Below are 56,741 nucleotides of genomic sequence, written 5' to 3'. Positions count from 1 at the left end.
GTGCGCACCCGGGTCGGTCAGGATGACCCCCACCGTGCGTGCCGTGATCAGCGCCCGCCTCGACCGTCTCACGCCGGAGGCCCGGAGGCTCGCGGAGGTGGCGGCGACGATCGGTCGCGAGTTCACGGTGCCCACGCTGGCCGCAGCGGCCGGCCGCAGCGAGGACGACCTGACCGACGATCTCGACGAGCTGTGGCGACGGCACATCGTCCGCGTCCGGGGCACCGCCTACGACTTCAGCCACGACCGGCTGCGCGACGTGACGCTGGACTCGATCAGCCCGGCACGCCGGCGCAAGCTGCACCGCTGGGTCGCCGAGGCCCTCGAGACGCAGCACGCGGCGGATCTCGGCCCGGTCGGCGCGCGCCTCGCGCTCCACTTCGTCGGCGCAGGTCTGGGATCCCGCGCCGTCGAGGCCTACGAACGCGCGGCCCGGCACGCCTACCGGGTTTTCGCCCTCGACTCCTGCATCGCGCTGCTCCGACGGGCGCTGCGGCTGCTGGACGACTCGCCGCGGAGTGCGGCCCGCGACGAGATCGAGCTGCGGCTGCTCACCGCGATGGGCGCACCGCTGGTCGCGCGGCTGGGGTACGGGGCGGCGGAGGTCCGGCCCTGCCACGAGCGCGCGCTCACGCTGCACCGCAGGCTGGGCCGCGGTCCCGATCCGTCGCTGCTGCGCGGCCTCGCACTCCACGCCATAGCCCGTTGCCGGTTCGACCGGGCCGAGGAGAACGGCCACGCACTGATCGCCGCGGGGCAGGTCGATCGCACCGCCCGCGTCGAGGGCGACTACGTCCTCGGCGTGACGCGTTTCTGGCGCGGTGAGTTCGCCGCGGCCGAGCGACACCTCGGCGAGGCGATCGCCCGGTACCGCCGCGAGGACGCCCCGGAGCACATTGCGCGTTACGCGCAGGATCCCCTGGCTGTGTGCCTGTCCCGGCTCGCGCTCACCCAGCTCTTCCGCGGCGACACGGCGCGGGCCGACCGGTCGATGCGGGACGCGCTGCGGGTGGCGGCCGAACTCGAGCACCCGATGACCACCGGCTACGTCCGTGCCTTCCAGGCGGTCCTGGCCGCCCTCGAGCCCCTCGGCCACGACCTCGGCGAGGCGGTGGCGGCCCTGGACGACGTGACCTCGACGATGCACATCGGCTACTTCGCCGTGGTCGCCGAGTTGTTGATCGGCTGGTCCGACCTCCTCGGCGGTGACCACCGCGGCCTCGCCACGATGCGCAGGGCCACCGACCGCATGCGCGGTGATCAGCCGCTGCACCTGACGTTCGGGCTCAGCCTGCTGGCCCGCGGCCACCACCGGTGCGCCGACCCGGCCACCGGCCGGGCGATCGTGGCGGAGGCACTCGCCCTGACCGGCGGCACCGGCCAGCGCTACCTGCTGGCCGAGCTCCTGCGCATCGACGCGGAACTGCTCGCGTCCTCCCACGAGCGGGGCGGTGCGGTCGACGTGGCCGAGCGAGCGGTCCGGACGGCGGTCGAGATGAAGTCGCCGTGGCTGCGCGACCGCGCGCTCGCGACGCTGTCGGCCCTAGGTGACGGCTGATCGGGAACGCTCCCGGAACGGCCATCCGGGACAGTCGCCTCCGCCACCAGCGAAGGAGGGGACATGACCACGATCGCCGAGCTGCGCGAGCAGGTACGCGGCCCCGTCGTCGAGCCGGGCGACGACGGCTACGACGAGCTCCGCGCGGTCCACAACGGCATGCACGACCGCCGGCCCGCACTCATCGTGCGGGCGTCCGCGGCCGCGGACGCCGTCGCCGCCGTGAACTACGCCCGCGAGGCCGGCGTCGACCTCGCGGTCCGCGGTGGCGGCCACAGCGGCCCCGGGTTCGGCACCTGCGACGGCGGGGTCGTCCTCGACCTGGGGCTGATCGACAACGTGTTCGTCGACCGGACCAGGAAGACCGCCCGGGTGGGCGGCGGCGCCACCTGGGGCGACTTCAACCACGCCACCCACGCCTACGGCCTCGCCACCACGGGCGGGATCATCTCGACCACGGGGGTCAGCGGCCTGACACTCGGCGGCGGCATCGGCTACCTCGCGCGCGGCTGCGGCCTGTCGTGCGACAACCTGGTCGGCGCGGAGGTCGTCACCGCCGACGGCCGCCTGCTCACCGCGAACGAGTACGAGAACGAGGACCTGTTCTGGGCGCTGCGCGGCGGCAGCGGGAACTTCGGGGTCGCCACCTCCCTCGAGTTCGCCCTGCACGACGTCGACACGATCTACGGCGGTCCCCTGTTCTACGAGGTGGCGGACGCGCCGGCGATCATGCGGGTGTACGACGAGTACATCCGGGAGGCTCCCGAGCAGCTCGGCGCGTTCTTCGGCTGGCAGATCGCCCCGCCGCTGCCGTTCATCCCGGAGGAGCGCCACGGGGACCTGTTCTGCGTCATGGTCACGTGTTGGAGCGGTCGACCGGAGCAGGGCGAGCAGGCGATCAAGCCGTTCCGCGACGTCGCCGAGGTCAAGGCCGAACTCGTCGGACCGATGCCGTATCCCGCGCTCAACTCGGCCTTCGACGGGCTGTTCCCGAAGGGCATCCGGCAGTACTGGAAGGCCAACTACGTTCAGGACCTGCCGGACGACGCCATCACCGCCCACGTCGAACAGGGCCGCGGCGTGCCGACCGTCTCCTCGACGATGCACCTCTACCCGCTCAACGGTGCGGTCTCCCGGGTCGGCCCGGAGGAGACGGCGTTCGGCCACCGCGACGCCCGGTACGCCATGGTCATCCTGGCGGCCTGGCCCGATCCCGCCGACGACGAGGTCAACAGCCGCTGGCCGCGCGAGTACTACGACGCGGTCCAGCCCTACTCGGGCACACAGGGTGGATACGTGAACTTCATGTCCGCCGACGATGCCGAGCGCGCGCCGGAGAATTACGGCAGCACCTACGACCGGTTGCGCGCGATCAAGGCCACGTACGACCCGGACAACCTGTTCCACCTCAACCAGAACATCGCTCCGGCGGGCTGACGCCCACTCGGGGCGGATGCCCGCTGTGCATTGATCGGCGAGGAGGTCATCATGAGTCCAGCGATGGACCGCGTATCCGTGAACGGCGCCGAACTGGAGGTGGCCGTCGAGGGCTCGGGCGAGACCATCGTGTTCATCCACGGGGGCGGCATGGCGGACTCCTTCCTGCCCGTGGCGCTCGACCCGGTCGTGCGCGGCCACTACCGCACCGTCCGGTACCGGCGGCGAGGGTACGGGGCGAGCAGTCCGGTGCAGGGCCCCGTGGCCGTCGCCGAGCACGCGAGTGACTGCCGAGCGTTGCTCGGTGAGCTGGGAGTGCAGCGGGCCCACGTGGTCGGACAGTCCTACGGCGGCGCGGTTGCGCTACAGCTCGCGGTCGATGCACCCGAGGTCGTGACGACGCTCGCGCTGTTCGAACCGGCCCTTCTGGCCGTCCCGAGCGGTCCGATCTTCTTCGAGCAGGTCGCGCCGGTCTTCCAGATGTACGAGCGCGGCGACCGCGTGGGGGCGGTCGACGCCTTCATGACCGCCGTGAGCGACTCGAGCTGGCGACGCAACGTCGAGCGCACCGTCCCGGGCGGCGTCGAACAGGCCGAGAAGGACGCGGCCACGCTGTTCGAGTCGGATCTGGCCTCGCTGGGGACGTGGGAGTTGACCGCCGAACAGACCGCGACCGTTCGACAACCGGTGCTGTACGTGATCGGGTCCCGGTCGCTGCCCGTGATCCGGGAGGGGCGGGACCTGCTGCGGTCGTGGCTCTTCCGCATGGAGGACGTCGTGCTGGACGGCGCCACCCATTTCCTGCAGATGGAACAGCCTTCTGCGGCGGCCGCAGCGCTCGCGGACTTCCTCAAGCGACACCCGACCAGGGCCTGACACGCCTGGTCGAAACGGACGAGCGGGCGAGGGGGCGGCGACCGGCGAGAACCGGCCGCCGCCCCCTGGCGTCTCCTATCCTGCCCGTGCGGCGAGGCTCTCGCCGGCGGTCACCATTTGCGCACTGATCCGCCGCTGCGCGGTGATCAGCTGGTCGACATAGCCACGTTGGGTCGCCAGCGCGGCCTCGGCCATGCGGAAGCCCTCGTCGACCACGGTCCGGGCCCCGGACGGCGGGCCGGCGTCGATGGTGCCCACGCTGCGAGCGGCCCCACCGAGCAGGGCGAGTGGGTTGAGCTGCAGGGTCAGCTCGAGCAGCGCATGCGCTGCCCGAGTGGCGGCGTCCTGGTTGTGACGCGCGGCCTCCTGCATCGCGGTCCCGGTCTGCACGGCCATCTCCCGCCAGCGCTCGCCGAGCTCGGCGGCGGTCCGGTCGACCGACGGGCCCGGCTCCGGTCCGGTCGGCCGCTCCTGCTGCGGGCCGCTCGCGCGGGCTTCCGAGGTCGTCGCGCTCTCCGCCTGTGGATCGGTGTGTGCGTTGGTGTTCCGCGGGTGAGACTGGGTCGAGGTCGGCATTCCTGATGTCCCTCCGAGTGATCGTTCCGAGCGGCTCGCTCAACTGGGGTTGACAGACAGGCGTCCGCGTCGGCACCGCTTCGCCGCACCTGTGGGTTGTGCCCGAACCCGGCTCGCTGTCGGGGCCGACGGTTGTCCGTGGGCCGTTCGAGCCGGATGCGACCGGATCGGTCCGAGGCCGACGCGAACCCGACGCTGGCCCGAAACGCGCTGCAGCGCAATCGCTCCCCGCGAAATTGCTCCACCGCGTCTCGGCCAGCGGGCCGGGCCGCCCACACTCTGAACCGCGGCCGCCACCCGAGCGAGGTCGAACGGCCATGTCTCCGCCCGCCCAGCCCAGTCGTCGGGCAGGGCGTCGCCGAGGCGGCGCAGCGGTACCCCCGATTCGGCAACGGCCCGGCGCGGCACCGAGAGCTCACCGGAACCGGGGGCGCAAGTCATGGGCGTGTCCAGCCGGGGATGACCTGTCTCACGCCGAAACGTCCAGGTGGGGTCGATAGGCCGAGCCCGCCCTCCGCCGTCTCGCGCACCCGTGCCCGACGGACGGTCACGTCGCAGCGCGGCCGTTGCAGCAGTGCGTCCTGACCCTCGGACGGGACGTGTGCGGAGGGGGTGTGGGCGCGAAACCGCGGGGGTAGCTCCGGACCCGTCCGGCCCTCGCGCCGCGAGGTCCGGGCCCGTGGGCCGAGTACCGGCCGGACCGTCGAGCAGGCCGGTGCCTCCCGGGGACCACGGGGAAGGCGCGGACGCACCACCCGCGCCGGCACCACCGTCGAGAGGGGAAACGCAACATGGCTCAGGAGCCGACGACCACGAAGCCGAACCCGGCGAAGCCGAAGCGCGCGCTGCCGGCGGCCACCAGGCCGCAGGCGGCCCGGCCGGTGAGCGCCGAGCCGACCGAGCCCGCGGTGACGCCCGTCGGTGTCCCCGTCGGAGAGGCCGACCGCGACCGCACGGGCGTGAGCCGCCGCGGCCGCGAGGAGGGCGACCGCCGACCTAAGGGCGCGACCGGCCCCGCCGGACCGATCGGCGAGCGCGGGGACAAGGGTCCGCAGGGCCCGGCCGGCCCGCCCGGGGAGCCGGGCGACCGCGGCCCGAAGGGGCCGACGGGGCCCGTGGGCCCCGTCGGTGAGCAGGGCGAGCAGGGCCTCCCGGGTCCGGTCGGACAGCCCGGGGAGCAGGGCCCGCAGGGGCCGACCGGCCCGCAGGGCGAGCAGGGCCTCCCGGGTCCGGTCGGACAGCCCGGGGAGCAGGGCCCGGAGGGGCCGACCGGCCCGCAGGGCGAACGGGGCCTCCCGGGTTCCACCGGCCTCGCCGGTGAGCAGGGAGAGCAGGGTCCGCGCGGGCCGCAGGGCGAGCAGGGCCCGACCGGACCCGTCGGCCTGCCGGGCGAGACGGGAGAGCAGGGGCCCCAGGGTGAGCGGGGTCTGCCCGGCGCCCCGGGCCCGCGAGGCGTGATCGGGGAGGCCGGCGAGAAGGGACCGCGCGGGCTGCAGGGCCCACAGGGCGAGGCCGGCGACAAGGGTGTTCCCGGGGTCCGCGGACCCCAGGGGCCGCAGGGTGAGCAGGGGCCGCCCGGGCCTGCCGGGCTGCCCGGCGTCCAGGGCCCGCAGGGCCCGACCGGGCCTGCCTGGCTGCACCAGCCGAGCCCTGCCGAGCTCGCGGGCAAGGTCAAGCAGGCCGCGTTCGACATCCGCCCCCGGACCGTGCTCGATCCCCGCGAGGGCGCCCGCTACCTGGCGACGCTGACGTCGCGGATCGTCAAGTTGCAGGGAGGCCTGATCCTGCGCGCGATCGTCGACACCGACGCCGCCGCGGACCACGATCCGGCCGGGCCGAGCAACGTGCGCTCCCTCGCACGCTGAGGCAGGAGGCGCTCGTGTCCCCGTCCCGCGTCGCCGGGACGGGGACACGCGCCGTTCACCGCTGTCGGGGTGGCAGGGAGTCGGTTGAGACGACCGGGCGGTCCCACGTCCGGTCGGCGTGCAGGACGGCGTCCACGATCCCCTGATAGCCGGTGCACCGGCACAGGTGACCGGACACGACCGTCCGAACCTCGGCTTCGTCGACGCCCTGGCGCTCGGCGAGCAGGCGGTGGACGGTCATCAGGAGCCCCGGGGTGCAGAACCCGCACTGCAGGGCATGGTGATCGGTGAAGGCCTGCTGGACCGGGTGGAGCCGCTCGTCGGGCGCGGCCAGTCCCTCGACCGTCCGCACCTCGGCGCCCTCGACCTGGACCGCGAGCAGCAGGCACGCGCGGACCGCCTCGCCGTCGACCTCGACGGTGCAGGCGCCGCACACTCCCTGTTCGCAGGCGACGTGCGTCCCGGTCAACCCCAGCTCCTCGCGCAGGGCGTCGGCCAGCGACGTCCGGGTCTCCACGGTGATCCGGGCCGGGCGGTCGTTCACGGTCAGCGTGACGGTGACGGGGTCCGCCGCACGGCGGACGAGCGGATCGTCAGGCAGCACCGATGACCTCCGTGTCCGACCGGAGCACCTGCTCCAGCGCGCGACGGACGAGGGTGCGGACGAGCACCCGGCGATGGGCGGCGGTCGTGCGGTGGTCGTCGACCGGGCGGCACTCGCGGGCGGCGACCTCCGCGACCTCCCGCGCGAGACCGCCTCCGGCCCCGCGCAGGCCGGCGACGGGGACCGCCCACGGCACGTCGTGCACGCCGGCACAGGCCACGCGCACCGCATCGACGACCCCGTCGCGGACGCGCGCCACCACCCCGACCCCGACGAGTGGCAGGTCGCCGGGGCGGCGACCGAACTCCAGCCAGGCGCTCCTGGTGTCGTCGGCGTCGAGCGGGAACGTCGCGGCCACCGCGAGCTCGTCCGGCGCCAGCGCGGTCCGTCCGGGGCCGCGGTAGAGCTCGGCCGCCTCGACGGTCCGGCTGCCCGCCGCCGAGCGGACCTCCAGTCCCCCGCCGACGGCGAGCAGCACCGTCGGGAGTTCGGCCGCCGGGTCGGCGAAGCAGAGGCTGCCGACCACCGTTCCGCGGGACCGGGTGCCGGGGCTGCCGACCCACGGCAGGGCCGCGTCGAGCAGCCCCGTCCCGGAGCCCGCGTGGAGCACGGCGGCCTGCCGGACCGTGGCACCGAGACGTGCTCCCCCGTCGGTCGTGCTCCGCGTGCTCAGCCCGGCCACCCGGTTGACGTCCACCAGGAGGCGAGGGCGGACCTGCCGCAGTGCCATCTGCGGCAGGAGGCTCTGTCCACCCGCGAGGACCCGGGCGGACCCGCCGTGGTCGGCCAGCAGGCCGAGGGCCTCGTCGACCGTGGACGGGGACGCGTAGTCGAAGGGTGCGGGTTTCACCGGGTCAGTCCGCGGTGGGGGCCACGAGCTCGTGCGGCCGGATCGGGGTGTGGGTCACGGTGATCCCGAGCGGGGCGACCGCGGCGGCGACCGCGCAGGCGACCGCGCCCGGTGTCGCGATCATGGCCGACTCGCCCATGCCCTTGATGCCGCCGCGGGTGTGCGGCGCGGGCGACTCCCGGTGCTCGAGGGCGACCCGGGGCAGGCAGCGGGCGGTCGGCAGCAGGTAGTCGCCGAACGTGGTGGCGTGCGGGGATCCGTCACCGCCGTAGCCCGCGTCCTCGTAGAGGGCCGCGCCGACGCCCTGGGCGAACGCGCCGAGCGTCTGGCCGTCCACGATCATCGGATTGATCACGGTGCCGCAGTCCTCCACCACCGCGGCGTCGACGACGTCGACCCGCCCGGTTCCGGCATCCACGTCGACGACCACGGCGACGCACCCGTTCGAGTAGGTGGCGGGTGGGTCGTAGAAGGCGGTGGCGGTGAGGTCCGGCTCCGGCAACGCCGCGCGGACGGCGGGGTCGGCCACCGCGGCGGTCGCGATCTCGGCCAGCCCGAGCGAGCCGGCGGGGGCGACGGCCCGGCCGTCGCGAAACGAGATCTCCCCCGGATCGATCCCGAGCAGGTGACCGGCCACCAGCGCGAGCTTGGCGGCGAGCCGTTCCGATGCGAGCAGCAGCGCTCCGCCGATCACGGTCGCGACCCGGCTCGCGCGGGTGCCGGCGGTGCTCAGCGGGGTACTGGCGCTGTCGCCGGTCACGACACGGACCCGCCGAGGGTCGCAGGTCAGCACCGAGGCGACGACCTGGGCCAGGCTCGTGGTGTGGCCCTGTCCCTGCGACGGGGTGCCGACCACCGCCGTGACCGCACCGGACGCGGCCATCTCGACCCGCACCGAGTCGTGCGAGGCGAACGACCAGGAGGACTCCCCCGCCCCCGCGGAGCCCCACCCCGACGGCTCGACGTACGGGCTGATCCCGACCCCGCGGTAGTACCCGTCGGCGGTGGGCCCGGGGACCACGTTCGCGGCGTCGACCAGCTTCGCCGCCCGCTCGAGCGTGGCGAGGTGGCTGCCGCTGTCGTAGGTCATGCCGGTGGGCGTGGTGTAGGGCAGGTCGCCGGGTCGGACGAGGTTCTGCCTGCGCAGATCCACCGGATCGCGCCCGAGCAGCCGGGCCGCCCGGTCGATCAGCAGCTCCCGGGCCGTGTGCCCGCTCGTCCAGCCCACACCCCGGTAGGGGGCGATCGGCGCCTTGGTGGTGAGCACCGAGCGCACCCGCCAGCCGGTCTCCGGGATGCGGTACGCCCCGGGCAACAGGCCCGCCGCGAGGTAGGCCTCGATGAGGGCGCTGGCGGAGTTGAAGGAGTAGGCCCCGGCGTCGCCGAGCACGTCGCAGCGCAGGGCGCGGAAGGTGCCGTCGGCGTCGAGGGCCAGCGCGAGCTCGACGCGTTGCTCCTTGCCCTGCGGCCCGGCGACGATGTTCTCCCGGCGGTCCTCCACCCACAGGACCGGGCGGCCGACCGCGCGGGCCGCCAGCGCCACGGCGATCTCCTCCGGCGACGCCGGGATCTTCTGCCCGAACCCGCCGCCGACGTCGTCGACGAGCACACGGACCGCGACGAGATCCATGCCGAGACAGCAGGCGATCTTGCGCTGCAGCAGGTGCGGGGACTGGGTCGAGCAGCGGACGGTCATCGTGCCGGCAACGGGATCGAACGTGGCCGAACAGGCGCGGCCCTCCATCGGTGCGGCTGTGAGCCTGCCGGTGGTGAAACGCCCGGAGACGACGTGATCGGCGGCGGCGAAGGCCTCCTCGAGACCCGGGGTCGCGCGCTCGCCGTGGTACACCTCGTTGCTCGTCAGGACGGGGTCGAGGGGCGGCAGCGTCGTCGCGGTCTCCGGGTCGACGACGGGAGGGAGCGCCGTGTAGCGGACCTCCACCAGCTCGGCGACGTCCTCGGCGAGGGCCCGGCTCTCGGCCAGCACGACGGCGACCGCCTCGCCCACGAACCGCACCCGCTCCCCCGCGAGCGCGGACTGCGGGGTCTTGACGAGACCGGGCACGGCGACCGCGTCCACGAGCGGGACGTGCGGCAGGTCGGCCGCGGTCAGGACGGAGACCACGCCGGGCGCCGACCCCGCCCTGCCGACGTCGACGTCCTCGATCAGGGCGTGCGGGTGGGGCGAGCGGACGAAGGCGACATGGAGGCAGTTCGGCGGCGGGACGTCGGCCGTGAACGCTCCGCGCCCACGCAGGAGCCGGGCGTCCTCGAACCGTGGCAGGCGCGCCCCCAGGGAGGGGTTCGCATCCGCATCGCGCACCGAGATCACCCGCCGTTCTCGACCGACCACTCCTCAGGTGCCGTGCTGCCGTACGTGTCGTGCGAGGACAGCGGGAAGCCGCAGTTCCGCCGCACCGGGACGGTATCCGAATCCGACGCGGACGAGCAGGGGTCGGCCAGCACGAACTCGCACGGGTCGCAAGCCGGTCGAGCCGACGCCTCCCGCTGGATTCGCCGAGCAGCTAGGTGCCGGAGATCCCGGTCAGGGGGACCAGCCGGTGGCGTCGTTCCCGCGGGCGCACTGCAGCGACCGGCCCAACTTCCACCGATCAGGAGGAGGCGGGTCCTAGCCTCGGCCCCCGTCGGCGCGCGGACGGCCGCGCCCACGGAGAGGGGGCTACCGATGACTCGGACCGCGGGAAGGCACGACGGGTTGCGCGCGGCCGTGGCGGGGCCGGTCCACGAGCCGGGCGACCCGGACTACGACGAGGCCCGCCGCGTCTGGAACGCCGACATCGACAGAAGCCCAGCGGTGATCGCCCGCTGCACCTCGGTGGCGGACGTCGTCGCCGCGGTCGCGTACGCACAGGCCGAGGGCCTGGAGATCGCCGTCCGCGGAGGGGCGCACAACGTCGCGGGCCGGTCCACCGGCGACGACGGCCTGGTGATCGATCTCAGTGGCATGCGGCAGGTCACGGTCGATCCGCGGCGCAGGCGGGCCCGGGTGGCGGGCGGGGCGCTGCTGAGCGACGTCGACGCGGCGACCCAGGAGCACGGCCTGGCGGTACCGCTCGGCGCCATCAGCCACACCGGGGTCGGCGGACTGACCCTCGGCGGCGGGATGGGCTGGCTGACCCGGCAGGCCGGGATGAGCCTCGACAACCTCGAGTCCGCCGAGGTCGTCGTGGCCGACGGGCGGGTCCTTCGCGCCTCGGCGAGCGAGAACACGGACCTGTTCTGGGCGATCCGTGGCGGCGGCGGCAACTTCGGCGTGGTCACCGAGTTCGAGTTCCGCCTCCACGAGGTCGGACCGATGGTGGAGTTCGGCCTGTTCTTCTGGGAGATCGAGCGCGGCGCCGACGCGCTGCGACACATGCGGGACGTGGTCGCCGGCCTGCCGAGGTCCTGCAACGGCTTCATCGCGTTCGTCAACGCGCCGCCGGCGCCGTTCGTCCCCGAGCAACATCATCACCAGCCGGGATACGTGCTGCTGCTCGGTGGCTTCGGCGATCCGACGGAGCATGCGCGCACGGTCGACCGGGTCCGGGCGGGCCTCCCGCCACTGTTCGACCACGTCACGACGATGCCGTACACGGACCTGCAGAGCCTCCTCGACGACGGCATGGCCTGGGGCTTCCACTGCTACGAGAAGAGCCTCGAGATCGACGACTTCACCGAGCCCGTCATCGAGGTGCTCACCGAGCGTCTGCCGCAGAAGACGTCCGCGCACACCGCCCTCGTGGTCTACCGGCTCGACGCGGCCTACGCCGAGGTCGGTGAGCAGGACACCGCCTTCGGCGGACGCCGCGAGCCCCGGTACGAGCTCTTCATCAGCCCGATCTGCCCGGACGCGGAGTCGCTCGTCGCGGACCGCGCGTGGGCCCGCGAGATGTGGGACGCCCTCCGCCCCCTCGGGCGCAGCATCGGCGGGTACGTCAACGAGATGTACGAGGACGAGGAGAACCGGGTGCTGGCGGCGTACGGCCGGGCGAAGTACGACCGGCTCGCACGGATCAAGGGCACGTACGACCCGGGGAACGTCTTCCACCGCAACGTCAACATCAAGCCCGCGTAGGGGACCGCGCCCGGCAGGGGGCATCGGCGGGAACCTGCCGGGTGCGGATCGGTCCGTGAGCGCGGAGTCGGATCAGTGCGGGGTCACATCGGCGGGAGCCCGCGCCAGCGGCGGCGGCGGGCGGCCCGGCGCGCGGAGGGCGGTGCGGCACGGGCGATGTGCAGCTGCTCCTCGATCGCGCCGATCATCGAGGCGGGGAACCTCGGGTCGGGATCGTCGGCCACGACGACGTCCACGACCCCGTGGCGGAGCAGGTCGATCGCGCGGATCTGCTGCCATTCGGCGATCTCCGGGGCCTTGTCGGTCGTGCCGTGCAGGATGGCGCTCGCTCCCTCGGGCGGGAGCGGAGTGATCCAGGCGTGCTTCGCGGCCACGGTGCGGTCCGCGGGGAGGAGGGCGAGCGCGGCGCCGCCGGTGCCCTGACCGAGGACGACCGACACGCTGACGGTCTCGAGCTGCGCCATCGTGGCGAGGCACTCGGCGATCTCCCGCGCGGTGCCCTGCTCCTCGGCCTCCGGGGACAGCGCCGCCCCCGGAGTGTCGATCACCGTGACGAGCGGGAGGCCGAGGCCGGCGGCGAGGCCCATGGCGCGCCGGGCCAGGCGCAGCACCCCCGGTCCCGGCGGGTCGGACCGCTGCGCCCGCCGGTCGTGTCCGAACAGCACGCACGGTGTGCGTCCGATCCGGGTCAGTGCGAGGACCGCCCCGTGCGACGCCGACGGCGCGTCGGTCGCGTTCAGCAGGGTCGTGTCGGTCGTCAGGGCGAGGAGCTCACGCAGCCCGGGCCGGTCCGGGCGGCGCGTCGCGGTCACGCTCTCCCAGGCCCCGGGGTGCGGCGCGCTCGGTTCCGCGGACCCTCGCGCCCCCCGGACGGCGGACGGCCGCGCGTCGAGCAGTCCGAGGATCCGGGCGAGGGTGTCGCGCAGGTTCTCCGGCTCGACCACGGCGTCGACGAGACCGCACCGGTGCAGGTGCTCGGCACGCTGGACGCCGTCGGGGAACGGCTCACCGTGGAGTGCGGCGTAGACCTTGGGGCCGAGGAAGCCGATCAGCGCCCCGGGCTCGGCGAGCGTGACGTGCCCGAGCGATCCCCACGAGGCCAGCACGCCGCCGGTGGTGGGGTGCCGCAGGTAGGTCACGTAGGGCAGGCCGGCGCTCTTGTGGTCCGCGATCGCGGCGGCGATCCCGGCCATGCGGACGAACGCCGGGGTGCCCTCCTGCATGCGCGTGCCGCCCGAGGCCGTGATGCCGATCAGCGGGAGGCGTTCGGCGGTGGCGCGCTCGACGGCCTCGAGGATGCGCGTCGCGGCGCCGGTGCCGATCGACCCGGCGAGGAAGGCGAAGTCGCCCGCGACGACGGCGACCCGTCTGCCGTGCAGGGCACCCTCCCCGGTCAGCACGGACTCGTCGGCGCCGCTGCGGGCCCGCGCGTCGGCGAGGGCGCGCCGGTACTCGGGGGTGTCCGCTTCCCGCGGGGGCGGGCCGGCGGGCGCGTCCCACGAGCGCAGTCCGTCGTCGAGCAGGTCATCGAGCAGATCGCGGATGGTGGTCCGGGTCGCGGCAGCGGCGGTCACGCGATCCGCCCGAACTCGTGCCGCACGGCGTCGCCGTGCTGGTCGAGGGCCGGGGGCGCCTGGTGCCGGCGGCGTGGCTTCTCGGTGTCGGTGGCGTCGAAGAACCGCAGGGGCGGGCCGGGCAGCGTCAGCCGGCCGAGGGTGGCGTGGTCGACGTCGACCAGCAGACCCTGGCTGCGGGTCTGGTCCCAGGCGTAGACCTCGTCGATCGAACGCACCCGGCCCGCGGGGACGCCGGCCCGGTCGAGCCGGGCGAGCAGGGCGTCGGGGGTGTCGTCGGCGAACGCGCCCTCGACGGTCTTGCGGACCAGGTCCGGGTGCTCGACCCGATCGCCGTTGGTCTGCATGCCCTCCGCATCCGGATCGAGACCGAACTCGGAACACAACCGCTTCCACAGACCTTCGCTGCCGCAGGAGATCTGCACGGCGCCGTCCCGGCACCGGAACAGCCCGTACGGCGAGATCGACGGGTGGTGGTTGCCGCGCGCGTGACCGACCTTGCCCGCGACGGTCCACGCGGTGCCCTGGAACCCGTGCACCCCCACCACCGCGGCGAGCAGGGAGGTGCGGACGACCTGTCCGCGGCCGGTGCGGTCGCGCTCGCGCAGCGCGGCCAGGACCCCGTAGGCGCCGTACATCCCGGCGAGCAGGTCCGCGATCGGGACCCCCACCCGTTGCACGTCGTCCGGCCCGGAGCCGGTCACCGACATCAGTCCGGCCTCGCCCTGGGCGATCTGGTCGTACCCGGAACGGCCGCCCTCGGGACCGTCGTGGCCGAACCCGGTCACCGACAGCACCACCAGCCGCGGGTTGAGCTCCAGCAGCCGCTCGACCGGGAAGCCGAGGCGATCCAGCACCCCGGTCCGGAAGTTCTCCACCAGCACGTCCGCGCGGCGGACCAGCTCGGTCAGCACCGCCCGCCCGTCCTCGGACTTGAGGTCGAGGGCGACGGACTCCTTGTTGCGGTTGGCCGACAGGAAGTACGTGGACTCCCGCTCGGCCCCGTCGGGCTGGAGGAAGGGCGGCCCCCAGCCCCGGGTGTCGTCGCCGCCCGCCGGGGTCTCGACCTTGACGATCCTCGCGCCCAGGTCGCCCAGCATCATCGTGGCGTGCGGTCCGGCCAGCGCGCGGGACAGGTCGACGACGAGGAGCCCGTCGAGGGGCTGCGCGGTCTGGAAGAGGGTCTCGGACATCAGCTGATTCCTGTCTGTTCCGGGGTGGGGGGTCAGAAGGGCACGACGAGCAGCGCCCAGCTGACGAGCGGGGCGATCACGACCAGGGACATGCCCCAGACCATGAGGCGGCGGAAGACCCGCTCCCGCTCCTGCTCGGCGCTGTTGGCCACGACCAGGGCGCCGTTGGTGGAGAACGGGCTGGAGTCCACGACCGAGGCGGAGATGGCGAGTGCGGCGATGAGCCCGACGGCGCTGACGCTGCCGGCCGCGAGGAAGGGCACGGCGAGCGGGATGAGCGCGCCCAGGATGCCGGTGGTCGAGGCGAACGCGGAGACCACGGCCCCGATCAGGCAGATGACCAGCGCGGCGAGCAGCGGCGTGCCGATGCCCGCGACGGAGTCGCCGAGCGCCTGGATGGTGCCCATCCGCTCGAGCAGGGCGACGTAGGTGACGATGCCGCCGATGAGCAGGACCGCGCCCCAGCTGACCTCGTTCACCGCGTCCTTGCTGGTCTTCGGGAAGGCCAGGGTGAGCACGACGGCCACGGTGATGGCGACGAAGCCGACGTCCAGGTCGAACACCAGCGCACCGAGGACCAGGCCGACGAGCCCGGCCAGCGTGCCGGCCTGCTGGATCCCGAGACGGGGACGCTCGGCGACCAGGACCGCAGGCTCGGCGGCCGCGGTGCGCGTGCCCGTCCCGCCCGTGGTGGAGCCCGGTCCCCCGGTCCCGTCGGACGCGGCGAGGACGGTGGGGCCCGACCCGACCAGCCCGTGCGGCCTGGCCGGCGGGTGAGTCGCGCGCCGGGACGCGTCGACGGCGTCGTCGCCGAGCTCGACACGCGGGCGCCCGGCGAGCTCGCGGCCGCCGAAGACCAGGAACGCGATCACGGCGAGCACGACGTTGAACCCGAACGTCGCCAGGAACAGCACGCCCGGGTCCGCGTCGAGGCCGTTGCGCGCCACGACCCCGTTGACGATGCCGCCGAAGATCCCGATCGGCGAGAAGCTGCCCGCCGAGGCGCCCTGCACGACCATGATCCCCATGAGCAGCGGCGAGATCCGGTAGCGCGCGGCGAAGCCGAGCCCGACGGGGGCGATGATCGCCACCGCCGCCGGGCTGACCGCGCCCGCCGCGGTGATGGCCGCGCAGACTCCGAACATCACCCAGGGGATCAGCACGACCCGGCCGCCGACGAGCCGGACGGCGACCGCCACGAGCCAGTCGACGGTGCCGTTGCGTTTGGCGATCGCGAACAGGTAGGTGACCCCGACGAGGATGACGAACAGGTCCCCGGGGAATCCGGCGATCACGTCGGAGGCGGACTCGCCCGCCACCGCGGTGCCCACGATGAAGGCGGCGACCAGCGCCACCGCACCCATGTTCACCGGCCTCAGCGTCGCGACGACGAAGACGACCGCGAGCACGAGCAGGGCGATCAGATCAGGACTCATGGTGTGTGCTTTCTGATCGACGGTGACCGGAAGGACGGGTCCTGCTCCTCCCCGCGGACGTCACCGACGGCCCGGAGGAGGAGCAGAGGCTCAGTGGACTAGCCACTGAGTCACTGAGACTGGAGTATGCTGCCCGTGGTGTCAAGACGTGGGGGTGGTCGATGGCGGTGAGGAGCGGCGCGCCGCGCTCGGGGGCGTTGCGCCCGATGAGTCGCCCCCGCCTGTACGAACAGCTCGTCGGGCAGTTGCTCGAGTACATCGCCGAGGAGGGGCTGGCGGTCGGCGACCGCCTCCCCGCCGAACGGGAGCTGGCCACGCAGCTGCAGGTCAGCCGGGCCTCGGTCAGCCAGGCCCTGGTGGCGCTGGAGGTGCAGGGCGTGGTCGACGTCCGGCACGGGGACGGGGCCGTCATCCTCGACATCCCGCCCGGCAGACAGGTGCTCACCGCCCTGCGGGCCCGCCGCCGCCGGCTGCAGGAGGTCATCGAGGCGCGCGAGGCGATGGAGGTCAAGCTGGCCGCCCTCGCGGCGGCGCGCCGGGACGACCACGACCTCGCCGTGATCGACGAGGCGTTGGCGCACATGGAACGCGAGATCGAACGGGGTGAGCGCGGCACGAGCGGCGACGAGCGTTTCCACGCCGCCGTGACCGCGGCCGCGCACTCGGGCCTGCTCGGCGACCTGATGGCCGAGATCTCCGAGCTGATCCGTGAGTCCCGGGTCGAGTCGCTGGCGCAGCCCGGACGGCCGGAGGAATCGCTCCGGGCGCACCGCGCCGTCGCCGCGGCCATCCGGGCCGGCGACGCGGAGGCGGCCGCCCGCACGATGTCCCGGCACATCGCCTCGGTCTCGGACGTCGGGCTGCTGCGGGAGACCTGAGCGTCGCGTGCGCCCGGGCACCCCTCGGGACGATCGTCGTGCCCGGGCCGCATCGATCGGCCGCTGAGGCGCGCGCTACTCCGGGTCGGACAGTGTCTGCGCGGCCTGCAGGAGCGCGGTGACCCGCGCGTCGTCCTTGTCCTGGGGCATCCGGCTGATGGTGCCGATCAGCGCGATGGTGGCTGTCAACGAGCCGTCGACCCCGTGGATGGGCGCGGCGATCCCGCGCAGCCCGTCGCCCGACGCGTCGCTGATGGCGATGCCCGAGCGGCGGATCTCGGGCCGCTTGGCCAGCAGGGCGTCCCGCACGGTCTCGTCCAGGCCCTCGAGGGCGCGGCGGAGGGCACGCTCGTCGGTCAGGTGGGCGAGGAACATCTGCCCCTGCGCGGTCACGATCGGGAGCGTCGATCCGACGGCGACCGAGATCCTGATGAACCGGCTCTGCTCGTCGTGCACGCGGGCCACGAGCGGTCCCCGGCCGCCCCAGATCGACAGCACGGACGTCTCGCCGACGGCCTCGGAGAGCCGCCCCATGACCGGGTCGGCGCGGTCGAGCAGCGGAAGTCGGTCGAGGGCGAGCAGCCCGACCCTCGACAGTGTGGGGCCGAGCGCGTAGCCCTGCCCGGGGCTGTGGGTCAGCAGCCCGTGCTTCACCATCGCGGCGAGGTAGCGGTAGGTCGTCGAGCGGTTCAGGCCGAGCTGCGAGGTGGCGTAGGCGAGGTCGATCCGCGAGCGCTCGTGGTCGAACAGCTCGAGGACCCGCGTGAAGCGGGCGAGGACCTGCAGGTCCCGGCCCTCCCGCTGGCTCCCGCCGGCGAGACCCGCTGGTTCGGCCACGCTCACTGCACCCCCGACCTCGACGACGTCGTGACAGCATGCACGAGGCCTCGCCCGGACCTCGCGTCGTCCGTGGTCCGTGGTCTCAGGGCGTGTCCGTCGCGACCGCGGCGAACATCCGGGAGGCGACGTCGAGGAACCGGTGTTCGAGGTCCTCGGGCTCGATCCCGAGCTCGTCGGCGAACCGCTCCGACAGCAGCCCGAAGCCGTAGGACATCGAGGCGTAGACGGCGTACAGCGCGGCGGGGTCGTCGACGGCCGGCTCCGGGTCGAGGCGGCCCATGGTCGCGCGGCGCGTGGTGAGCGTGCGGACCGTGCGGTCGTGGTCGAGGACGAGCAGGACGATCAGCCGGATCGCCTCCCGGTACCGCAGCGACGCCCCCAACGACGTGGTGAGCCACTCCGCCGTGTCCATGTCGGCCTCGCCGGGCACCTCGTCCCGGGGCCGCGCGATCTCCCGCTTGGCCGCGGCGCGCAGCAGCTCCTGGCGGGACCCGAAGTAGTGGTAGACCAGCGCCCGGTGGACGTCGGCGAGATCGGCGATCTCGCGCAGGTTCATCCCGTCGAGCACGCCCCGTTCGCGGAGCAGGTCGACGGCGGCGTCGACGAGGAGCTGCTCGGTCGCCGCCCGCGACTGCGCCGGGCGGCCCCTGCGGCCCTTCCCGGGGTCCGGTCCGTCCGCCGCTGGATCCGGCACGACCGCCTCCTCTCCCCGCACGCGAGCGCCACCGTACAGCCGGCCGGCCACCGGCTCAGCCGCCCGGTGGCGCGGCGACGGCGTCCCGGCCGCGGAACAGCGAGTCCGGGCTCCGGCAGGTCAACCCGCCGTCGACGACGAGCTCGGTCCCGGTCACGTACGCGGCGTCGTCCGACGCCAGGAAGGCCACGGCCGCCGCGGCCTCCTCCGGTGAGCCCTGCCGGGCGAGCGCGGGCAGTGCGGCCCGCCAGCCGAGGGTGCCGCCGTCCGTGCCCTGCTCCCGCCGGGACATGGCCGACGCGATGAGGCCCAGCACGACGGTGTTCGCGCGGATCCCGCGGCTGCCGAAGCGGACCGCGATGTGGCGGGCGAGCGCGAGCTGGGCCGCCTTCGACGTCTCGTAGCTCAGCGCGAACCCGTTGCTCCAGGCGCCGGCGACCGAGCCGACGAACAGGAACGCCCCGCGCCCGCGCTCGACCATCCCCGGCAGCGCCCGCTCGGCCGTCACCCAGTGGCTGCGCACGTTGACGTCCATCGCGAGGTCGTACTGCTCCACGGTCTGGCGGCCGATCGGTCCGCCGCCCCCGATCCCGACGTTGCACACCACGACGTCGAGCGGTCCGAGCCCGGCGACCGCCCGGTCGACCGCGGACCGGCACGCGTCGAGACCCGCGGCGTCGGGTGAGCCGGGCGATCTCGGCCTCGGACAAGCCCGTCTTCCGGCCGATGATCGTGTGCTGGCCGAACTCGTGGACCGAGCCGGTGCGCCGGGCACTGCGCAGGATCATGATCTCGCGCGCCCGCGGGTCGAGCCGGTACCCCTTGAACCGGAACCGGTTTCCCAGCGACACCGCCTTGTCCATGAGCTCGGGGTTGTGGGCGAGCGTGCGGAAGATGTTCAGCGGCTCCGCGCCGCGCTGCAGGTCGGTGCGCATCCGGTCGCCGGGCGGGACCGGGGCGAGGCGCGGGCTCACGCCGACCAGTGCTCGATACCGGCGTCGGCGAGGGCCATCGCGCGGGCGGCCTCGATGTCGAAGTGGTTCGACGCCACGATCCGCTGGGCGTACAGGCCGCCGCCGGACAGCACGTTCGTCGCGGCGTGCCAGCCGCCGTACGCGTCGGCGGTGTGGTCGCGGATCGCGTGGAAGATCCGCAGCCGGTTCTCCGCCGGCACACCCGAGCGGCCCTGCATGTACTTGCGGACGTCCCCGCCGGTCTGCGGGTTCTCCAGGTCACCGATGGTGGGCGCGGTGAGCAGCGACCCGCCCGCGATGTCGTGCAGGTGCCGGACCATGAGGCTGTAGTTCGCCGCACCCTGGTACTTGGCGGCGTTCGTGTAGAGCTCGTTCGGGTGCACGAAGCCCTGCGGGGTCACGACGGCGTTGTGCAGCGCGGCCTCGAGGCCGGCCCGCAGCATCGTGGCGTGGATGATCATCTCGGCGAGCTTGTCCTTGATGTGCGCCACCCCGAGCAGCCCGTTCGCGTCGGCGATCAGGTGCGCGAACCCCACGAGCAGCTCGGCGTTGCGGGTCATCTGCGACACCCCGCCGATGCGCTCCCACAGCCCGAGCGAGTGCGCGAACACCGCGGCGTACTGCGGGTCCCCGTCGAGGAAGACCCGGTCACGGGGCACGAACACGTCGTCGAACACCACGAACCCGTCCGGCATGTGGTCGTGGCTGGTGTGCGGGAAGTGCCGCACGTCCTCGCCCCGCGGGGCGTAGGAGGAGTTGATGATGCGGACGCCGGGCGCGTTGACCGGGATCGCGCACGCGATCGAGTAGTCCCCGGCCTCGGCGCTCATCCGCTTGGTCGGCATGACCATCAGGTCGTGGCCGTAGGAGGCGCCGGTGATGTGCAGCTTCGCCCCGCGAACGACGACGCCCTCGTCGCACCGGTCGACCACGCGCACGTAGGCGTCGGGGTCCGTCTGCCCCTGCGGCGGCCGGCCCCGGTCGCCCTTCGCGTCGGTGATGCACTCCGTGATCCGGATGTCGGTGCGCTTCGCCTGGTCGTGGTAGCCGAGGATCGCGTCGACGTGCCCGGCCCCCGCCTCCGCCAGCCGGTCCGCCGCGGTGAGCAGCGCCATCAGTGACCCGAAGGTCACCCGCGTGACGATGTCCGCCTCGCTCAGCACCGGGATCAGGTCCCGCAGGTCCCCGGGGCTGCGGGGCGGGGTCATCAGCAGATTGACCGCCCCCGGCTCCGGGTTGTGGAACCGGTCGTACGTCGCCGCGGTCAGCTGCGCCGCGGTGCCCATGACCGGGTGCTCGGGGATGTTCTTCACCTCCTCGCCCTCGAAGAAGGTGACGCGCCCGTCGTTCAGGGACGCGAGGTACTCCTCACCGGTCAGCACGGGACAGCTCCTCGCTCCGTCGGTCGGCGGCTGGACGCGACGACCGGCCGCGATCACCGGTGGCGCACCTCGACCCCTGTTCTACGTAGCGTTTGACAGAGTGTCAACGACTCCTTCGACGAAGTGCCGACGTGCGTCCCGTCGCCGAGGACCCGCACGGCGTCGTCGATGCCCCCGTTGACAGTCCTCAACTCCTGAACCAATATCTTTAAAGTCTGAAGTGATTGAGATCATGGAGGAGGCCCAATGGCGGGCGACGACCTCGTCGTGGATCACCTGTCGGTGGTCTTCCGGTCCCGCACCGGCACCCATGCCGCGGTCCGGGACGCCTCGTTCCGCGTCGGCGCCGGCCGCATGGTCGGCCTCGTCGGCGAATCGGGCAGCGGGAAGACGGCGACCGGGCTGGCCCTGCTGGGTCTGCACGACCCGGCGACGACGACGATCGGCGGCGGGGCCCGTTTCGGCGACACCGACCTCTTGCACCTCTCCCCCGCGGCGGCCGACCGGCTCCGTGGCTCGCTGGTCGGGATGATCTTCCAGGACCCGATGACGGCCCTGAACCCGTTGCTCACGATCGGCACCCAGGTCACCGAGACGATCCGGGTCCACGAAGGACTGGACCGCCGCTCCGCGCGCGACAAGGCGATCGACGTGCTCGCCCGCGTGGGGATGCCGGACCCGGCGGGCCGGTACCGCCGGTACCCGCACGAGCTGTCGGGCGGTCTGCGGCAGCGGGCGATGATCGCCGCGGCCATCGCCTGCCGGCCGCGCCTGCTCGTGGCCGACGAACCGACGACGGCCCTCGACCTGACCATCCAGGCGCAGATCCTCCGCCTGCTCCGGACCCTCTGCGACGACGAGGGCATGTCCGTCCTGCTGATCACGCACGATCTCGGGGCGGTCGGCGCGGTGTGCGACGACGTCGTGACCATGTACGCCGGTGAGGTCGTCGAGATCGGGCCCACCGCACGCGTCCTCGACCGGCCGAGCCACCCGTACACGAGCCGGCTGATGGCCGCCCGCCCGCGGGTGGACGGCTGGGGCGAACAGCTCGACGTCATCCCCGGCCGGGTGCCGTCGCCGTCGGCGTCGCCCGAGGGGTGCCTGTTCCGGCCGCGGTGCCGGGAGGCGCGCGAGGAGTGCGCCGGGCCCCAGGAGCTCGTCGCCCTCGGACCCGACCGGAGCGTGCGGTGCGTCCGCGCGTCGGACCCGCGCGACTCCGTCGTCGTCGCCGGTGCGGGGGTCCGGTGAGCGCCCCGCTGCTCCGCACCCGTGGCCTGACGGTCGACTACCGGGTCGGCCGTGGCCGCCTCCGCGCCGTCGACCACGTCGACCTCGACCTGCACCAGGGCGAGACCCTCGCCGTGATCGGCGAGTCCGGGTCCGGGAAGTCGACCATCGCGAGCGCGCTGCTCCGGCTCGTTCCCGTGGCCGCCGGATCCGTCGAGTTCGACGGCCTGGACTGGGCGTCGCTCCGCGGCGCCGCCCTCCGGCGGGAGCGGCACCGCATGCAGTTCGTCCCGCAGGACGCGGGGTCTTCGCTCGACCCGCGCTGGCGGGTCCGGGAGTCGGTGGCCGAGCCGCTCGCCGTCGCGGGGACGTCGGCGCGGCAGGCCCGCGACCGGGCCGCGGCGATGCTCGACCGGGTCGGCCTGGAGGGACCGCTCCAGGAGCGGTTCCCGCACCAGCTGTCCGGCGGGCAGCGGCAGCGGGTCGCCATCGCGCGGGCGCTGATCTCGAAGCCGCGCCTGGTGATCTGCGACGAGGCCGTGTCCGCGCTCGACGTCTCCCTGCAGGCCGAGATCGTGAACCTGCTCGTGGAGCTCCGCGCGGAGCGCGACCTGACGTACGTCTTCATCACCCACGACATCGCCCTGCTGCCCTACGTCGCCGACCGGGTGGCGGTGCTCTACCTCGGCCAGGTCGTCGAGTCGGGTCCCGCGCGGGACGTGCTCGTCGACCCGCAACACCCCTACACACAGGGGCTGCTGTCCTCCCTGCCCGGCGCACACCCGGGCGGCGGGGCCGAACGACCGGTCCGCGGGGAGATCCCCGACCCGGCGAACCCGCCCACCGGCTGCCGGTTCCACCCGCGCTGCCCGGTGGCGGTCGACGGCTGCCCGCAGGTCGAGCCCGCCGTCGTCCCGGTGTCGCCGGCCCACTCGGCCGCCTGCCACCTGCTCGAACCGCGGTCCGCGACAGCGGACCCGGCTGTCCCGCTCCCGTCGTCCCTCCTCCGAAAGGCTCGATCGTGACCCTGTACCGGACAACGGCGTCCGCTGTCGTCAGGCGCGCGCTGCTCGGCCTGTTGGGCGTGGCCCTCCTCGTGACGGCTGCTTGTGGCGCACCGGCGCAAGGCGGTGGCACCACCGCCACCACGCTGACCGTCGCCGTCAGCAACAACCCGTCCTCGCTCGACCCACAGGCGGGCCCGTCGGGCACCGACCACGTGTCGCTCTACCCGATCTACGCGACCCTGGTGGAGTTCGACCCGAAGACACTCGTCGCCACCCCCGGACTCGCGGAGTCCTGGAGCTTCACCGACCCCACCACCCTCCGGTTGAAGCTCCGGCCGGGACTGAAGTTCTCCGACGGCAGCCCGTTGGACGCCAACGCCGTGAAGGCCAGCCTGGAGCGCTACCAGACCCAGACGAACAAGGCCGACCTGTCGAACGTCGCCGGGGTCGAGGCACCCGACCCGACGACCGTCGTGATCAAGGAGAAGACCCCGGACACCTCGCTCGTCCTCGTCCTCGCGGACCGCGCGGGCATGATCGTCGGCCCGACCGCCGCGAACGCCGACTTCGCCCAGAAGCCGGTCGGTGCCGGCCCCTACACGCTGGTCAGCTACAGCCCCGGCGATCGGCTCGTGCTCAAGCGGAACCCGAACTACTACGGGACGCCGCCGCCCATGGAGAACCTGGAGATGCGGATCATCACCGATCCCAAGGCCGCGGCCAACGCGCTGCTCTCCGGGCAGATCGACTTCGCCGACGCCCTCGACGCCAACGACATCCCGCAGCTGCGGAACAGCGGCAAGCTCACCGTCGAGAGCCCCGTCGGGCTCTACTTCGACATGATCTACTTCAACCTGGCGCAGAAGCCGCTCGACGACGTCCGGGTGCGCCAGGCGATCAACCTCGCCCTCGACCGCGACGACATCATCCAGGGCACCGTGAACGGCCAGGGCGAGCCTGCCCGTCAGCCGCTGCCCACCTCGCACTGGGCCTACGACAAGGCCAACGACTCCGTATGGCCGCACGACGTCGCCAAGGCGAAGCAGCTCATGGCCGAGGCGGGGTACGCGGGCGGGGTCACTCTGACCACCGTGGCGACCGCCTCGCCCTTGGAGATCCGGCGCAACGAGATCATCCGCTCGCAGCTCGCGGAGATCGGCATCGACTACAAGGTCCAGTCGATGGACACCAACCAGGGCGTCTCGCTGTACTTCGAGAAGCAGGGCACCAACGCCGCGCAGTACGGATGGTCCGGTCGACCCGACCCCGGCCAGACCTACAACCGGCTCTTCGCCCAGAACAGCTACCAGAACCCCGGCAAGGTGGCGATCCCGGGACTCGACCAGGTCCTCGCCCAGGCGGTCGCGACGGAGGACACCGCGCAGCGCGCCGCGGCCTACGCGCAGGCGGACAAGCTGATCGCCGACTTCGCCCCGTACGCCCCGCTCTACTTCCGCGGCGACGTCACGGCGTACTCGACGGCAGTCACCGGCTACACCGCGAGCTTGCTCGGCAAGCCGAAGGTCGCCTTCCTGAACAAGTCGAGCGGGGCCTGATGTCCACGGCACCTCCGGTGACGGCCGCGCCCGTCCCGCTGCAGCCGCAGCGGGACGGGGCGGCCCGGCCGCCCGGCCGTCGCGCCGCGGCGGCCCGGACGCTGGCGCTCCGGGCCGGCGCCTTCCTGGCCACCCTGGTGCTGGCCACCTTCGTGGCCTTCTGGCTGATCAAGCTCGTGCCGGGCGACCCGGCGACCGCGATCGCCGGCGAGAACGCCACCCCGGAGCGGCTCGCGGAGATCCGGGCACAGCTGGGCCTCGACAAGCCGCTGCTCGCGCAGTACGGGAGCTGGGCCGCCGGCGTCGTGCACGGCGACTTCGGGACCTCGCTGTACTCCGGCCAGAGTGTCGCGGGGCTGCTCGCGCAGCGGCTGCCCGTGACCCTCTCCCTGGTGTTCTGCTCGCTGCTCCTGGCCGTCGTGGTCGGGGTCGCGGCCGGCATCGTCGGGGCGGTCCGGAACAAGCGCCCCGAGGGCCGCGTGGTGACCGGCGCCGCGACGCTCGGCATCGCCGTCCCCAACTTCTGGCTCGGGCTGGTGCTCGTGACCGTGTTCGCCATCTGGAACCCCTGGTTCCCGGCGACCGGCTTCTCCCGCGCCGGCGACGGCGCGGGCGAGTTCCTCCGGTTCGCCGTGCTCCCGACCCTGGCCCTCGGCGCCGCCGGCGTCGCGGAGGTGGCGCGGCAGCTGCGGGGTGCACTCCTCGAGGTGTTCACCGCGGACTACATCCGGATGGCCCGCGCCAAGGGCATCTCCGGGACGGCGCTCCTCGTCCGGCACGCCCTGCGCAACGCCGGCGTCCCCGTGGTCACCGTGCTGGGCCTGCTCATCAACCGGCTCGTCGGCGGCACCGTCGTCGTCGAGGTCGTCTTCGCCATCCCCGGGATGGGCACCCTCGTCGTGGACGCCGTCAAGCAGCGCGACTACCCGGTCATCCAGGCGGTCGTGCTGGTCATGGCCGTGATCGTGCTGGTGGCCAACGCGATCGTGGAGATCCTGTACCGCCGCATCGACCCGAGGATCAGGTTGTCGTGACCACCACCGTCGACACCGTGACCGCACCGGCGACCCCGCGCGCCGAGGGCCTCCGGCGCGCCCTCGGCCGCTGGCGACACGAGGAGAAGGCCGCCCTCGTCGCCGTGGGCGTGCTCGTCGTCCTCGTCCTCGTGGCGGTGTTCGCGCCCCTGATCGCGCCGCACGACCCGAACGCGCAGTCCATCGCCGACCGGCTCGCCACCCCGTCCGCCACCCACCCGCTCGGCACGGACGACCTCGGCCGGGACGTGCTGTCCCGGCTCCTGTACGGCGCCCGGGCCTCGCTGGTCGCCTCCGTGCTCGCGATGGCGGTGGCCGTCCTGGTGGGGCTCCCGCTCGGCCTGGCCGCTGGCTTCGCGGGCGGGATCGTCGACATCGTCCTGCGGCGGGTCCTCGACACGGTGCTCGCCTTCCCCGCGATCGTGCTGGCGATCGGCGTGACCGGCGTCGTCGGGCCCGGGCTCGTGACGTCGATGTGCGCCATCGGCATCGTGTTCGCCCCGAGCGTCGCCCGGCTCATCCGTGGTCAGACCCTCTCGACCCGGGAACGGCTGTACGTCCCGGCCGCGGTCACGTACGGGTCCCACCCGCTGCGGGTCGCGGTGCGGCACGTCCTGCCGAACGCCGTCGCCCCCGTCGTCATCCAGATGTCCCTGCTCATGAGCACGGCGCTGCTCGCCGAGGCGAGCCTGAGCTTCCTGGGGCTCGGCGTCCAACCGCCGACCGCGAGCTGGGGGTCGATGCTCGGCCAGGCCTACGGCTACATGTCCCAGGCGCCGACGCAGGTCTTCGCGCCCGGCCTCGCCATCGTCCTGACGGCGTACTGCTTCATCGCCGTCGGCGACGCGCTGCGGCGCGAGCTCGACCCCCGCCAACAGACCTTCTGACCTCCCGCGACCCGATCTCCGCGACCCCTTCGAAAGGCGGCCCTGCGCATGTCCCTCGTGTCCTACGACGTCTCCGGTTCCGTCGCCCGGGTGACCCTGAACCGCCCCGACAACCTGAACGCGGTCAACGCCGAGCTGACCCGGGGTGTGGGGTCCGCGCTCGGCCGGGCCGTCGCCGACCCCGCGGTCCGGGTCGTGGTCCTCGACGCCGAGGGCCGCGCCTTCTGCGCCGGTGCCGACCTCAAGGACCCGAACACGCACTCGGGGGACGACCTGCTCGCCCACCTCGAGCCCGCCGAGGGCGGCGGCCTGGAGGCGGTCGCCGCCTGCCCCAAGCCGGTGGTCGTGGCGGCGCAGGGCTGGTGCGTCGGTGCCGGCGTGGAGCTCGTGCTCGCCGCGGACATCGCCGTCGTGGCGGAGGACGCCAAGTTCTTCCTCCCGCAGGTCGCCCTCGGCATCGTGCCCGGGGCCGGCGGCATGAGCCGGCTGCTGCGCAAGGTCGGGCCGACGTGGGCCCACCGGCTGGTGATGCTCGGTGAGAAGGTGCCCGCCGAGGTCGCGCTGCGCATCGGGCTCGTCTCGGAGATCGTCCCCCGCGACGCGCTCGCCCAGCGCGCCGCGGAGATCGCGGAGACCCTCGCCGCCGCCCCTCCGGCCGCGCAGCGGCTCGCGAAGGAGTCGTTGCTCCAGGCCGCCGACCTCCCGCTCGCCGCGGCACTGCGCGTCGACCAGTACCGCCTGTTCATGCTGAGCGACACGGCGGAGAAGAAGGAGCGGCACGCGGCCTTCGCGGCGGAGCGCAGCGCATGACCCCGCCTCCGCCCCCGGCGGGCCACCTCCCGTCGGGCATGGTCCTGCCGCCGATCGCGGAGCGCACGGTCCCCCAGGTCCTCGTGGACGCCGCGCACCGCACCCCGGGCCGCGTCGCGCTCCTCGACCGCACCGCCTCCCTCACCTACGGCCAGGTCTGGGACGTCGCCCGGCGCCGGGCCGCGGCGTTGCTCGACGTCGTCGGGGCCGGCGGCCGCGTCCTGACCATGACCGACAACACGGTCGACGGGGCCCTGACCTGGTTGGGGCTGGCATCGGGCGGCATGGTCGAGGTGCCGGTCAACACCGCCTACCGGGGCGCCGTGCTCGCCCGGCAGATCCAGGACTCGGCGGCGACCGCGGCCGTCGTCGAGGCCGAGTACCTCGAGCGCTTCCTCGACGCGGCCGAGGGCACCGCGGTGCGGACCGTCGTCGTCCGCGGCCGCGGACGCCCCGGGTCGGGCGGGATCACCGTCGCGGACGGGAACCTCCTCGACGACGCCTCCCTGCCCGCCGCGCTGCCCCCGGTGACCGGCACCGACCCGATGGCGCTGATGTACACCTCCGGCACCACCGGCAGGTCCAAGGGTGTGGTGGTCACCCAGGCCCACGCCTACACCTACGGTGCGCCGCAGCTCCTCGGCGCGGCCGGGCCCGAGGACACCGCCATGGTCGTCCTGCCGCTGTTCCACGTCGGCGGGCAGTGGGCCGGCGCCTACAACGCCCTCATCGCCGGTGGCGCCGCCTACATCGCGCCGCGGTTCGCCGGGGAGACCTTCTGGGAGGAGGCGCGCGAGCACGGGTGCACGTACGCGCTCCTGGTCGTGGCGATGGCGCAGTACCTCCACCAGCAACCGCGCCGATCCGACGACGCCGACAACACCTTCACCCGGCTGTTCGTCGCCCCGGTGCTCCGCGAGGCCGAGGAGTTCGCCGCCAGGTTCGACGTCGAGATCGGCACCGGGTACGGCTCCACCGAGGCCGGCACGGTCTTCACCGCGGACTTCGGAAAGGCGCGGCCGGGCGGCTGCGGATGGCCGCGCCCCGAGCTGGAGACCCGGATCGTCGACGCCGAGGACCACCCGTTGCCGGACGGCGAGACGGGCGAGCTGGTCGTCCGCACCTCGGAGCCCGCGATCATGATGCGCGAGTACCTGGGCCTGCCCGACGAGACCGCCCAGGCGTGGCGCGGCGGCTGGTACCACACGGGCGACGCCATGTACGTCGACTCGGACGGGCAGTACGTGTACGTCGACCGGCTCGGCGACGCCATCCGGCGGCGCGGCGAGAACGTCCCCTCGGCGGACGTCGAGTCCGTCCTGAACGCCCACCCCGCCGTCTTCGAGTGCGCCGTGGTCGGGGTGGCGGGCGAGTCCGAGCACGAGGTCCTCGCCGCCGTCGTCCTGCGGCCGGGCCACGAGCTCGACCGGACGGATCTGATCGTGTGGGCGGCGGAACGCCTGCCGCACTTCATGGTTCCCCGCTACCTCCGGGTCGTCGACGAGCTCGAGCGGACCCCGAGCGGGAAGATCCGCAAGCGGCCGCTCCGCGAGTACGGCGTCTCGGACGCGTGGGACCGCGAGGCGGCGGACGTGCACGTCAGCCGCCGGGGTGTCCGGATCGGTGGCTCGTGAGCGGCCCGATGGACGGCGTCCGGGTGATCGAGATGGCGCGGGTCCTCGCCGGCCCGACGGTGGCCCAGCTGATGGCCGAGTACGGCGCCGACGTCATCAAGGTCGAGCCGGCGCCGGCCGGGGACCCCGCCCGCGGGCTCCCCTACCTCCGCGACGGCCGGTCCGGCTACTTCATCCAGGCCAACCGGGGCAAGCGCAGCGTCTGCCTGGACTTCCGCTCGGACGAGGGCAAGGCGCTGATCCTCGACCTGGTGCGGCACAGCGACGTGCTGGTCGAGAGCTTCCGCCCGGGCGTCCTCGCCGAGATGGGGCTGGGCTGGGAGGTGCTCCACGGGGCCAACCCGCGGCTGGTGCTCTGCTCGGTGACCGGGCTCGGCTACGGGGGCCCGCTGTCACACAAGCCGGGCTACGACACCATCGGCGCCGCGATGTCCGGGGTCGCGCACGTCAGCGGGCCGGTCGGCGGTCCGCCGATGCTGCCCGGACCGGCGATGGGCGACGCCGCGACCGGCGTCTACGGCTTCGGCGGCGTCGCCGCGGCCCTGTTCCAGCGGGAACGGACCGGGCTGGGCGAGTGGGTCCAGGTCTCGCTGCTGGACACCTACATGGCCTTCCACGAGATCAACGTCCAGGCCTACAGCGGGTCCGGCGGCACCCAGGTACCCGAGGCGAGCGGCAACTTCCACGCGACCGTCTGTCCCGCGGGGTTCTTCCGGTGCCGGGACCGCTACCTGTTCGTCGCCTGCGTCTCGCCCGGGGACTGGCCCCGGATCGCCGCGGCGATCGGGCGCCCCGAGCTCGCCCGGGCACCCGGGTACGCCACCAACGACGAACGGGCCGCGCACCGCGAGGAGGTCAACGCGCTCGTCGAGGACTGGCTCGCGACCGTCGCCGATCCCGAGGAGGCCGTCCGCGTCCTCACCGAGCACCGCGTCGCCTGCGAGCTCATCCGGACCCTCCCCGAGGCCGTCACCCACCCGCACAACGTCGCGCGGCGCGTCGTCCGCGAGGTCACGGACGAGGTCTGGGGCTCGCTCACCGTCCCGGGCCTGCCGATCCGCTTCGCGGGCATGACCGAACGCGACCTGCACGCCCACGAGCTGGGCGCCGACAACCGAGCCGTGCTGCGCGAGATCCTTGACCTCGACGACGCGCGGATCGACGAGCTCGAGAAAGCACACGTCCTGCAAGGGCCGGCATCCCGGACCCCCGACCTGATCGAGGAGCCCTCGTGAACTACGGACTGTCGATCCCTCTCGGCGGCCGGACGCTGAAGGACCACGCCGCCGTCCTGGACCGGGCCGTGATGGCGGGCTACACGGACGTCTGGAGCAGCGAGGTCAACGGGCACGACGCCTTCACCCCGCTCGCCCTGGCCGCCCAGCGCTACCCCGGGCTCCGGCTCGGCACCGCGATCACCCCCGCCTACACCCGGTCGCCCGCCCTGCTGGCGATGAGCGCGGCGTCCCTGGCCGACTCCACGGACGGCCAGGTCCTCCTCGGCGTCGGCTCCTCGTCGGACGTCATCGTCGAGCGGTGGAACGGCGTGCCGTTCCACGACCCGTACGGCCGGGTCCGCGACGTCGTGACGTTCCTCGACCGCGCCCTCACGGGCGAGAAGGTCGACATGGAGACCCCGAGCTTCACCATCAAGGGGTTCCGGCTCGGCGTGGTTCCCCAGAACCGGCCGAAGGTGCTGGTCGCAGGCCTGCGGCCGGGGATGCTCCGCCTCGCGGGACGGCGGTCGGACGGGGCCATCCTCAACTGGCTCTCGCCCGACGACGTCCGCAAGGTCGTGCCCTACGTGTACGAGGGCCGCTCCACGGCACCGGAGATCGTCGCGCGACTGTTCGTCGTGTGCTCGTCGGACGTGGAGAAGGTCCGCGAGCACGCGAAGCGCGCCATCGCCGCCTACCTCAACGTCGACGCCTACGCGAAGTTCCACGAGTGGCTCGGGCGCGGCGACGAGCTCGCCGACATGTGGGGCGCGTGGCGGGCCGGCGACCGGAAGGCGGCACTCGCCGCCATCCCCGACTCGCTGGTCGACGAGCTGTTCATCCACGGCGACGCGGCGGCGTGCCGCGCGCGCATCCAGGACTACGTCGACGCCGGGATCACCACGCCGATGCTCGCCCTCACCAACCTCGACGGCGACGCGGCCGACCTCATCGACCAGCTCGGCCGGCGGGCCGGCGCCTCGACCGGCCCCGCGGTCGTCTCCGCCGGGACCGCGACGAAGCCCGTCGACCCGATCGTGGCCCAGGACCGGCAGCGGTGGGGTGAGCTCGGGTGGCCGCAGCCGACCGCCATGAGCGCCTTCATGTCCCTGTTCCGGACCCACGAACGGGTCCTCGAGGTCGTCCGCAAGGCCCTGAAGCAGCACGGGCTCTCGATCACCGAGCACTCGGCGCTCCTGCACCTGGCGATGGCTCCGGACCGCAGCAGCCCCCTCAGCCGCATGGCCGAGCGGCTGCTCATCTCCCCGGCCCGCTGCAACTACGTGGTGAACCGGCTGGAGAGCGAGGGCTGGGTCGAGCGCAAGCCGCACCCCGCGGACGGCCGCAGCACCCTCGCGGTGCTGACCGAGAGCGGCGCGGCGAAGGTCGACCGCTCGATCGCGGCGGTCGACGGGATCGACTTCGGCTTCCGCGGCACCCGGGAACAGGAGTTGAACGACCTCGTCGACGCGCTCGCCGCCTGCGCCCGGGTGGAGGAGGACGAGCTCACGGGGGACGCCGACCGGTCCGCGCCGGTGGCCGTCGCGGGGGACTGAGCCGCTCGCGGCGCCCGGTCTGTACCGTCGCGATCCATGACGACCGGGCCGTGGTGCGGACCGCAGGTCCAGGTGACCGTGGGCCGCCATGGCCACGGCGGGCGCGAGGCCGTGATCGTCCGGGTCGCCGGCGAGATCGACGACGAGACCAGCGGCCAGGTCCGTGCGGCCTACGCCGAGGCCTTCGCCGCGGGCCGGCCGACGGTCGTCGTCGACCTGACCGGGGTCACCCTCCTCGCCTCCTTCGGCATCGCCGACCTGCTGCTGGCCCGGCGCAGCGCGACCAGCACCGGGACGGAGCTGCGGCTCGTCGTCGGCGAGAACCCGCGGGTCCTCCGTCCGCTCCACCTCACCGGCGTCGCCGACGTCCTCGGCCTCTGCCGCGACCTCGACGAGGCCCTCACCGGGGAGCCGGGGTCGCGCGCGGGCTGAGGCGGTTGGAGCGTCGCTGACCGGGAACCTGTCGGCCTCGACGACACGGAGGTGCACGCATGAAGATCGGGATCGCCGTCCTGCGGGCCGTGATCGGGCTGCTGTTCCTGGGCCACGGGCTGCAGAAGCTGACCGAGCGGTTCGGCGGACACGGCCTCGCGCAGACCGCGGCGGGGTTCGAGAGCATGGGGCTGCGGCCCGGCCGGCAGAACGCCCTGGCCGCGGGCGTGTCGGAGGCGGTCGGGGGTGCCCTGCTCACCGCGGGTCTCGCCACCCCGGTCGCCACCGGCATGATCACCGGGACGATGGGCTCCGCCGTCTACCACGTCCACGGGTCGAAGGGGCCGTGGGCGACGCAGGGCGGCTGGGAGTACAACGCCGTGATCGCGGCCGCGGCGTTCGCGATCGCGGACACCGGGCCCGGCGAGCTGTCGCTCGACCACGCGCTGGGCATCGAGCGCTCGGGGTGGCGGGTCGCCGTGGCGCAGCTGGCGGCGGGGCTCCTGGGCTCGGCGGTCGTGGCGGCGCTGACGAAGGCGTCCGCCCCGGCCCCCGCAGCGAGTCCCGGCACCGACATGCCGGCCGCCGAGCGGGCGGACACCTGACCCGGCGCCCTACGGCAGGATCGAGTTCGGCCCTGCGAGCACGGAGTTCACGGTCACGCTGCTCCTCGTCGACGAGAGTGATCACCGACGGCCGTCACGAGACCGCCGATCAGCCCGCCGAGGGCGCGGTGACCGTGAGCAGGCGGGTCCCGGAGAGGTCGAGCCGCACCCGGCCGCCGCCGGTCCCGAACCGCAGCACGACGGCCGTGCAGGACGGGCAGCGCACCACCAGCGCGGGGGCGTCCGGGTACAGGTCGTGCGCGCGCAGCTCGGTGCTCGCCCCGCAGCCGCCGCAGGTGAGGACGGCGTCGGTGAGGTCGAGCGCGAAGAGGCCGCGCAGGTCGTCGAGCGTGGTCGCCATGGGTCGGTCCCGCCTCAGTCGCCGGCGTAGCGCTGCTCGCGCCACGGATCGCCGTAGTTGTGGTAGCCGAAGGTCTCCCAGAAGCCGGGCTCGTCGAACGACGTGAGCGCCAGCCCCCGCACCCACTTCGCCGACTTCCAGAAGTACAGGTGCGGCACGAGGAGCCGCGCGGGCCCGCCGTGCTCGGGCGCCAGCGGTTCGTCCTCGTAGGTGTCGACGACCCACGCCTGCCCGCCGGTCAGGTCCTCGAGCGGGAGGTTGGTGGTGTAGCCGCCGTCGGAGAAGGCGACGACGTACTCCGCCGCCGTCTCCACGCCCTCGAGCACGGTGTCGATCGAGACCCCGGACCAGTGGGTGTCGAACTTGGACCAGCTGGTCACGCAGTGGATGTCCACCGTGACCGGCTCGTGCGGCAGGGCCCGGAACTCCTCCCACGTCCACCGGTGCAGCCCGTCGACCTCCCCCTGCACCACGAAGTCCCACTCCTCGAGCGGGGTGTGCGGGGTCGGCCCGGCGGTGAGCACCGGGAACCCGTCCCCGATGTCCCGCTGACCCGGTGGCAGGCGCCCGTCGCGCCGCCCGCGTCCGTGGAACCCCCGCGACACCACCGCCATCGCCCGCTCCTTCCCTCGGAGCACCCGAGCATGCCGGGTGGGCGGGCCCGCCACATCGCGCGTTCGTACCAAGGACCCACCTGTCGGATCGCACAAAGGACAGGGTGGGGCGGGCCGCGCGTTCGTGGTCGCGGTGCCTGCCGCGGGCGGAAGCGGACACGGAAGGTATGACGCGTCCCACACCACCCCCTGCGAGGTGCCCGTGCGCGCTACCGCCCGATCCCGTCCACGCAAGTCCGGCCGCAGACCGCACCCGGTCGACGAGGTGCTGCCCGCCGGCAAGCTGGCCGTCTACGGCGTCCAGCACGTGCTCGCCTTCTACGCCGGTGCGGTCATCGTGCCGATCCTGCTGGCCGGCGCGATCGGCCTGTCGGAGCGCGAGCTCATCCACCTGATCAACGCCGACCTCTTCACCTGCGGCATCGCGTCGATCATCCAGTCCGTGGGGTTCTGGAAGGTCGGCGTGCGGCTGCCGCTGCTGCAGGGCGTCACGTTCACGGCGGTGTCGCCGATGATCGCGATCGGGCTCGCGGCGGGCGGCGGCACCGACGGCCTGCTGGTGATCTACGGCGCCGTGATCGTCGCCGGCCTGTTCACCTTCCTCATCGCCCCCTGGTTCAGCAAGCTGATCCGCTTCTTCCCGCCGGTCGTCACCGGCACGGTCATCACCATCATCGGCCTCGCGCTGCTCCCGGTCGCCGCGCAGGACGCCGTGGGCGGCGGTTCCGCGCCCGACCCCACCAGCGCGCGTAACCTGGCCTACGCCCTCGGCACGCTCGCCGTCATCGTCGTGATCCAGCGGGTGTTCCGCGGGTTCACCGCCACCGTCGCCGTGCTGATCGGGCTGGTCCTGGGCACGGGTGTGGCCTGGCTGCTGGGCGACGCGTCGTTCGCGGCGGTCGGCGAGTCCTCCTGGTTCGGCGTGACCACGCCCTTCTACTTCGGGTGGCCGAAGTTCGCGGGCGCCGCCATCGTCTCGATGATCGTCGTCATGCTGATCACCGCGGTCGAGACCACCGGCGACGTCTTCGCCACCGGCGAGATCGTGGACAAGCGGGTCGGCCGCGAGGACATCGCCCGCGCGCTGCGGGCCGACGGCCTCGCCACCACCATCGGCGGCGTCCTCAACTCCTTCCCCTACACCTGCTTCGCCGAGAACGTCGGGCTGGTCCGGCTGACCCGCGTCAAGAGCCGGTACGTCGTCGCCGCCGCCGGTGTGTTCATGATCCTCATCGGGTTGATCCCCAAGGCCGGCGCGGTCGTCGCGGGCATCCCGCACCCGGTGCTCGGCGGCGCGGCGCTGGCGATGTTCGCCACCGTGGCCGTCGTCGGCATCCAGACCCTGTCCCGGGTGGACTTCCACGACCACCGCAACGTCGTGATCGTCGGGACGAGCCTGGGGCTGGCGATGTTCGTGACCGCGCAGCCGGACGTCGCGAAGGCGCTGCCGCCCTGGGCGCAGATCGTGTTCGGCTCCGGGATCACGCTCGGCAGCATCACGGCGATCGTGCTGAACCTGGTGTTCCACCACGTCGGCAAGGACTTCGGCCCCGCCGTCGCCGGCGCGCCGGGCACCCCGACCATCCGGCTCGACCAGGTCAACCGCATGAGCCGCGACGAGTTCACCGCCGCCTTCGGCCGGCTGTTCCAGGGCCCGACGGACGTCGTCGGCCGGGCCTACGACCGCAAGCCGTTCGCCGACACGGCGGCCCTGCGCACCGCGTTCCAGGAGGCGCTGTTCGCGGCGCCGCGCGAGGAGCAGCGCGCGCTGATGGCCGCCTACCCCGACCTCGGCGGCGACCGCGTGGCCGACGGCGACGAGGGCGACGACTCCCGCGAGGACCAGGCGTCGGCCGGCCTGACCCGGCTCTCCGACGACGACCGCACCGAGTTCGCCGAGCTGGCCGCGGCCTACCGGGAGCGCTTCGGGATCCCGCTGATCGTCTGCGTGCGCGAGCACCCGGACCGCGAGGCGATCCTGCGCGAGGGCCGGCGCCGGCTGGGCAACTCCCCCGCCCAGGAGCACGCGGCCGCGCTGATCGAGATCGCCAAGGTGGCCAACCGCCGCTTCGAGGACCTCGTCGCCGAGGCCAACCCGATCGCGACGGCGCGGGCCGGGGCCTTCGGGTCGGGTGCCCGATGACGGCCGTCGCCCTCACGGTCGCGGCCTTCGACGACCTGCCCGCCGCCCGCGCCGAGGAGCTGCTCCGCGAGGTCTGCTCCGCGCCACGGTGGGCGCGGCAGGTCGTCGCCGGGAGGCCCTACGGCAGCCCGGCCGCCCTGCAGCGGGCGGCCGCGGCGGCGCTCACCGAGGACGACCTCGACGCCGCCCTGGCCGGCCACCCGCGCATCGGCGACCGGTCCGCGCAGGGCACGGCCCGCCGCGAGCAGGGTGCGGTCGCCACGGCGCCGGCGCGGGTCCTGGACGCGCTGGCCGAGGGCAACCGGGCCTACGAGGAGCGCTTCGGGCACGTCTACCTGGTCTGCGCCAGCGGCCGGGACGCCGAGGACCTGCTCGCTACGCTACGGGCCCGGCTCGGCAACGACCCCGCGACCGAGCGCCGCGTGGCGCTCGCTGAGCTGGCCGCGATCAACGGGCTGCGACTGGAGCGGGTGTTCGGCCCATGACGCTCTCCACCCACGTCCTCGACGCGGCGACGGGCACGCCCGCCGCCGGGATGACCGTCGTGCTGCGCACGGAGGGCCGCGAACGCGACCGGCTGACCACGGACGCCGACGGCCGGGGCCGCTTCACCGAGCCCGGCCCCGGCGTCCACACCCTGACCTTCGCCACGGGCGACCGGTCCGACTTCTATCCCGAGGTCACGGTGACCTTCACCGTGACCGACCCGGGGCGGCACCACCACGTACCGCTGCTGCTGTCCCCGTTCGCCTACTCGACCTACCGCGGGAGCTAGACATGGGAATCAGGCTGGGTGCCAACGACTACGGCAAGGCGGAGAACCGGGTCGTCCGGATCTACCGCGACTCGCCGCGGCACGAGATCCGCGACGTCACCGTGACGACCGCGCTGCGCGGCGACTTCACCGACGCCCACCTGCGGGGTGACCAGTCCCGGGTGCTGCCGACCGACACGCAGAAGAACACCTGCTACGCGTACGCCAAGGAGAAGGGCCTGCGCGAGATCGAGGACTACGCGCTCACGGTGGCGCGGCACTTCGTCGCCGACGTCGAGCCGGTGTCCGGGGCGCGGATCGCCGTCGACGAGCACACCTGGGAGCGGGTGCCGGTCGACGGGCGCGGGCACGACCACACCTGGGTGCGCCGCGAGTCGGAGATCCGGACGACGGTCGTGGAGGTCTCCGCCGACGGCGAGCGCGTGGTCTCCGGGCTGCGGGACCTGGTGCTGCTCAAGTCCACCGGCTCGGAGTTCGCCGGCTTCCTCACCGACCCCTACACGACCCTGCAGGAGACCCACGACCGGATCATGTCCACCTCGCTGGTCGCGGAGTGGGCCTACGCCGGCACGGACGTGGACTGGGACAAGTCCTGGGCCGACGTCCGGCGGATCCTCCTCGAGCGCTTCGCCACCGTGCACTCCCTCGCGCTGCAGCAGACGCTGTGGGAGATGGGGAAGGGCGTGCTGGAGGCGCACCCGGAGATCACCGAGATCTCGCTCTCGGCGCCCAACAAGCACCACTTCGTCGTGGACCTGGCCCCGTTCGGCCTGGAGAACCCCAACGAGGTCTTCTACGCCGCCGACCGGCCCTACGGCCTCATCCAGGCGACGGTCACCCGCGACTGACAAGTCGTACATCTGCGTACTGGCGATCACCCCCGAACTCGGTGACGATCCCCGCACCACGGCGGCCTCGACGCGGAGGTGACCCATGCCCGAGACGATGCGCCCCGGGACGATGCGCGCGGCCCGGTTCCACGAGCCCGGCAGGCCGTTGGCGACCGAGTCCCTCCCGCGGCCCGAGCCCGGGCCCGGCGAGGTGCTCGTGCAGGTCCGGGCCGCGGGCGTCTGCGGCTCGGACGTGCACTTCGCGATCGAGGGCAGTCCGGTCGGGTTCGTGCCGATCACCCTCGGGCACGAGGTCGCCGGCACGGTCGCGGAGCTCGGGCCCGACGTGGAGGGGCCCGAGCCGGGCGCCCGGGTGGTCGTCAACGCGGTGCTCACCGACGGCACCTGCCCGCAGTGCCTGGCCGGGCGGGGATCGATCTGCGCGGGTCGCAGCCTCGTCGGTGTCCACCACGACGGCGGGCTGGCGGAGTTCGTCGCGGTCCCGGCCCGCGCCCTCGTGCCGTTGCCCGACGACGTGCCGTTCGACGTCGGTGCCATCGTCACCGACGCCGTCGCCACCCCCTTCCACGCGCTGACCGACGTCGCCCGGGTCCGCGCCGGCGAGGCCGTCGCGATCGTCGGGGTCGGTGGGCTCGGCCTGCACGCCGTGCAGATCGCCCGGTTGCAGGGGGCGTCGCCGGTGATCGCCGTCGACCCGCGGGCGTCGCAGCGCACCCGCGCGGTCGAGGTCGGCGCGGACCTGGTGCTCGAGCCCGGGCCGGCGGCCACCGAGGCGGTGCTCGCGGCGACGGGCGGAGCCGGGGTGGACGTCGCCGCCGAGTTCGTGGGCCGGCAGGAGAGCATCGCGGGGGCCGCGGAGCTGCTGCGCCCTGGCGGACGGCTGGTGGTCGTCGGGATCGGGGCGGAGCCGATCGTGCTCCCGCCGCCGGTGGTGTTCGTCCGGCGCGAGCTGCAGGTCCTCGGCTCCTACGGGTTCACCGCGGCATCCATCCGCTCCGTGCTCGGCCTGGTCACCGCGGGCCGGCTGGACCTCAGCCGCTCGATCACCCACCGCTTCCCGCTCGAGGAGGCGGACAAGGCGCTGCAGACGCTGCACCAGAAGCTGGGCGAGCCGCAGCGCGTGGTCGTCGTCCCCTGACCGACCCGCACTATGGAACCATAACGCGCGGAATCGGCCTCAATTGTCGCAGTATGGTTCCATAACGCGCCAATACCGATGCGATTCGAGCATTATGGTTCCATACTGCGTCAGCGGGAGCGGAGGGCGAGGAAGAGGTCGACCCGGTCGGGGAAGTCGGCGAGGCTGCGGCCAGTCAGCTCCTCCACCCGCCCGATCCGGTACCGCACGGTGTTGACGTGCAGGTGGAGCCGTTCCGCGGCGCGGCTCCAGGAGCCCGAGCAGTCCAGGAACGCCTCCAGGGTCTCCAGCAGCCCGGCCGCGTTGCGCTCGTCGTAGGCCAGGACCGGGCGGAGCACCCGGTCGGCGAAGGTGCGGCGGACGTCGTCGGGCACCGCCGCGAGCAGGGCGACGTGCGAGGTCACCTCCGACGCCGTGACCACGGCGACCGCGCCCGGGCGCTGCTGCGCGAGCGTCCGCGCGTGCACGGCTTCCTGCAACGCCCCGGTCAGGGCGGCGAGCGCGGCGGGCCGGCTCACCCCGACCGCGAGCTTCTCCGACGCGAACCCGGGTTCGAGGCGGGCCAGCGCGGCGTCGAGCACCGCCGTGTCCCCGGGCACGAGCGCGACGGCCAGCCCCTCGTGGGTCCCGACGACCGGCGGCCCGAGGTGCGCGGCGGCGTCGACCAGCACCGAGCGCGCGGTCTCCACCCGCCCCGGCCCGCTGAAGCCCGCGACGGCCACCGCGAGCGGCGCCGACGGGTCGAGCCCCGCCTGCCGCAGCCGCACCGGCAGCTCCGGCCGCTCCCCCGCACCCTCCGCGACCAGCGCGATCGCGTCGTCGGCGATGTCACGCGCGAGCCGCAGCCCCTCGCTGCGCCGCGCCCGGTCGAGCGCGGCGATCGCGACCAGCTCGCCCACCGCCTCGACCGTCTCCTGGTCCCAGTCCGGCCGCGCGCCGTCGACCGCGACGAACCACGACGTAGGCCGCAGCTCCGACGACGGTCCCACCGGGAACACCGTGCGCGCCGGGCCCGGGGTGACCGCGGGCAGCCGGTCGGCGGTGAGGAAGGTCCGCACCGCGGCGTCGAGCTCGGCCGGGGGCAACGGCTCCGGTCCGGCGGCGAGCGCGCGTCCGGTCGCCGTGAACACCCGGCAGGTCAGCCCGATCGCGGCCCCCACCTGCGCGGTGAGCTCGTCGAGCCCCAGCCCGCTGGCCACCGCGGCGAGCAGCTGCCGCTGCCGCCCCACCGTGACGGCGAGCCGGTCGCCCCGGGCCGCCGTCACCGAGCCGACGACATACTCGGTGACCGCCGCGAACGAGACCTCCTCGGGCACCTCCAGCAGCGGGACGTCGTGCCGGCGGCAGGCCTCCACGACGTCGTCCGGGATCCCGTGGAACACCGCCGCGCCCGCGGCCAGCGCCGCCACCTTGGCCCGCGCGAGCGCCCCGACGAACCGCTCGGTGTCGGCCTCGGCCGTCCGCCACACCAGACCGCTGATCACCAGCTCGCCGCCGGAGAGGTAGCGGCCGGGATCGGGCAGGTCGGTGGTGTAGACCCAGCGCACCGGGCGCTCGAGCGCCGCCGCGTCGCCGTGCAGCAGCCGCAGCTTCAGGTCGGGCCGTCCGACCAGGTCGCGCAGCAGCATTGGAGGAACGTACAACCGTGCCGCCCGGGACCGCCACGGGTTCGTCGCGGCAGCGACTCGTGGCGGTCACGAGCGCGCGCTGTACTTCTCGGCATGGACTTCCTGGCGCCGACCTCCTGGGCGGAGGCCCTCGAGACCAAGGCGGCACACCCCGACGCCCTGCCCGTCGCGGGCGGCACGGACGTCATGGTCGAGCTCAACTTCGACCACCGGCGCCCGGCCGCCCTGCTGGACCTCACCCGGGTTCCCGAGCTGCAGGAGTGGTCGCGCGACGCGGGCCGCATCCGGCTCGGCGCCGGCGTGACCTACAGCCGGGTGATCACCGAGCTCGGTGGCGCGCTGCCCGGCCTGGCGATGGCCGCGCGCACCGTCGGGTCGCCGCAGATCCGCAACCGCGGCACGGTCGGCGGGAACCTGGGCGCGGCCTCCCCTGCCGGGGACAGCCATCCGGCGCTGCTCGCCGCGTTCGCCGAGGTGGAGATCGCCTCGGTGCGCGGAACGCGCGTGGTGCCGGTCGCCGAGTTCTTCACCGGCGTGAAGCGCAGCGTGCTGGAGGCCGACGAGCTCATCGCCGCCGTGCGCGTCACCCCGCCCGCCGGCCCGCAGCAGTTCTGCAAGATCGGCACCCGCAACGCCATGGTGATCGCGGTGTCCGCCTTCGGGTTCGCGCTGCACCCGGACCGCCGCGTCGTCGGCACCGGGATCGGGTCGGCCGCACCCACCCCACGCCCGGCCCCCGAGGCCGCGGCCTTCCTCGCCGGCGAGCTCGAGGCCGCCGGGCTGTGGGACTCCCGCGGCCCGCTGCCCGAGGGCCTCGCCACCGACTTCGGCCGCCGCGTCCGCGACGCCGCGGCCCCGATCGACGACGTCCGCGGCAGTGCCGCGTACCGCCTCCACGCCCTGTCCGTCATGGCGCGCCGCGCCGCGACCTGGGCCTGGGACTCCTACCGCGACGAGAACCGGAGCGCCGCCGCATGAGGATCGAACTGACGGTCAACGGCACCCGCCGCGAGGCCGACGACGTCTGGGAGGGCGAGAGCCTGCTCTACGCGCTGCGCGAGCGGCTCGGCCTGCCCGGTTCGAAGAACGCCTGCGAGCAGGGCGAGTGCGGCTCCTGCACGGTCTACCTCGACGGGACCCCGGTGTGCGCGTGCCTGGTCGCCGCCGGTCAGGCGCAGGGCCGCGAGGTCACGACGGTCGAGGGCCTGGCGGGCGAGGAGCTGGACCCCGTGCAGCAGGCCTTCGTGGAGAAGGGTGCGGTGCAGTGCGGTTTCTGCACCCCCGGGTTCCTGATGTCGACCAAGGACCTCCTGGAGCGCAACCCCGAGCCGACGGACCCGGAGATCCGGGAGGCGTTGGCGGGCAACCTCTGCCGGTGCACCGGCTACGAGAAGATCCTGGACGCCGTGCGGGCTGCGGCGGTGGCGAAGCGATGATCATCGAGAACGCGCACGTCGTGACCGTGACCGGCGAGGAGATCGCCGGCGGGCACGTCGTCGTCGAGGACGACCGGATCACCGCCGTCGGCGCGGGACCCGCTGTGGACCGCGCCGGTCACGACGTGGTCGACGCCCGCGGCGGCCTGCTCACCCCGGGCTTCGTCAACACGCACAACCACCTCTACCAGTGGGTCACCCGCGGCCTCGCGGTCGACGCGACGCTCTTCGAGTGGCTCACCACGCTGTACCCGGTGTGGGCGGGCATCGACGAGCACGCCGTGCACACCGGCGCCACCGGCGCACTGGCCCAGCTGGCGCTGACCGGATGCACCACCAGCACCGACCACCACTACGTCTTCCCCCGCGAGGGCGGGGACGTGTTCGGCGCCGAGATTCGCGCCGCCACCGAGGTGGGCCTGCGCTTCCACCCCTGCCGCGGCTCGATGGACCTCGGGCAGAAGGACGGCGGCCTGCCGCCGGACCACGTCGTCGAGGACCGGGACGCCGTACTGGCCGCGTCGGAGGCGGCGATCGACCGCTGGCACGACGCCACGCCGGGCTCGATGCTGCAGGTCGCGCTGGCCCCGTGCTCGCCCTTCTCCGTGACCGGCGACCTCATGCGCGAGTCCGCCGAGCTGGCCCGGCGGCGCGGCGTCCGGCTGCACACCCACCTCGCCGAGACCCTCGACGAGGAGGACTTCTGTCGCGAGCGCTTCGGCTGCTCGCCGCTGGAGTACGTCGAGGGCCTGGGCTGGACCGGCGACGACGTCTGGTTCGCCCACGCCGTCCATCTCGACGACCCCGCGGTGAAGCGGATCGGCGCGACCCGGACCGGGGTGGCGCACTGCCCGTCGTCCAACGCCCGGCTGGGCGCGGGGATCGCCCGCACCCGCGACCTGCGCGACGCCGGCGCCCGCGTCGGACTCGGCGTCGACGGCGCCGCGAGCAACGAGGCGGGCTCGCTGTTGGAGGAGGTCCGGCACGCGGTGCTGTTCGCCCGCGCCGTCGGCGGCCCCACCGCGCTGACCGTCCGGGACGCCCTGGAGCTGGCCACCCTCGGCGGCGCCCGCGTCCTGGGCCGGGAGGACGAGATCGGCTCGATCGAGGTCGGCAAGCTCGCCGACCTGGCCCTCTGGGGCCTCGACGGGCTGGGGCACGCGGACGTCGCCGACCCCGTCGCGGCGCTCGTGCTCGGCTCGCCACCGCCGCTGGACCTGCTGCTCGTGAACGGCCGCCCGGTCGTCGAGCACGACCGTGTGGTCACCGTCGACACGGACGCCGTGGCGCGCGAGTGCGCCCGCGTCCACCGCACCCTGCTGGAGAAGGCGTCATGACCAGTACCGAGACCCGGACGGCCGGCAGGCTGGGCGACTCCCCGCTCCGCCCCGACGGCACGCTGAAGGTCACCGGCGAGTTCGCCTACTCGTCCGACCTGTGGCACGACGACATGGTCTGGGGCGTCACGCTCCGCAGCCCGCACCCGCACGCCCGCATCCGCTCGATCGACGTCACCGAGGCGCTGCGCGTCCCCGGCGTGTCCGCGGTCCTCACCGCGGCCGACGTCCCCGGCGAGAACGCCGTCGGGCTGGAGCACCTCGACACCCCCGCCCTGGCCGACGGCGTGGTCCGCTACCAGGGCGAACCCGTCGCGCTGGTCGCGGCGGACCACCCCGAGACCGCGCGGCGCGCCGCCAAGCGGATCGTCGTGGACTACGAGGTGCTGCCGGCGGTCACCGACCCGCGCCGCGCGCTCGACGCCGACGCCCCGCTCGTGCACGCGTCCCGCGAGGACAACCTCGTGCGCGCCATGAAGATCCGGCGCGGCGACCCGGCCCCCACCGCCCCCGTGGTGGTGGCGCTGGACTTCGAGGTCGGCATGCAGGACCAGGCCTTCCTCGGGCCGGAGTCCGGACTCGCGGTGCCGGACGGCGAGGGCGGCGTCGACCTCTTCGTCGCCACCCAGTGGCTGCACGTCGACCAGGGCCAGGTCTGCCGGGTGCTCGGGCTGCCACCGGAGCAGGTGCGGCTCACCCTCGCCGGCGTCGGCGGAGCGTTCGGCGGCCGCGAGGACCTGTCGATGCACGTCCACGCGTGCCTGCTCGCGCTGCACACCGGCAAGCCGGTGAAGATGAGCTACGCGCGGGACGAGTCGTTCTTCGGGCACGTCCACCGGCACCCGGCCTGGCTGCGCTACGAGTTCGGGGCGTCCGAGGAGGGCGAGCTGATCTACGCCAAGGCCGACATCCTGTTCGACGGCGGCGCCTACGCGTCGTCGACCGGCGCGGTCGTCGGCAACGGCGGCACGCTGGGCCTGGGCCCGTACCGGATCCCGAGCGTCCACGTCGACGCCCGCGGGGTCTACACGAACAACCCGCCCTGCGGCGCCATGCGCGGCTTCGGCTGCGTGCAGGCCGCGTTCGCGCACGAGGCCCTGATGGACGAGCTGGCCGACCGGGTCGGCGTCGACCGGGTGGAGATCCGGGCGCGCAACGGGATGGTCGAGGGCGACCTCAACATCACCGGTCAGGTGATCGACTCCGCGGCGCCCGTCGCCGAGCTGATCCGGACCGTCCGCGACCTGCCGCTGCCGCCCGAGCCCGAGGGCGAGCGGGACATCCGCGAGCTGCCCGGCGGCGCGTCGAACACCACGCACGGCGAGGGCGTCGTGCGCGGGATCGGGTACGCGGTGACCTACAAGAACGTCGGGTTCTCCGAGGGGTTCGACGACTACTCCACCGCCCGCGTGCGCCTGGAGGCGGTCGCCGGCGAGCCCGTCGCGACCGTGCACACCGCGGCCGCGGAGGTCGGGCAGGGCCTGATCACCATCGAGCAGCAGATCTGCCGCACCGAGCTGGGCGTGGACCAGGTCGTCGTGCACCCCAAGGACACCAGCGTCGGCTCCGGCGGCTCGACGTCCGCCTCCCGGCAGACGTACGTGACCGGCGGCGCCGTCAAGGCAGCGTGCGAGGCGGTGCGGACCTCGGTCCTGCGGCGCGCGGCAGCGTTGTTGCAGCGCAGTGATCTCCGGCTGGACGGCGACAAGATCGTCGCGGAGTCCGGCGAGGTCGTTGCGGGCCTGGTCGAGGTGCTCGACGAGCCGGTCGAGGAGACCGTCGAGTGGCGGCACCGCCCGACCTTCCCGATCGACCCGGAGACGGGGCAGGGGAACGCGCACGTCCAGTACGCCTTCTCCGCACACCGCGCCGTGGTCGACGTCGACACCGAGCTCGGCCTGGTCAAGGTCGTCGCGCTGGACACGGCGCAGGACGTCGGCCGGGCGCTCAACCCCGACGCCGTCGTCGGGCAGATCCAGGGCGGCAGCGCGCAGGGCATGGGCCTGGCGCTGATGGAGGAGATCGTGGTGCAGGACGGGCACGTGAAGAACCCGTCCTTCACGGACTACCTGATCCCCACGATCCTCGACATGCCGCCGATGCAGGTGAAGGTGCTGGAGTACGCCGACCCGCACGCGCCCTACGGCGTCCGCGGGGTGGGCGAGCCGCCCACGATCTCGTCCGGCCCCGCCGTCGCCGCGGCCGTCCGCGCCGCCACCGGCAAGGCCCTGCGCCGGGTCCCGATCCGCCCCGAGCACATCACCTTCTGACCCTGCTCATCCCACCCTGTGAGTGGCAACTGCCCCAAGAGAGGGGCAGTTGCCGCTCACGAGAGGAGCCGGCATGCCGCGCATGTTCCTCAACGGCACCGCCATGTCCGGCGGGGCCGACCACCACCTCGTCGGCGACGCGCCGCTGGTCGCCCACACCCGGACCGCGCCGCGCTATCGCTTCCACGCCGTCGACGGCCGGTACCCGGCCCTCGAGGAGGGCGGCGACGCCGCGGTCGAGGGCGAGGTCTACGAGATGACGTACGCGCAGCTCCGCGAGGTGCTGCTGCCCGGCGAGCCCGACGGGCTGGAGCTCGGCGTGGTCGAGCTGGCCGACGGCTCCGGGTCGCTCGCCATGGTGCTGCGCGCCGACCACCCCGCGCCCCGGACCGACATCTCGGAGCTGGCGAGCTGGCGGGCCTACCGGGGGGCGTCGTGAGGACGGTCTTCCGCGCGGCCCGCGCCGTGGTCGACGGGGCCGAACGCCCGACGGCCGTGCTGGTCGAGGACGGGCGCATCGCCGCGGTCCTGGACCGGGACGCCGCGGTCGACGCCGCCGAGATCGTCCTCGGCGCGGACGAGGTGCTGATCCCCGGCCTCGTCGACACGCACGTGCACGTCAACGAGCCCGGCCGCACCGAGTGGGAGGGGTTCGCCTCCGCCACCCGGGCGGCCGCGGCCGGCGGCGTCACGACGCTGGTCGACATGCCGCTCAACGCTCTGCCGCCGACCGTCGACGTCCCGGCGCTGGAGGTCAAGCGCAAGGCGGCCGACGGGCGGTGCGCGATCGACGTCGGGTTCTGGGGCGGTGCGATCCCGGGCAACGAGCGGGAGCTGCGCGCGCTGCACGAGGCCGGCGTGTTCGGGGTGAAGTGCTTCCTGCTCGACAGCGGCGTCCCCGAGTTCCCGGCCCTGCCGGACCCACGTCAGGCGATGCGCGAGCTGGCCTCGTTCGACGGCCTGCTGCTCGCCCACGCCGAGGACGGAGCCCTGGTCGGCGAGGCCCACGGCCGTCGCTACCGGGACTTCCTCGCCTCCCGGCCCCGCGCCGCGGAGGACTCGGCGATCGCCGGCCTGGTCCGGATGGCCCGCGAGACGGACGCGCGGGTGCACGTGGTGCACCTGTCCTCGGCCGACGCGCTGCCGCTGCTCGCGCAGGCCCGCGCGGACGGCGTCCGGGTCACCGTCGAGACCTGCCCGCACTACCTCGCGCTGACCGCCGAGGAGGTGCCCGACGGCGACACCCGCTTCAAGTGCTGCCCCCCGGTCCGCGAGGAGACCAACCGGGACGCGCTCTGGCAGGGACTGGCCGACGGGGTGATCGACATGGTCGTCAGCGACCACTCCCCCGCCACGCCCGAGCTCAAGGGCACCGGCGACTTCGGGTCGGCCTGGGGCGGCATCGCGTCGCTGCAGATCGGGCTGCCCGTGGTGTGGACGGAGGCGCGCCGGCGCGGCTGGACGTTCGCCGACGTCGTCGCCCGGATGGCGACGGCCCCGGCCGACCTCGTCGGCCTGCGCCACAAGGGCCGCATCGCCCCGGGGGCCGCGGCCGACCTCGCGGTGGTCGCCCCCGACGAGACCTTCGCGGTGGGCACGCTCGCCCACCGCCACCCCACCACCCCGTACGCCGGCCGCACGCTGCACGGCGTCGTCCGCGGCACCTGGCTGCGCGGCGAGCGGGTGGACCCCGACCGGCCCGCGGGCCGGCTGATCGGCAGAGGAGACACCTGATGCACCCGGACCTCGCGCTGCGCACCCTCGGCGGCGCCGTGGTCTCGGCGACCGACGAGTCGTTCGCGGCCAAGGAGAACCTGATCGTCCCCGGCCCGCCGGTGTTCGACCCGACCACGTTCGGGCACCGCGGCAAGGTCTACGACGGCTGGGAGACCCGCCGGCGCCGCTCGCCCGGGCACGACGAGGCCGTGGTCCGGCTCGGCGCGCCCGGCGTCGTCCGGCGGATCGTGGTCGACACGACCTGGTTCACCGGCAACTACCCGCCGGAGGGCGCGGTGGACGGGTCCGCGGACGGGAGCACCTGGTTCGAGCTCGTCCCGCTCTCGCCGCTCAAGGGGGACTCGGAGAACGCCTTCGACGTGCACAGCGACCGGCGTGTCACGCACGTGCGGCTGCGGATCGTGCCCGACGGCGGCGTGGCCCGGCTGCGCGTGCACGGCGAGGCCCTGCCGGACCCGGCGCTGCTCGACGTGCTCGGCACCGTGGACCTGGCCGCGATCGAGAACGGCGGGCACGTGCGCGACGTGTCTAACCGTTTCTACAGCAGCCCGCACAACCTGCTGCTGCCCGGACCGGCCCGCTCCATGGGCGAGGGCTGGGAGACCGCGCGGCGCCGCGACGCCGGCAACGACTGGGTCGAGCTCGGTCTGGGGACCGAGGGCCGGATCGCCGTCGCCGAGATCGACACCTCGTACTTCCTGTACAACGCCCCGGGTGCGGCCGTCCTGCGCGGCAGGACCGGCGACGGGGACTGGCAGGACCTGCTGTACACCCCGCTGCAGCCCGACACCCGGCACCGGTTCGTGCTCGCCGACCGCCCGGCCGTCACCGAGGTACGCCTCGACATCCACCCCGACGGCGGCCTCTCGCGAGTACGCCTGTGGGGCACCCCCACCGATGCCGGCCGCGAGTCCCTCCGGACCCGCTGGCACGCCGCCCACTGAACCGACCGCGGTATGGCTCCATCACACTTCCGGCCCCCCGGAGGATCGCATTATGGTTCCATAACGCTTCCAGAACCCGCCTCAGAACGCATTATGGTTCCATAATGCGCTCCCGAGGCGCCCGAAATCGCATTATGGTTCCATAATGCGAACGTCTCGGAGGAGTTCTCGTGACGTTCCGTCATGCCCTCAACTGTTCGATCGTGCTCACCGACCTGCCCCTGCTCGACCGGCCGCGCGCGGCCGCCGACGCCGGGTTCGACGCCGTCGAGTTCTGGTGGCCCTTCCCCACTGCCGCGCCCCCGGACGCCGAGGTCGACCGCTTCGCGCGGGCGATCTCCGACGCCGGCGTGCAGCTCGTCGGACTCAACTTCGCGGCCGGTGACATGCCCGCCGGCGACCGCGGGCTCGTCTCCTGGCCCGGCCGCGAGCCGGAGTTCCGCGACTCCGTCGCCGTGGCCGTCGGGCTGGGCGAGCGGCTCGGCACCCGCATCTTCAACGCCCTGTACGGCAACCGGATCGACGGGCGGACCGGCCAGGACGAGCTCGCCGCCGAGAACCTCGCGCACGCCGCGAAGGAGGCCGAGGGGATCGGCGCGACCGTCGTCGTCGAGCCGTTGAGCGGCGCCGACCGCTACCCGATCCGCACCGCCGCACAGGCCGTCGCCGTCCTCGACCGGGTCGGTGCGCCCAACGTGGGCCTGCTCGCCGACCTCTACCACCTCGCGGTCAACGGCGAGGACCTCGACGCCGTGATCGCGCGGTACGGCGACCGCATCGCCCACGTCCAGCTCGCCGACGCCCCGGGCCGCCACGAGCCCGGCACCGGCGATCTGGACTTCGACCACCTGCTCGACGCCCTGCGGAAGGCCGGCTACTCCGGCCGCACCGCACTCGAATACGTGCCGACGCGACCCGACTTCGCGTGGCTGGAGGACTCCGCATGAGCACGCCGGAAAAGACCACACGGAACACCACGATCGCCTTCATCGGCCTCGGCATCATGGGCGGCCCGATGGCCGCGCACCTCGTGCGGGCCGGCCACGACGTCGTGGGCCACAACCTGTCCCGGCTCGCCGTCGACGTCCTGGTCGAGCGCGGCGGGCGCGCCGCCACCGACACCGCGGACGCGGTCCGCGAGGCCGACGTCGTGATCACCATGGTCCCGGACAGCCCGGACGTCGAGGCGCTGGTCTTCGGCGAGGACGGCATCCTCGCCCACGCCAAGCCCGGCACCCTGCACATCGACTGCTCCACCATCCGCCCGGACGTCGCCCGCCGGATCGCCGACGCCGAGCGCGAGCGCGGCATCCGCCCGGTCGACGCCCCGGTCAGCGGCGGCGAGCCCGCCGCGGTCGAGGGCATTCTGTCGATCATGGTCGGCGGGGAGCCCGACGACGTGGCGGCGGCCCGGCCGTTCCTCGACGTCGTCGGGAAGACCGTGGTCCACGTCGGACCCTCCGGCGCGGGCCAGACCGTGAAGGCGGCCAACCAGCTGATCGTCGCGGGCAACATCCAGCTCGTCGCCGAGGCGCTCGTGTTCCTCGAGGCGCACGGCGTGGACACCGAGTCCGCGCTCGCGGTGCTCGGCGGCGGCCTCGCCGGCAGCACGGTGCTCGACCGGAAGGGCACCACCATGCGCGCCCGCACCTTCGCCCCCGGCTTCCGGATCGACCTGCACCACAAGGACCTCGGCATCGTCACCGCCTCGGCGCGGGAGGCCGGCGTCGCGATCCCGCTGGGCGCGCACGTCGCCCAGCTCGTCGGGTCGCTGCGGGCGCAGGGGCACGGGGGGCTCGACCACAGCGCGCTGCTGCTGCAGGTCGAGGAGCTGTCCGGGCGGGGCCAGGCGGACGGGAGGGCGCGGTCATGACCCGGATGCGCGCCGTCGACGCCGCCGTCGCGATCCTGCGGGCGGAGGGCGTCACGCACCTGTTCGGCCTGCCCGGGGCGGCGATCAACCCGTTCTACGACGCCGTGCGCAAGGACGGCACGCTCACCCACGTCCTCGCCCGGCACGTCGAGGGCGCCTCGCACATGGCCGAGGGCTACACCCGCGCGAGGGCCGGCAACATCGGCGTCTGCGTGGGCACCTCCGGGCCGGCGGGCACCGACATGATCACGGGCCTGTACTCCGCGATGGCCGACTCCGTCCCGATCCTCGCGATCACCGGACAGGCGCCGGTCGCGAAGCTGCACAAGGAGGACTTCCAGGCGGTCGACATCGCGGCGATCGCCGCGCCCGTCACGAAGCTGGCGATGACCGTCCGGGAGCCCGCCCAGGTGCCCGGTGCCCTCGCGCAGGCCTTCCACCTCATGCGGTCCGGCCGGCCGGGGCCGGTGCTGCTGGACCTGCCGATCGACGTCCAGCAGGCGGAGATCGAGTTCGACCCGGACACCTACAGCCGGCTCCCGGTGCACCGGCCCGAGGCGACCCGCGCGCAGGCCGAGAAGGTCCTCGACCTGCTCGCGACGGCCGAGCGGCCGGTGATCGTGGCCGGCGGCGGCATCGTCAACGCCGACGCCTGCACCGAGCTCGTCGAGCTGGCCGAACTGCTCGACATCCCCGTCATCCCCACCTTGATGGGCTGGGGCGCGATCCCGGACGACCACCCGCTGATGGCCGGCATGGCCGGGCTGCAGACCTCGCACCGCTACGGCAACGCCACGCTGCTCGCCTCCGACCTGGTGCTGGGCATCGGGAACCGGTGGGCGAACCGGCACACCGGCGGGCTGGAGGTCTACCGGCGCGGGCGGCGGTTCGTGCACGTCGACGTCGAGCCCACCCAGATCGGGCGGGTGTTCGCCCCGGACTACGGGGTCGTGTCCGACGCCGGCGCGTTCCTCCGCCGGATGCTCGGCGCGGCGCGGGAGCGGGCGCTGCCGGACCGCGCCGCGTGGGTGCGGGAGTGCGTGGGGCGCAAGGGGACCCTCCAGCGCCGGACGCACTTCGACGACGTCCCGATCAAGCCGCACCGGGTGTACGAGGAGATGAACAAGGCGTTCGGCCCGGACACCCGGTACGTCAGCACGATCGGGCTGAGCCAGATCGCGGGCGCACAGTTCCTGCACGTCCAGCGGCCGCGGCACTGGATCAACTGCGGGCAGGCGGGGCCGCTCGGGTGGACCGTCCCGGCGGCGCTCGGGGTGCGGGTCGCGGACCCCGACGCGACCGTCGTCGCGCTCTCCGGCGACTACGACTTCCAGTTCATGATCGAGGAGCTGGCGGTCGGCGCGCAGTTCAGCCTGCCGTACGTGCACGTCGTCGTGAACAACTCCTACCTCGGGCTGATCCGGCAGGCGCAGCGCGGGTTCGACATGGACTACTGCGTGCAGCTCGGCTTCGACAACATCCACTCGCCGGAGCTGGACAAGTACGGCGTCGACCACGTCAAGGTCGCCGAGGGCCTGGGCTGCAACGCGATCCGCGTGACGGACCCGGCCGACCTCCCCGGCGCGTTCGCCCGCGCGCAGGAGCTGGCCCGGCTGCACCGGGTGCCGGTGGTCGTCGAGGTCGTGCTGGAGCGGGTCACGAACATCGCGATGGGGCAGGACATCGACGCGATCACCGAGTTCGAGGAGCTCGCCACCGCGCGCGAGCACGCCCCGACGGCGACCATCCCGCTCCCGTGAGCGGGTTCGTGCTGGTCGCGCCGGACAAGTTCAAGGGCACGCTCACGGCGGCGGAGGCCGCGGCCCACCTGGCCGCCGGCCTCCGCGCGGCCGGGCGCGAGGCCCGCGAGCTGCCGGTGGCCGACGGCGGCGAGGGCACCCTGGAGGCCGCCCTCGCCGCCGGGTTCGCCCGGGTGCCCGTGACGGTGTGCGGGCCGACCGGCAAGCCGGTGGAGTCCGCGGTCGCGGTGCGCGACGGCGTCGCGGTCGTCGAGCTGGCGGCGGCGTCGGGGCTCGCCCTGCTGCCGGACGGGCCGGACCCGCTGGGCGCGACCAGCCGCGGGACCGGCGAGCTCGTCGCCGCGGCGCTCGACGCGGGCGTCGACACGATCGTGCTCGGCGTCGGCGGTAGCGCGTGCACGGACGGCGGCGCGGGCCTGCTCGCCGCCCTCGGCGCCCGGATCCTCGACGCCGCGGGCGATCCGGTGCCCGACGGCGGGGCCGCGCTCACCCGCGCGGCGCGCCTGGACCTCACCTCGCTGGACCCCCGGCTGCGGTCGGTGGAGCTCGTGCTGGCCTGCGACGTCGACAACCCGCTCCTCGGCCCGGATGGCGCCGCCGCGGTCTACGGCCCGCAGAAGGGGGCGGGTCCGCGGGAGGTCGCCGCGCTGGAGGCGGGCCTCGCCCACTGGGGCCGGCTGGTCGGCAGCTCACCTGACGTCCCCGGCGCCGGGGCCGCGGGCGGGGTCGGGTTCGCCGCCCTGGCGGTGCTCGGTGCCCGACGGCGTCCGGGGATCGAGGTCGTGCTGGAGCTGGTGGGGTTCGCCGAGTACCTCGCCGGTGCCGCACTCGTCGTCACCGGGGAGGGGGCCCTGGACGCGCAGACGTTGCACGGCAAGGCCCCCGCCGGGGTCGCCGCGGCGGCGCGAGTGGCCGGGGTGCCCGTGGTCGCCGTATGTGGGCGGTGCGAGGTGTCGGCCGCGGAGCTCACCGCTGCCGGCATTCGCGAGGCGCACGCCCTCGCCGACCTCGACCCGGAACGGTGCCTCACCGAGGCGGGCGCGCTGCTGCGCCGGATCGGGGCCCGGCTCGCGTGAGATCCGGCCCGGACGGGGAACGCCCCGGACGGGAGGACCCCGTGCAGAAGATCAACGACAAGCTCTACAGCTGGGCCTCGATCCTCGAGCCGGCCACGCTCGCGCAGGCGGAGCGGACGGCCGCGATGCCGTTCGTGCAGCCGTACCTGGCCCTCATGCCCGACGCCCACCTCGGCGCGGGCGCGACCGTCGGCTCGGTCATCCCGACCGTCGGGGCGATCATGCCCGCCGCCGTGGGGGTGGACATCGGCTGCGGGATGATCGCCGTCCGTACCCAGTTCATTCGCGACGACCTGGGCGGCCGGGCCCTCGGTGACCTGCGGCGCTCGGTGGAGAAGCGGATCCCGCTCAGCGCCGGGCACTACAACCGCACGGTCGGCACCACCGCGGCCCCGCGCGTCGCGGCCCTGGCCGAGGAGGCCGGTGACCGGCTGCCCTTCTACGAGGGACTCACCCGGGTGGGCTGGGAGCTCCAGCTGGGCAGCCTCGGCAGCGGCAACCACTTCATCGAGCTCACCGCGGACGAGGACGGCACGCTCTGGCTCTTCCTGCACTCCGGCTCGCGCGGGATCGGCAACAAGATCGCGGGCCACCACATCCGGGTCGCGCAGGACCGGTGCCGCGAGCAGGGTGTCCGGCTGCCGGACCGGGACCTCGCCCACCTCGGCGAGGGCACCCCGGAGTTCGACGCGTACGTCCGCGACCTGGAGTGGGCGCAGCACTTCGCGCTGGCCAACCGCGAGGAGATGATGGACCGCTTCCTCGAGCTCCTCGGCCGGTTCCTCGGCGCGGAGGTCGAGGAGCGGGAGCGGATCAACTGCCACCACAACTTCACCGCCCGCGAGCACCACCTCGGGCAGGACGTCTGGTTGTCCCGCAAGGGCGCGATCCGCGCCGACGCGGGCCGCCCGGGCCTGATCCCCGGCTCGATGGGCACCGCGAGCTACGTCGTGACCGGCAAGGGCGACCCGGCGAGCTTCGCGAGCAGCCCGCACGGCGCCGGCCGCGCCTACGCCCGCCGGGCGGCCCGGCGGACGTTCACGCTCGAGGACATGGACAAGGCGATGGTCGGCATCGAGTACCGCCGGGACGCCGCGTTCCTCGACGAGATCCCCGCCGCGTACAAGGACATCGACGTGGTGATGGCCGACGCCGCCGACCTCGTCGAGGTCCGCCACACCCTGCGCCAGATCGTCAACGTCAAGGGTGACTGACCGGCGGACCGCCCCCCTCCGCGGCCCGCCGGCCGGTGCCGTCGTGCGACCACGCCTCGGGCCGGTCGCCGCGGGCGGCCGCCGCGTCGGCCCGGTGCGCCGCCTCGGCCGCGACCGCCGAGTCGATCAGCCCGCCCTCCGGCAGCACGAGCCGCACGCCCTGCCGGCCGAGAGCACGGCGCGCACCTTCGACAGCAGCGCCGTCACACGTCGCCGAGCCTGGCATCCCGGCGACGCGCTGTCAGCGGTCCGGATTGCCGCGCAGCCGGTGTGGGTACGTCGAGAACGGTTGAGGGACCAGCCGTTGCACCGGCGCGGCGCCGGTCCGGGAGGGCCCGCGTCGCCGAGACGACGGAGGGCGGACGGATGGCGCACCCGACGGAGACGCGCACCGCGACCGGGACCGCGCGGACCGGACCCCGCACGGTCGGTGTCGAGGAGGAGTTCCTGCTCGTCGACCCGGTGACCGGGCGGGCCCGCGCGGTCGCGACCAGCATCCTGCGGTCGGCCGGGCCCGAGGCCGACACCCTCTGCGCCGAGCTGCAACGCGAGCAGCTCGAGACCGGCACCGACCCCTGCCGCGACCTCGGCCACCTCGCGGACGAGATCCGCCGCACGCGCGCCGCCGCACAGTCGGCGGCCGAGGCGATCGGGGTCGGCGTGGTGCCGTTGGCCACCTATCCCCTCGACGTCGAGCCCACGACGTCACCGAACGAGCGGTACCGGCGGATGGTCGAGCGCTTCGGCCTCATCGGCCGTGAGCAGCTGACGTGCGGCTGCCACGTGCACGTGGGCGTCGCCGACGACGAGGAGGCGGTCGCCGCGCTCGACCGGGTCCGGCCGTGGCTGGCGCCGTTGCTGGCGCTGTCGGTGAACTCGCCCTTCTGGGCCGGCGCCGACACCGGCTACGCGGGCTACCGGGCGCAGGTCTGGGCGCGCTGGCCCTCCGCGGGCCCGTACGCCCCCTTCGGCTCGGCGGCCGGGTACCGGGCCCTCGCCGACACCATGCTCGGCACCGGCACCCTGCTCGACCCGGCCATGCTCTACTTCGACGCCCGGGTCTCGGCCCACCACCCCACGGTCGAGATCCGCGTGGCGGACGTCTGCCGCGAGCCCGACGACGCCGTGCTCGTCGCAGCGCTCACCCGGGCCCTCGTCGAGACCGCCGTCCGCGAGTGGCGTGCCGGGACCGCCCCCGATCCCGTCCGCACCGAGGTGCTCCGGCTCGCGTCCTGGCGGGCGGCGCGGTCCGGCGTCGCCGCGGACCTGGTCGATCCCCTGACGTGGAGACCGGCCCCGGCGCGGACCGTGCTCGACCGGCTCGTCGCCCACGTCCGGGGGGCCCTCGACGACGCGGGGGACCTCCCGCTCGTCTCCGACCTCCTCGACGCCGTCCTGCGCCGCGGCACGGGCGCCGACCGGCAGCGCGCGATCTTCCGCTCGACCGGCGACCTGCGGGCGGTCGTGCTCGACGCCCTGCCGGACGGGCCCCCCAGTGCGGCCGCGGGCTGACTACCGGTCGCCCGGTCCGGGGCAGTCCCGGAGGCGTTCCTCCAGGCGGTCCAGGTCCGGCTGCTCGCCGGGCACGCGCGGCCGGCCCGCCTCGGTGCGCAGCCGCCGGGCCAGCGCGACGAAGTGCCGGGCGCGCTCGTCCGTGCGGGCGGTGAGCGCCCGCCCCTCCACGACGTAGGCGACCGCCCGCGGGTCCCGCGTCGCGACGGCTGCGCGTTCGGCCTGGTCGAGCAGGGCCGCGGCCCGGGCGGGCGTCGAGACGCGGGCCAGTGCGGCGGCCGTCATCGCGATCCCCGCGACCGAGCCCGCGTACCGGTACCAGCCCAGGGCCTGCCGGTGCCCCCGCTCCGCCGCGGCCCGGTCGCCGGCCCGGGCGTCGGCGAGCGCGAGGGTGTTGCCCGCCCACGCCAGCAGCGACGGCGACGCGACCCGGCGGGCGAGAGCCGTCGCCTCGGCCAGTCGCTGCCTCCCGGCGGCGTGGTCGCCGAGCAGGTCGGTGACGCTGCCGAGGCGCACCGAGAGGTGGCACTGGGCGTGCGGCCAGCCGCCCTGCACGGCCAGGAGCAGCGCATCGCCGTAGCGGCGGACGGCCCCGGTGAGGTCGCCCGCCACCTCGTCGAGGTAGCCGAGCACCTCCAGGGCGCGCATCCGCCCGGCCGCGTCGGGCAACGATTCGAAGACCGCGAGGGCCGCCGCCGCCCGGGCCTGGGCCTCGTCGGGGCGCCCGGCCGCCAGCCGCACGCGGGCGTGCACCAGGTCGTCGAGCGCGGTGCCCCACGGGTCGTCGACCGCCTCCACCGCGGGCCGGGCGGCGTCGAGCAGGGCGGTGGCCCGGTCGGGCTCGCCGCGCTCGGCGTGCCGGTCGGCCAGGACGAGCACGGCGAGCCCGTCGACCGACAGCGCGGCTGCCGCCTCCTTCGGCGCGGCGCCGCCTGCCTGCAGCTCTTCGGTACCGCCGCGGACCGCGGCCTCGGCGGCGAGGACATGATCGCCGTCCTGCACGCGGTGGAACGAGACGGGACCGTGCCCGGGGAGCGGGCACCGGCCCTGAACTGACAGGCCTCTGAATTGACAGGGGCCGACCGCGGCGATCAACCTGTGCTCGGCTGATCGCCGCGGCCGGGCGCGTCGCCGGTCCCGGCCGGCAAGCATGGTGCCGACGACGCGGTGCGGGTCGAGGTGGTGGCCCGGTGGAGCCGTCCGGTCCGAGCGGTCGGACGGCCCACCGTCACCCCGGGATCAGGACGCGGCCGCGGCCTCCGGCGCGCCGGTCGCCGCCGGCTTCGCGA

The 56,741-nt window shown here is 74.1% G+C and carries 52 protein-coding genes (2 of these 52 cut by a window edge); 35 read left to right on the top strand and 17 right to left on the bottom strand.

The window, feature by feature from the left end; translation table 11 throughout:
- The 3 genes from PKE99_RS17490 to PKE99_RS17480 form a co-directional block, all read left to right on the top strand.
- Positions 1-1,558 carry the 3' portion of an ATP-binding protein gene (locus tag PKE99_RS17490; protein ID WP_051737419.1) on the top strand. 1,511 nt of this gene lie to the left of the window's left edge, so only the last 1,558 of its 3,069 coding nucleotides appear in the window; the start codon falls outside the window, past its left edge; the stop codon is at positions 1,556-1,558.
- 63 nt (positions 1,559-1,621) lie between these two features.
- On the top strand, positions 1,622-2,995 hold the full coding sequence (locus tag PKE99_RS17485) for an FAD-binding oxidoreductase (protein ID WP_037045656.1): 1,374 nt from the start codon (positions 1,622-1,624) through the stop codon (positions 2,993-2,995).
- A gap of 63 nt (positions 2,996-3,058) precedes the next feature.
- Positions 3,059-3,871 carry an alpha/beta fold hydrolase gene (locus PKE99_RS17480; protein WP_037045654.1) on the top strand — a complete coding sequence of 271 codons (813 nt, stop codon included), beginning with the start codon at positions 3,059-3,061 and terminating at the stop codon, positions 3,869-3,871.
- Positions 3,872-3,946: 75 nt separating this feature from the next.
- Here the strand turns inward: PKE99_RS17480 and PKE99_RS17475 are convergent, their stop codons facing one another.
- A complete protein-coding gene (locus PKE99_RS17475; protein ID WP_037045652.1) occupies positions 3,947-4,447 on the bottom strand; it encodes a hypothetical protein in 501 nt (166 codons plus the stop codon).
- Positions 4,448-5,238: 791 nt separating this feature from the next.
- On the opposite strand from PKE99_RS17475, the gene PKE99_RS17470 reads away from it, so the two are divergent.
- On the top strand, positions 5,239-6,312 hold the full coding sequence (locus tag PKE99_RS17470; RefSeq protein WP_037045651.1) for a collagen-like domain-containing protein: 1,074 nt from the start codon (positions 5,239-5,241) through the stop codon (positions 6,310-6,312).
- Between the two features lie 55 nt (positions 6,313-6,367).
- On the opposite strand, the gene PKE99_RS17465 is transcribed toward PKE99_RS17470, so the two are convergent.
- Genes PKE99_RS17465 through PKE99_RS17455 form a run of 3 tightly spaced genes read right to left on the bottom strand, consistent with a single transcriptional unit; the run spans position 6,368 to position 10,089 of the window.
- Positions 6,368-6,916 carry a (2Fe-2S)-binding protein gene (locus tag PKE99_RS17465; RefSeq protein WP_306470741.1) on the bottom strand — a complete coding sequence of 183 codons (549 nt, stop codon included), beginning with the start codon at positions 6,914-6,916 and terminating at the stop codon, positions 6,368-6,370.
- Positions 6,906-7,766, bottom strand: coding sequence for an FAD binding domain-containing protein (locus PKE99_RS17460; protein WP_037045649.1), 861 nt, complete (start codon positions 7,764-7,766; stop codon positions 6,906-6,908). The genes PKE99_RS17465 and PKE99_RS17460 overlap by 11 nt, the downstream gene beginning before the upstream one ends.
- A 4-nt stretch (positions 7,767-7,770) precedes the next feature.
- The gene (locus PKE99_RS17455) at positions 7,771-10,089 is read right to left on the bottom strand and encodes a xanthine dehydrogenase family protein molybdopterin-binding subunit (RefSeq protein WP_037045758.1); all 2,319 of its coding nucleotides are present in this window, start codon (positions 10,087-10,089) and stop codon (positions 7,771-7,773) included.
- A 363-nt stretch (positions 10,090-10,452) separates the two neighbouring features.
- Here PKE99_RS17455 and PKE99_RS17450 point away from each other — a divergent pair, with 363 nt between their 5' ends.
- Entirely contained in the window at positions 10,453-11,844 is a 1,392-nt protein-coding gene (locus PKE99_RS17450) for an FAD-binding oxidoreductase (protein WP_037045647.1), read from the top strand.
- Between the two features lie 83 nt (positions 11,845-11,927).
- On the opposite strand, the gene PKE99_RS17445 is transcribed toward PKE99_RS17450, so the two are convergent.
- Genes PKE99_RS17445 through PKE99_RS17435 form a run of 3 tightly spaced genes read right to left on the bottom strand, consistent with a single transcriptional unit; the run spans position 11,928 to position 16,047 of the window.
- A complete protein-coding gene (locus PKE99_RS17445) occupies positions 11,928-13,418 on the bottom strand; it encodes a carboxyl transferase domain-containing protein (RefSeq protein WP_037045645.1) in 1,491 nt (496 codons plus the stop codon).
- Positions 13,415-14,611 carry a CaiB/BaiF CoA transferase family protein gene (locus tag PKE99_RS17440; protein WP_037045644.1) on the bottom strand — a complete coding sequence of 399 codons (1,197 nt, stop codon included), beginning with the start codon at positions 14,609-14,611 and terminating at the stop codon, positions 13,415-13,417. Before PKE99_RS17440 ends, PKE99_RS17445 begins: the two co-directional genes overlap by 4 nt.
- A 32-nt stretch (positions 14,612-14,643) precedes the next feature.
- Positions 14,644-16,047: an SLC13 family permease gene (locus tag PKE99_RS17435; RefSeq protein ID WP_037045642.1), complete on the bottom strand. Its 1,404-nt coding sequence runs from the start codon at positions 16,045-16,047 to the stop codon at positions 14,644-14,646.
- A 206-nt stretch (positions 16,048-16,253) separates the two neighbouring features.
- Here PKE99_RS17435 and PKE99_RS17430 point away from each other — a divergent pair, with 206 nt between their 5' ends.
- Positions 16,254-16,925 (top strand): FadR/GntR family transcriptional regulator, encoded by a 672-nt coding sequence (locus PKE99_RS17430; protein ID WP_037045640.1) that lies wholly within the window; start codon positions 16,254-16,256, stop codon positions 16,923-16,925.
- 75 nt (positions 16,926-17,000) lie between these two features.
- Here the strand turns inward: PKE99_RS17430 and PKE99_RS17425 are convergent, their stop codons facing one another.
- The 4 genes from PKE99_RS17425 to PKE99_RS17410 all read right to left on the bottom strand — a co-directional run bounded on the left by PKE99_RS17425 (position 17,001) and on the right by PKE99_RS17410 (position 20,815).
- A complete protein-coding gene (locus PKE99_RS17425) occupies positions 17,001-17,762 on the bottom strand; it encodes an IclR family transcriptional regulator (protein ID WP_197040616.1) in 762 nt (253 codons plus the stop codon).
- A gap of 85 nt (positions 17,763-17,847) precedes the next feature.
- Complete coding sequence (locus PKE99_RS17420; protein WP_051737414.1) at positions 17,848-18,459, bottom strand: TetR/AcrR family transcriptional regulator; 612 nt, start codon at positions 18,457-18,459, stop codon at positions 17,848-17,850.
- A gap of 55 nt (positions 18,460-18,514) precedes the next feature.
- Positions 18,515-19,234: an SDR family NAD(P)-dependent oxidoreductase gene (locus PKE99_RS17415; RefSeq protein ID WP_081924132.1), complete on the bottom strand. Its 720-nt coding sequence runs from the start codon at positions 19,232-19,234 to the stop codon at positions 18,515-18,517.
- Between the two features lie 195 nt (positions 19,235-19,429).
- The gene (locus PKE99_RS17410; protein WP_037045637.1) at positions 19,430-20,815 is read right to left on the bottom strand and encodes a 4-hydroxyphenylacetate 3-hydroxylase N-terminal domain-containing protein; all 1,386 of its coding nucleotides are present in this window, start codon (positions 20,813-20,815) and stop codon (positions 19,430-19,432) included.
- A 246-nt stretch (positions 20,816-21,061) separates the two neighbouring features.
- Between PKE99_RS17410 and PKE99_RS17405 the strand changes: the two genes are divergently transcribed.
- From PKE99_RS17405 to PKE99_RS17355, 11 genes are read left to right on the top strand one after another with little or no spacing between them, the layout of a single operon-like run.
- Positions 21,062-22,066, top strand: a complete 1,005-nt coding sequence (locus tag PKE99_RS17405) for an ABC transporter ATP-binding protein (RefSeq protein WP_037045635.1) — start codon at positions 21,062-21,064, stop codon at positions 22,064-22,066.
- Positions 22,063-23,070 (top strand): ABC transporter ATP-binding protein, encoded by a 1,008-nt coding sequence (locus PKE99_RS17400; RefSeq protein ID WP_063739755.1) that lies wholly within the window; start codon positions 22,063-22,065, stop codon positions 23,068-23,070. The genes PKE99_RS17405 and PKE99_RS17400 overlap by 4 nt, the downstream gene beginning before the upstream one ends.
- The gene (locus PKE99_RS17395; protein WP_037045633.1) at positions 23,067-24,608 is read left to right on the top strand and encodes an ABC transporter substrate-binding protein; all 1,542 of its coding nucleotides are present in this window, start codon (positions 23,067-23,069) and stop codon (positions 24,606-24,608) included. The genes PKE99_RS17400 and PKE99_RS17395 overlap by 4 nt, the downstream gene beginning before the upstream one ends.
- Positions 24,608-25,642, top strand: a complete 1,035-nt coding sequence (locus PKE99_RS17390) for an ABC transporter permease (RefSeq protein ID WP_051737412.1) — start codon at positions 24,608-24,610, stop codon at positions 25,640-25,642. Before PKE99_RS17395 ends, PKE99_RS17390 begins: the two co-directional genes overlap by 1 nt.
- Entirely contained in the window at positions 25,639-26,529 is an 891-nt protein-coding gene (locus tag PKE99_RS17385; protein ID WP_156067578.1) for an ABC transporter permease, read from the top strand. Before PKE99_RS17390 ends, PKE99_RS17385 begins: the two co-directional genes overlap by 4 nt.
- A 48-nt stretch (positions 26,530-26,577) precedes the next feature.
- Positions 26,578-27,339, top strand: a complete 762-nt coding sequence (locus PKE99_RS17380) for an enoyl-CoA hydratase/isomerase family protein (RefSeq protein WP_051737411.1) — start codon at positions 26,578-26,580, stop codon at positions 27,337-27,339.
- Positions 27,336-28,973: an AMP-binding protein gene (locus PKE99_RS17375; RefSeq protein ID WP_051737410.1), complete on the top strand. Its 1,638-nt coding sequence runs from the start codon at positions 27,336-27,338 to the stop codon at positions 28,971-28,973. Before PKE99_RS17380 ends, PKE99_RS17375 begins: the two co-directional genes overlap by 4 nt.
- Entirely contained in the window at positions 28,970-30,208 is a 1,239-nt protein-coding gene (locus PKE99_RS17370; RefSeq protein ID WP_051737409.1) for a CaiB/BaiF CoA transferase family protein, read from the top strand. The genes PKE99_RS17375 and PKE99_RS17370 overlap by 4 nt, the downstream gene beginning before the upstream one ends.
- Entirely contained in the window at positions 30,205-31,746 is a 1,542-nt protein-coding gene (locus tag PKE99_RS17365; protein ID WP_063739754.1) for an LLM class F420-dependent oxidoreductase, read from the top strand. Before PKE99_RS17370 ends, PKE99_RS17365 begins: the two co-directional genes overlap by 4 nt.
- Before the next feature lie 36 nt (positions 31,747-31,782).
- Positions 31,783-32,178: an STAS domain-containing protein gene (locus PKE99_RS17360; RefSeq protein WP_051737408.1), complete on the top strand. Its 396-nt coding sequence runs from the start codon at positions 31,783-31,785 to the stop codon at positions 32,176-32,178.
- Positions 32,179-32,237: 59 nt separating this feature from the next.
- Positions 32,238-32,783, top strand: a complete 546-nt coding sequence (locus PKE99_RS17355) for a DoxX family protein (RefSeq protein ID WP_051737407.1) — start codon at positions 32,238-32,240, stop codon at positions 32,781-32,783.
- 109 nt (positions 32,784-32,892) lie between these two features.
- Here PKE99_RS17355 and PKE99_RS17350 read toward each other — a convergent pair whose 3' ends face one another.
- Both PKE99_RS17350 and PKE99_RS17345 read right to left on the bottom strand, forming a co-directional pair.
- Positions 32,893-33,144 (bottom strand): DUF6510 family protein, encoded by a 252-nt coding sequence (locus PKE99_RS17350; protein WP_037045631.1) that lies wholly within the window; start codon positions 33,142-33,144, stop codon positions 32,893-32,895.
- A 14-nt stretch (positions 33,145-33,158) separates the two neighbouring features.
- Complete coding sequence (locus PKE99_RS17345) at positions 33,159-33,758, bottom strand: molybdopterin-dependent oxidoreductase (RefSeq protein ID WP_037045629.1); 600 nt, start codon at positions 33,756-33,758, stop codon at positions 33,159-33,161.
- Between the two features lie 202 nt (positions 33,759-33,960).
- On the opposite strand from PKE99_RS17345, the gene uraD (PKE99_RS17340) reads away from it, so the two are divergent.
- The 5 genes from uraD (PKE99_RS17340) to PKE99_RS17320 all read left to right on the top strand — a co-directional run bounded on the left by uraD (PKE99_RS17340) (position 33,961) and on the right by PKE99_RS17320 (position 38,665).
- A complete protein-coding gene (gene uraD / locus PKE99_RS17340) occupies positions 33,961-35,901 on the top strand; it encodes a 2-oxo-4-hydroxy-4-carboxy-5-ureidoimidazoline decarboxylase (protein ID WP_037045627.1) in 1,941 nt (646 codons plus the stop codon).
- On the top strand, positions 35,898-36,386 hold the full coding sequence (uraD, locus tag PKE99_RS17335) for a 2-oxo-4-hydroxy-4-carboxy-5-ureidoimidazoline decarboxylase (RefSeq protein WP_037045625.1): 489 nt from the start codon (positions 35,898-35,900) through the stop codon (positions 36,384-36,386). The genes uraD (PKE99_RS17340) and uraD (PKE99_RS17335) overlap by 4 nt, the downstream gene beginning before the upstream one ends.
- Complete coding sequence (locus PKE99_RS17330) at positions 36,383-36,676, top strand: hydroxyisourate hydrolase (protein WP_037045624.1); 294 nt, start codon at positions 36,383-36,385, stop codon at positions 36,674-36,676. The genes uraD (PKE99_RS17335) and PKE99_RS17330 overlap by 4 nt, the downstream gene beginning before the upstream one ends.
- 2 nt (positions 36,677-36,678) lie before the next feature.
- A complete protein-coding gene (pucL, locus tag PKE99_RS17325) occupies positions 36,679-37,524 on the top strand; it encodes a factor-independent urate hydroxylase (RefSeq protein ID WP_037045622.1) in 846 nt (281 codons plus the stop codon).
- An 85-nt stretch (positions 37,525-37,609) separates the two neighbouring features.
- Positions 37,610-38,665 (top strand): zinc-binding dehydrogenase, encoded by a 1,056-nt coding sequence (locus tag PKE99_RS17320; RefSeq protein ID WP_051737406.1) that lies wholly within the window; start codon positions 37,610-37,612, stop codon positions 38,663-38,665.
- A gap of 110 nt (positions 38,666-38,775) precedes the next feature.
- Here PKE99_RS17320 and PKE99_RS17315 read toward each other — a convergent pair whose 3' ends face one another.
- Positions 38,776-40,293 carry a PucR family transcriptional regulator gene (locus PKE99_RS17315; protein WP_037045620.1) on the bottom strand — a complete coding sequence of 506 codons (1,518 nt, stop codon included), beginning with the start codon at positions 40,291-40,293 and terminating at the stop codon, positions 38,776-38,778.
- 93 nt (positions 40,294-40,386) lie between these two features.
- On the opposite strand from PKE99_RS17315, the gene PKE99_RS17310 reads away from it, so the two are divergent.
- From PKE99_RS17310 to PKE99_RS17255, 12 genes are all read left to right on the top strand, one after another.
- Positions 40,387-41,271 (top strand): FAD binding domain-containing protein, encoded by an 885-nt coding sequence (locus PKE99_RS17310; RefSeq protein ID WP_037045618.1) that lies wholly within the window; start codon positions 40,387-40,389, stop codon positions 41,269-41,271.
- Positions 41,268-41,729 carry a (2Fe-2S)-binding protein gene (locus PKE99_RS17305; RefSeq protein ID WP_037045617.1) on the top strand — a complete coding sequence of 154 codons (462 nt, stop codon included), beginning with the start codon at positions 41,268-41,270 and terminating at the stop codon, positions 41,727-41,729. The genes PKE99_RS17310 and PKE99_RS17305 overlap by 4 nt, the downstream gene beginning before the upstream one ends.
- The gene (locus PKE99_RS17300; RefSeq protein ID WP_037045615.1) at positions 41,726-43,066 is read left to right on the top strand and encodes an 8-oxoguanine deaminase; all 1,341 of its coding nucleotides are present in this window, start codon (positions 41,726-41,728) and stop codon (positions 43,064-43,066) included. Before PKE99_RS17305 ends, PKE99_RS17300 begins: the two co-directional genes overlap by 4 nt.
- Positions 43,063-45,336, top strand: a complete 2,274-nt coding sequence (pucD, locus tag PKE99_RS17295) for a xanthine dehydrogenase subunit D (RefSeq protein ID WP_037045613.1) — start codon at positions 43,063-43,065, stop codon at positions 45,334-45,336. Before PKE99_RS17300 ends, pucD begins: the two co-directional genes overlap by 4 nt.
- A 73-nt stretch (positions 45,337-45,409) precedes the next feature.
- Positions 45,410-45,775, top strand: a complete 366-nt coding sequence (locus PKE99_RS17290) for an allophanate hydrolase-related protein (RefSeq protein WP_037045611.1) — start codon at positions 45,410-45,412, stop codon at positions 45,773-45,775.
- Entirely contained in the window at positions 45,772-47,070 is a 1,299-nt protein-coding gene (allB, locus tag PKE99_RS17285) for an allantoinase AllB (RefSeq protein ID WP_037045609.1), read from the top strand. Before PKE99_RS17290 ends, allB begins: the two co-directional genes overlap by 4 nt.
- Positions 47,070-48,017, top strand: coding sequence for an allantoicase (alc, locus tag PKE99_RS17280; protein WP_051737405.1), 948 nt, complete (start codon positions 47,070-47,072; stop codon positions 48,015-48,017). Before allB ends, alc begins: the two co-directional genes overlap by 1 nt.
- 170 nt (positions 48,018-48,187) lie before the next feature.
- A complete protein-coding gene (locus PKE99_RS17275; RefSeq protein WP_037045607.1) occupies positions 48,188-48,964 on the top strand; it encodes a hydroxypyruvate isomerase family protein in 777 nt (258 codons plus the stop codon).
- Positions 48,961-49,890, top strand: a complete 930-nt coding sequence (locus PKE99_RS17270; RefSeq protein ID WP_037045605.1) for a 2-hydroxy-3-oxopropionate reductase — start codon at positions 48,961-48,963, stop codon at positions 49,888-49,890. Before PKE99_RS17275 ends, PKE99_RS17270 begins: the two co-directional genes overlap by 4 nt.
- Positions 49,887-51,650 carry a glyoxylate carboligase gene (gene gcl, locus PKE99_RS17265; protein WP_037045603.1) on the top strand — a complete coding sequence of 588 codons (1,764 nt, stop codon included), beginning with the start codon at positions 49,887-49,889 and terminating at the stop codon, positions 51,648-51,650. The genes PKE99_RS17270 and gcl overlap by 4 nt, the downstream gene beginning before the upstream one ends.
- Positions 51,647-52,726, top strand: a complete 1,080-nt coding sequence (locus PKE99_RS17260; protein WP_197040615.1) for a glycerate kinase — start codon at positions 51,647-51,649, stop codon at positions 52,724-52,726. The genes gcl and PKE99_RS17260 overlap by 4 nt, the downstream gene beginning before the upstream one ends.
- Before the next feature lie 41 nt (positions 52,727-52,767).
- Positions 52,768-53,940 carry an RtcB family protein gene (locus tag PKE99_RS17255; RefSeq protein WP_037045602.1) on the top strand — a complete coding sequence of 391 codons (1,173 nt, stop codon included), beginning with the start codon at positions 52,768-52,770 and terminating at the stop codon, positions 53,938-53,940.
- Here the strand turns inward: PKE99_RS17255 and PKE99_RS17250 are convergent.
- Positions 53,927-54,097, bottom strand: a complete 171-nt coding sequence (locus PKE99_RS17250; RefSeq protein ID WP_156067576.1) for a hypothetical protein — start codon at positions 54,095-54,097, stop codon at positions 53,927-53,929. The two genes, PKE99_RS17255 and PKE99_RS17250, sit on opposite strands and share 14 nt — an antisense overlap.
- 209 nt (positions 54,098-54,306) lie before the next feature.
- Between PKE99_RS17250 and PKE99_RS17245 the strand changes: the two genes are divergently transcribed.
- The gene (locus tag PKE99_RS17245; RefSeq protein WP_051737404.1) at positions 54,307-55,452 is read left to right on the top strand and encodes a carboxylate-amine ligase; all 1,146 of its coding nucleotides are present in this window, start codon (positions 54,307-54,309) and stop codon (positions 55,450-55,452) included.
- Here the strand turns inward: PKE99_RS17245 and PKE99_RS17240 are convergent, their stop codons facing one another.
- A complete protein-coding gene (locus tag PKE99_RS17240) occupies positions 55,453-56,454 on the bottom strand; it encodes a hypothetical protein (protein WP_156067574.1) in 1,002 nt (333 codons plus the stop codon).
- Positions 56,455-56,691: 237 nt separating this feature from the next.
- A protein-coding gene (locus tag PKE99_RS17235) for a DUF1097 domain-containing protein (protein ID WP_037045596.1) crosses the window boundary here: on the bottom strand, positions 56,692-56,741 show its end. It continues 484 nt past the right edge of the window; only the last 50 of its 534 coding nucleotides appear in the window; the start codon falls outside the window, past its right edge — the gene reads right to left on this strand; the stop codon is at positions 56,692-56,694.

The sequence above is a fragment of the Pseudonocardia halophobica genome (assembly GCF_027922425.1).
GTDB classification, from domain to species: Bacteria; Actinomycetota; Actinomycetes; order Mycobacteriales; family Pseudonocardiaceae; genus Pseudonocardia; species Pseudonocardia halophobica.
This window is presented reverse-complemented; position numbering and strand designations above follow the sequence as displayed.

Excerpts from the sequence above, each read along its gene's own strand:
- PKE99_RS17485 (WP_037045656.1), top strand. The coding sequence starts at position 1,622 with ATGACCACGATCGCCGAGCTGCGCGAGCAGGTACGCGGCCCCGTCGTC.
- PKE99_RS17480 (WP_037045654.1), top strand. The coding sequence starts at position 3,059 with ATGGACCGCGTATCCGTGAACGGCGCCGAACTGGAGGTGGCCGTCGAG.
- PKE99_RS17475 (WP_037045652.1), bottom strand. The coding sequence starts at position 4,447 with ATGCCGACCTCGACCCAGTCTCACCCGCGGAACACCAACGCACACACC.
- PKE99_RS17470 (WP_037045651.1), top strand. The coding sequence starts at position 5,239 with ATGGCTCAGGAGCCGACGACCACGAAGCCGAACCCGGCGAAGCCGAAG.
- PKE99_RS17450 (WP_037045647.1), top strand. The coding sequence starts at position 10,453 with ATGACTCGGACCGCGGGAAGGCACGACGGGTTGCGCGCGGCCGTGGCG.
- PKE99_RS17440 (WP_037045644.1), bottom strand. The coding sequence starts at position 14,611 with ATGTCCGAGACCCTCTTCCAGACCGCGCAGCCCCTCGACGGGCTCCTC.
- PKE99_RS17435 (WP_037045642.1), bottom strand. The coding sequence starts at position 16,047 with ATGAGTCCTGATCTGATCGCCCTGCTCGTGCTCGCGGTCGTCTTCGTC.
- PKE99_RS17430 (WP_037045640.1), top strand. The coding sequence starts at position 16,254 with ATGAGTCGCCCCCGCCTGTACGAACAGCTCGTCGGGCAGTTGCTCGAG.
- PKE99_RS17405 (WP_037045635.1), top strand. The coding sequence starts at position 21,062 with ATGGCGGGCGACGACCTCGTCGTGGATCACCTGTCGGTGGTCTTCCGG.
- PKE99_RS17390 (WP_051737412.1), top strand. The coding sequence starts at position 24,608 with ATGTCCACGGCACCTCCGGTGACGGCCGCGCCCGTCCCGCTGCAGCCG.
- PKE99_RS17380 (WP_051737411.1), top strand. The coding sequence starts at position 26,578 with ATGTCCCTCGTGTCCTACGACGTCTCCGGTTCCGTCGCCCGGGTGACC.
- PKE99_RS17375 (WP_051737410.1), top strand. The coding sequence starts at position 27,336 with ATGACCCCGCCTCCGCCCCCGGCGGGCCACCTCCCGTCGGGCATGGTC.
- PKE99_RS17360 (WP_051737408.1), top strand. The coding sequence starts at position 31,783 with ATGACGACCGGGCCGTGGTGCGGACCGCAGGTCCAGGTGACCGTGGGC.
- PKE99_RS17355 (WP_051737407.1), top strand. The coding sequence starts at position 32,238 with ATGAAGATCGGGATCGCCGTCCTGCGGGCCGTGATCGGGCTGCTGTTC.
- PKE99_RS17350 (WP_037045631.1), bottom strand. The coding sequence starts at position 33,144 with ATGGCGACCACGCTCGACGACCTGCGCGGCCTCTTCGCGCTCGACCTC.
- PKE99_RS17345 (WP_037045629.1), bottom strand. The coding sequence starts at position 33,758 with ATGGCGGTGGTGTCGCGGGGGTTCCACGGACGCGGGCGGCGCGACGGG.
- uraD (WP_037045625.1), top strand. The coding sequence starts at position 35,898 with ATGACGGCCGTCGCCCTCACGGTCGCGGCCTTCGACGACCTGCCCGCC.
- PKE99_RS17330 (WP_037045624.1), top strand. The coding sequence starts at position 36,383 with ATGACGCTCTCCACCCACGTCCTCGACGCGGCGACGGGCACGCCCGCC.
- pucL (WP_037045622.1), top strand. The coding sequence starts at position 36,679 with ATGGGAATCAGGCTGGGTGCCAACGACTACGGCAAGGCGGAGAACCGG.
- PKE99_RS17320 (WP_051737406.1), top strand. The coding sequence starts at position 37,610 with ATGCCCGAGACGATGCGCCCCGGGACGATGCGCGCGGCCCGGTTCCAC.
- PKE99_RS17315 (WP_037045620.1), bottom strand. The coding sequence starts at position 40,293 with ATGCTGCTGCGCGACCTGGTCGGACGGCCCGACCTGAAGCTGCGGCTG.
- PKE99_RS17310 (WP_037045618.1), top strand. The coding sequence starts at position 40,387 with ATGGACTTCCTGGCGCCGACCTCCTGGGCGGAGGCCCTCGAGACCAAG.
- PKE99_RS17305 (WP_037045617.1), top strand. The coding sequence starts at position 41,268 with ATGAGGATCGAACTGACGGTCAACGGCACCCGCCGCGAGGCCGACGAC.
- PKE99_RS17300 (WP_037045615.1), top strand. The coding sequence starts at position 41,726 with ATGATCATCGAGAACGCGCACGTCGTGACCGTGACCGGCGAGGAGATC.
- pucD (WP_037045613.1), top strand. The coding sequence starts at position 43,063 with ATGACCAGTACCGAGACCCGGACGGCCGGCAGGCTGGGCGACTCCCCG.
- PKE99_RS17290 (WP_037045611.1), top strand. The coding sequence starts at position 45,410 with ATGCCGCGCATGTTCCTCAACGGCACCGCCATGTCCGGCGGGGCCGAC.
- alc (WP_051737405.1), top strand. The coding sequence starts at position 47,070 with ATGCACCCGGACCTCGCGCTGCGCACCCTCGGCGGCGCCGTGGTCTCG.
- PKE99_RS17270 (WP_037045605.1), top strand. The coding sequence starts at position 48,961 with ATGAGCACGCCGGAAAAGACCACACGGAACACCACGATCGCCTTCATC.
- gcl (WP_037045603.1), top strand. The coding sequence starts at position 49,887 with ATGACCCGGATGCGCGCCGTCGACGCCGCCGTCGCGATCCTGCGGGCG.
- PKE99_RS17245 (WP_051737404.1), top strand. The coding sequence starts at position 54,307 with ATGGCGCACCCGACGGAGACGCGCACCGCGACCGGGACCGCGCGGACC.